Here is a 55,652-nt window from a genome sequence, read left to right as displayed (position 1 = left end):
CGGGCAGGCCTCGTTCGGGTTCCAGGGCTCCTACGGCGGCAGCTTCGCCAGGCCGGCCTCGTTCAGCCTGAACGGCACCGCCTGCACCACCGCCTGACGCGCCGGACCGACGCGAGCCGTCGCGTCGTCCGCACACCGGGACCCGTCCCGCCGGCCCCGCGCCGGCGGGACGGGTCCCGCTCCGTTCCCGGGACTTCGCCTCCTGGAGCCCTCTCCCCCGTCGGCAGGGGGACGGTGCGCGGACGGGGACGGCGGCAAGGGCGCGAACCGGGCGATCCGCATGCGGCCCAATCACTCATGAACCAGGCGAACCCGACGCCCTCCTGGCCGACAACGCGCGGGCCCGCGCGGAAGCCGTGTGCCCGCTTCCGTCGGGCCCGTAGGATCGGTGATCTCTTGGGGGGAGGTGGTCATGGGCAGGCGACGCCCCGGCACTCCGACGCTGGAAGAGGTGGCCGCTCACGCCGGGGTGGGGCGGGGCACGGTCTCCCGCGTCATCAACAACGCGGCCGGTGTGAAGGACTCGACGCGCCGATCCGTGCAGCGGGCCATCGAGGAACTCGGCTACGTTCCCAATCTCGCGGCCCGTTCGCTGGCCGGGCGGCGCGCCGACGCCGTCGCCCTCGTGCTGACCGAACCCGACTGGAGGCTCTTCGCGGAGCCGTTCTTCTCGGAGATCGTCGGCTCCCTGGGCGACGCGCTGGCGGACACCGGGATGCAGTTGATGCTGACCCTGGTCCGGTCGGAGGACGAGCGCCAGCACTTCCTGGAGTACGCGCGCGGCGGCCGCGTCGACGGGGTGCTGCTGATGTCCGTGCACGCCGGGGACCCGCTGCCGGACATGCTCGCGGAGGCGCGGGTGCCGACGGTGATGCTGGGGCGCCGCTCGGGCGACGAATACGTCAGTTACGTGGACGCGGACAACGTGGGCGGTGCCCGCAGCGCCGTCTCCCACCTGCTGTCGCGGGGCCGCGCGGTGATCGCCACCGTCACCGGGCCCCTCGACATGTACGCAGCCCGGTGCCGGCTGCGCGGGTACCAGGACGCCCTGGCGCTGGCGGGCCTGCGGAGCAGTCCGTCGCTGGTCGCCGAGAGCGACTTCACGCAGGACGGCGGGCGCCGCGCCATGGCCGAACTACTCGAACGGCACCCGGAGATCGACGGTGTCCTCGCCGCGTCGGACACCACGGCGGCCGGGGCGTTGCAGGCGCTGCGGGCCGCGGGACGACGCGTGCCGGACGACGTCGCCGTGATCGGTTTCGACGACTTCGCGCTGGCTCAGCGCACCGAGCCCCGGCTCACCACCGTGCGTCAGCCGCTCGAGGAGATGGGCCGGACCATGATCCGGCTCCTGCTGGAGGACATGGAGGAGCAGTCGGCGGCCTACCGTCATGTCATCCTCCGGACGGAGCTGGCGGTGCGCGAGTCGGCCTGACGCGGTGCGGAACGGGAGCGCTCCCGTTTCCGGGAACGGGAGCGCTCCCGAAACGGGTGCGGGGTGTCGTCCCGGCCGCGGGCGGGCGACGCGGGGGCGGCCCGGTGTGCCCGCCCGCCCATGGCCCCCCGCCGGGCGGCTGCCGCGTCCGTCCCGGCACGCCACTCCCCGCACCCCGTTCCCCGCTCTCCGCTCTCCGCTCTCCGCTCTCCGCTCTCCGCTCTCCGGCGACCGTCTCGGCCCCCGGCCGTGCGTCACGACCGGAGGGCACCTGTCCGCGAGGCTCCGGAGTCCGTCACGGGGATCGTCCGGGTCGCGCCGTCGGCGTCGTTCAGGCGCGGCTCCACTTCTGGCCGGCCCGGCCGTCGCAGCTCCACAGGACGAGGGGGGTGCCGTTGGCGGTTCCGGACCGGTCGGCGTCGAGGCACAGTCCCGCGTGGACGTTGCGGACCGTGCCGTCGGAGCCGACGGTCCACTTCTGGTTGTCCTGGCCGTTGCAGGGCCAGGTGACGACGCGGGTGCCGTTGGCGGTTCCCCGCTCGTAGGCGTCGAGGCACTTGTCGCCGAACACGCGGATCTCGCCGCCCGCCCAGGTGGTCCAGAGCTGGTTGGCGGCCGTGTGGCAGTCCCACAGCAGGGCGGTGGCGCCGGCGGCGGTGGAGCCGTTGTCCACGTCCATGCAGCGGCCGGAGCCGGCGCCGCGCAGTCGCGAGGTGGTGGCGGCCAGCGGGCTGCCGCCGCTCACCCGGAACACGGCCACCCCGTGCGCGGGCACGTTCGCGGCGATCGGGCCCGACGAGCTCGACGTGCCGCCGGTCCACAGGTCCGTGAGGGTGAACTGCCCGCCGGACAGCCCGGCTTGCGTGGCCGTGGTGGAGATCGTCGTGGCGCCCGACCCGCGGTTGAACAGGCCGACCGCGACCGAGCCGTCGGACAGCGGCTTGGCGAACACCTCGGTGTTGCCGTCGTCGCGCACCCGGCGGCCGCCGGCGCCCAACGCGTCCTGGTCGACGGCCAGCAGACGCGGGTTGCGCAGGATCGCGCTCACGTCGGAGGACATGGTGCGGATGTCGTTGCCGGCCATGAGCGGGGCGCCCATCAGGGCCCAGAGGGCGAAGTGGGAGCGGGACTCGGTGAGCGACAGACCGGGGCGGCCGACGACGAGCATGTCGGGGTCGTTCCAGTGTCCCGGGCCCGACTGGGCCGCCAGCGGGGCGGTGACGTCCAGGACGTTGCCGACGCCCATCGGGTAGCTGTTGGTGTTGCCGTTCTGCCAGATGTCGAGCAGGTCCTCGGTCGTCCGCCACAGGTCGGCGACCTCGCCCCAGTTGTACGAGGCGCCCGTGATGGCGTGGAAGCTGTTGGGATTGATGCTGTAGACGATCGGCCGGCCGGTGGCGCGCAGCGCGTCGCGCATGAGCGTGAACCGCGCGACCTGCTCGTCACGGGTTCCGCTCGACGAGCACCAGTCGTACTTGAGGTAGTCCACGCCCCAGGACGCGAACGTGGCCGCGTCCTGGGCCTCGTGCCCCCTGCTGCCCGTCGACCCGGGATAGGCGCCGCTGGTCTGCGCGCAGGTGCGGTCGCCGGGGACCTGGTAGATGCCGAACTTCAGGCCCTTGCCGTGGATGTAGTCCCCGAGCGCCTTCATGCCGCCGGGGAACTTGGACGGATTGGCCCGCAGGTTGCCCGACGCGTCGCGCTGCGGGTCGAACCAGCAGTCGTCGACCACGACGTACCGGTAACCGGCGTCCCGCATGCCCGAGGACGCCATCGCGTCGGCGGCCTGTCGGACCTGCGCCTCGGTGACTCCGCACCCGAAGCTGTTCCAGCTGTTCCAGCCGAGCGGCGGGGTGAGCGCCGGACTGCCGGGGGCGGCCGCGGCGACGTCGGTGGAGTGGACGACGGCCGTGAGGGAGGCGGCGACGGTCAGCGCGGCGGCCGCGAGGAGATCGAGGAGTCGTCTGCCTGGTCTGGGCACGCGGTTCCTTTCCGAAGGGTGTAGCGCCGAGGGTGGTCACCACCGACGGCGCCGTGGGAGACAAGGGATGACTGGCACGGGCAGGACACACGCGCGGGGCACGCAAGGCGGATGTCATGCATATGACAGCGATGTGACTGTTCGAAATTTCGGTAGGATTTCGGAATGCCGACCCCACGGATGGTAGAGAGACTGCCGCGGGTGTCAACACGGCAGACAGGCCGACTGTCCCACCCGCCGCTTCAGAGTCCTCACGGAAGCCTGCGGATCCCGAAAGCTTTCGTCACCGATCCCGCATCATGCGAGCCGGATTGACGGGATCTGTCCTGCCCGCGCCCTCGGCGTGTTCGTCACGCGAATGTCCTGGACCGGATGCAGTATCGGCCGGTTGCTCGTTCGCTCTTCGGGTAGTGCGTTTGAATGAGCATTGCATGTGAATTGCCTCGGGCTTACTGAAAGAGACTCGTTCGTGACGCACCTCGACGGCGCCGACAACGATCAGGCGAAGGGGCCGGACCACGGTCCTCGGGCCGCCGCCCGGGAGATCGCCGACGCCGTGGAGAGCCTGACGGACCTGTGGACCGTGGCCGCCCAGGAGGCGGCACTGCGGCTGTCCCTGCATCAGCTCAAGGCGCTGCGGGCCGTCGCGGACGCGCCGGGCCTCAACCTCACCGCCCTCGCGGAGCGGCTGGACCTCGGGATGCCGACGGCCAGCCGGCTCTGCGACCGACTGGAGGCGGCCGGCCTGCTGGAACGCGGCACCCATCCGTTCAGCCGCCGCGAGGTGCAGTTGCGGCTGACGCTGCCCGGCCGGCAGGTGCTGAGCGATGTGGCCGGGCGGCGCGCGCAGGCGCTCGCCGCCGTGCTGGGGTTGCTGGAGCCGGCCGACAGGGTCGCGCTGCACCGTGGGCTGCGGGCCCTGCACACCGCCCGCGGCGCCGCGCCGAAGCACCCCGGCCCCGCGGGATCCGCGGGCCCCGCGGATCCCGACCGCGCCTGACCCGGTCCGGGACGTCCCCCTCGGCCGTCAGGTCGCGCCGTCGCGGCCGTGCCAGTCGAGGCAGACGACCGCGGCGTCGGCGGCGAGTTCCCTGCTCCCGAAGTGCTCGATCAGACCGGACACGATGGCGCGCGCGGCTTCGTGCGGGGACTCCCGGCGGGTGGCGCTCAGCGTCTGCCGCAGGGCCCGCTCCCCGAAGGACCCGCCGTCGGCGGCGCGTGCGCCGTGCACGCCGCTGCTGACCACGACGAGCCGGTCGCCCGGTTCCACCCGGAAGGTCTGCTCGTCGTACGGGGTCTCCTCGAACATGCCGAGCGGGAGCTGCGCCTCGAGTTCGATCCGCTCGACGGTGTCGTCGCGCTGGCGGAAGAGCTGGGGCGAACCGGCGTCGACGGCGCGGACGGCGCCGGTTTCCAGGTCGAGCCGCAACAGCAGGGTCGAGGCGTAGGACTTGCCGCCGTACTGGGCGAAGAGGGCCTGATCCGCGAGGCAGGCCTGGTCCGCGAGCCCTATGCCGGCGCGGCGCGCGTTGCGCAGCGCGCCGACGGCGAGGCTGGTGAGCAGGGAGGCCTCGATGCCCTGGCCCATGCCGTCGGTCACGGTGAGGGTGAGGTGGTCGGCGTCGGTCGACCAGTCGAAGTTGTCGCCGCCGACGGTGTAGGCGGGCTCCAGGTGGGCGCCGATCACGTACTCCTGGCGGGCGCAGCCCCGGCCGGGCAGGAGCTGCCACTGCATCTCGGCGGCCAGGGTCAGCCGTCGGGTGCGGCGTGCCTGGAGGTACAGGTCGGTGTCGCGTCCGGCGGTGGCGACCTCGTGGGCGAGGGCGGTGGCGAAGTCGGTGAGCCGGAGCACGATGGCCGGGTCGGTCGTGCTGCTGGGCAGACGGACGGACAGGACGCCCAGCCGGTCGCCGCGGACGGTGAGGGGCAGATGGACGACGTGCGTGGACGGCGAGCCGTCGGCGACCTCGACCACCGGCGCCTGGTCGGTGAAGGCGCGTCCGGCCGGCCCGTCGTGCACGGCGACCGGGGCCGCGGTGTGCGGGAGATGGGTGACCGGTTGCAGCACGCTCAGCGCGTAGTCGGCCAGGAGCAGCGTCACCTCCTGGGCCCCGACACGGTCCGTCAGGAGGCGGCGGGCGGTGGCCACCAGCTCGTGGGGCGCGGCGGCGCGCAGGAGGCTCTCCGCGGACGGCGCCGGTTCAGATGTGTTCACGGCATCCACTCTCTCCCCCTGTTCCCTCCACATTATCGCCATGCACGCCCCGGCCCGACCGCGGGGATGTCCGCGGCCGAGGGGCCCGGCGACCGCGGGGAACCCGCGCCTGACGGGCCCGACGTGCGGCCTCGCCCCCGCCCGTGGGCGCGGCCGGGCGGAGCGGCCGCGCGCCGCCCTGGGGGCGCCTGAGGGGCGGGAGGCCCCGCCCGACGGCTCGCACCGGCCGCCTCGCGGGGCCCGAGCCGGGCGGCCCGTCGCACCCGGCCCGGTCCGCGCGGTGCGGTCCGGGAGCGCGGTCCGCGCGGGCCGGTCGGCGCGGTCCCGTGCGGCTCGGCGCCGTCGTCCGCACGGCGCCGAGCCGCACCGGCGGGACGCTCCGTGTGTCGTCACTGCCGTCCGTGCCAGTCGAGGCAGACCACCAGGGCGTCGTCGTTCGGCGCGGTCCGGCCGCGGTGTCCCGTCAGTTCCCGCAGGACGGCGCGGGGGACCTCGGCGGCCGGCAGCAGCCGGGTCGACAGGATCGCGCGGGCCAGGGCCGTGTCCCCGTACGTCTCCCCTCCGGGGGAAGGGGCCTCGTACACGCCGTCGCTGACGAAGACGAGACGGTCGCCCGGCTCGACCTGGAAGTCCTGCGCCAGATAGTCGGTCTCCTCGAACATGCCCAGCGGCAACTGCGCCTCGAACGCGACCCGTTCGACCGTTCCGTCGCGCAGACGCAGCAGTTGCGGCGAGCCGGCGTCCACCACCCGGGCGTGTCCGGTGGCGAGGTCGAAGTCGAACATGAGGACCGACAGATAGCGGCGGCCCCGGTAGTGGGCGTAGATCGCCTGGTCGGCGAGGGCCGCCTGGTCGGGGAGGGAGATGCCCGCCCGCCGGGCGTTGCGCAGGGCGCTGACCGCCAGGTTGGTCAGCAGGGCGGCCTCGATGCCCTCGCCCATGCCGTTGGACACGTACAGCGTCAGCCGGTCGGCGGTGGCCGACCAGTCGAAGTTGTCGCCGAAGATGGCGTACGCGGGCTCGAGCTGGGCCCCCAGCTCGTACTCCGGGCGCTTGCAGGAACGGCCGGGCAGCAGGTGCCACTGCATCTCGGCGGCCAGGGTCAGCCGGTCCTTGCGCCGTGCCTGCAGATACAGGTCCGTGTCCCGTTCGGCCACGACCACCTCGTGCGCGAGCACGTCGGCGATCTCGGCCAGCTCGGTGAGGCAGTCCCGCGCGTGCTCCTCGTCCGACATGGTCACCGACAGGACGCCCAGCCGGTCTCCGCGCACGGTCACGGGCAGGTGCACGCGCACCTGCCCGCGCGGCAGGGCTTCGAGGTACGACTGCTGGGCGCCGAAGGCGCGGCCGGCCGGGCTGTTGTGCACGGACAGCGGTTCGAGGGTGTCCGGCAGCACGGACACCGGCTGGAGCACGGTCAGACCGTAGTCGGCCATGAAGAGCTCGACCGCGGCCGCCGCGTACTCCTCGCGGAGCACGCGGCGGGCCGCGTCGGGCAACTCGTGGGGCGCCGCCGTACGCAGAGCACGCTCGGCGGTCACGAATCTGTTCACGGTTGTCAATACACCCAATCTTTCGTCGGACGTTCGCAGGGGCGCGCGCAGGTTGCGCGCACGGGGCGCACCGCGGCGTACAGCGCCAGGGGGCAGGGCCCGGTCCGTCGGCGGCCGGTCACCGGCCGCCCTGCGGGCCGCCGGTCATCCCGGCGCCTGCGCGCACGTGACGGCGGATTCCCGCCGCCGCCGCCGTGGGCCGGACGCGGCCTGCCGCGCGGCCGCGGAGTCGCCGGAGGTGTCGGAGGTGTCGAAAACGCCGGAGATGCCGTGGGGGCGGGCCGCCGCGGCGCCCGTCTCGGCGTCGCGGCCGCGTGCGCCGCCGCTCCTCGGGCATCGCGGAAGCGTCGGTCTGCGCACGCTCAACGGGACGCTCGCGTCCCCGCCTCCGTCGGCCGGCCGGCTGTGCGACCGGCCGTGGAGGGCCCGCTCCGACGAGCGGGAGGCGGGCGCTGCGGCCGTGGACCGGCGCGAGGTGCGTCGCCACGTGGGCGGCGGCCAGGGCCGTGCGCGCCCTGCCGACCGACGGGGCCGCCGCGAGAGCGCGCGGGAAGTCGAGCCGCTCGGCGACGCGATGCCGACGCAGACGGAGACATAGACGCAAACGCCGATGCAGACGCAGACGCACGACGACGCCCGGGACGCCGGAAACCGCGCAGCCTGGGCGGCCGACCGGAGGCGTCTCACCTGCCGCCCGCCGTTCGACGCCGGCGTCCGGCGAACGGAGCGGACTCCGCCCACCGCAGCATCCAGATCCCTCCCCCTGCACGTCCGGCCTCCACTTTCTTGCCTCATGACCATAGTTGTCAAACGGCAACTGTCCTGCGGAGCTGTTCCGCTCCGGAGACCGTTTACCCCGTGATGCGGCGCCCTTTGCGCACGAGAGCCGAAACCCGCCGGTTCACGCCTCGCCCCGAGCCCTTGCCCGCCGACTCCTGGCCGCTCCGCGCGCGGCCGCCTCAGGCGATCACGCGGGTGCGTCCGGGAGCGTCGGAGCGGATCACCTCGGCCACCTCGCGCAGATCGTCGTTCAACTGGTGGTCGCGTCCGGGCAACCGGTGCACCCGGGCCCGCGGGATCGCGCGGGCGTAGAGACCCGCGTGCGACGGCGGGGCGGTCTCGTCCGCGAGTCCGTGGAAGACGTGCACCGGGATGCCGTGCGGCAGACGTGCGCCGAGGTCGTCGGGCAGCCCGAACCCGTCGGCCGGCCAGCCGTCCCGGCCGACGAACGGGGCGGCGACCAGCACGACCGCGGCGAGCCGGGCCTCGGGCGGCCGCTCCGCGAGCGTGTGGACGAGGATCGTGCCGCCCACCGAATGGCCGACCACGACCGCGCCGTCCTCCAGGTCCGCCAGCTCGCGCCGGAGGGCCGCGGCCCACCGCACGGGGTCAGGGTCGTCCTCGTCGGGCATGCACGGGTAGCGGATCTCGTACCCTTCGCCGAGCGCTCGCCCGAGGGCCGCGACCAGCTTGTCGTCCCAGGCGTCGTACGTGCCCGCCCCGCCGCCCTGGACGAACAGGATCTGCCGGTTCCCCGCCATGGCGTCCGCCCTCGCATCCTCGTGGTGTCACCGCCTCCCCAGCATCGCAAGAGGGTCCGACAGCGCCACCACAGCGCCACCCGACGAGGTCTGTCCTGGAATATTCAACAACCTGTTCCGGTTGTCCGCGCCGAAGGAGGTCACCAGTGGACACGACCTACGGGACGACGACCGGCGCGAGCGCGTACTACGCCCACGGAACGCAGGCCGAACGGTGGGAGCGGGCCCGGCTGTTCTTCGACGCGAAGGAGTACACCGCCGCCGCGCGGGTGCTCGCCGGGCTCGTCGAGGAGGAGCCGGAGCAGACCGGACCGCGGCTGCTGCTGGCACGCGCCTACTACCACTCGGCCCAACTGCGGCGGGCGGAGGCCGAGTTGCGGACGATCGTCGCACGGGACCCGGTGGAGCACTACGCGCGGCTGATGCTGGGCCGCACCCTGGAGCGGCAGGGGCGGCGCGACGAGGCGGCGCCGCACCTGCGGCTGGCCGCCGCCCTGTCCGGGGAGTTTCAGCAGGGCTGACGTCCGCGCCCCCGCCGCCGGGTACGTCCGCCGCACAGCCGCGGCCCGCGCGGGTCGTCCGCGCGGGCCGCGGCGGGGACGACGGGCCCGGCGCGGAGCAGCACGGTAAGCCGTCGTGGGCGGGCGTGTGGGCGTTGCCGGTGACGGGGTTCGGGGGCGGCCGGGAGGCGGGCCCACCGGACCTGCGGGGCCCGGACCCGCGGGCCCGGACCCCCGACGGTCAGGCCGCCCGGCTGCGGCGGCGGTGTGCGAACTCCCCGAGAACGACGTCCACGACGACGAAGCCCACGAGCGGGATGCCCAGCAGCGGGACGACGTAGCCGACGGCGGCGACCGCCGCCATCAGCGGCACGAGGACGTGCGGCGGGACCTGGGCCCAGGCCCCGCGCGGGACGGGCCGGCCGAAGGAGGAGCCGCGGCCGCGCCGCCACCACATGACGTACCCGAGCACGATCAGCAGGATCAGGGCGAGCGCGAGGAGCATCAGCGCCACCTGGTTGACCAGGCCGAACAGGACGCCGGTGTGCAGGTCGATGCCCCACCGGGTCAGCTTGGCGAGCAGCGGGTGGTCGGCGAAGCGGGAGACGTCGGTGACCTCGCCGGTGGCCGGGTCGACCGCGACGGCGTCCTGCTTCTCGGGCCAGCTGCGCTGCACCTGCTTGACGACGTACGCGGAGGACGCGTCCGCGGGCGGGACGATCTCGACCGGGTCGCCCAGCCCCTCGGCTCGCGCGGCGGCGAGGATCCTGTCGAGCCCCACGCCGTGCCCGGCGTCGCCGCCCGCGCCGGACGCACCGGCGTGGCCCGCGTGGTCGCCGCCGCTCGCGGCCGCCGAGACCGACGGGGTGGACTGGCCGAGGGCGGTGCGCAGTTCGTCGACGTTGGCGCCCGCGTAGGTCGACCAGGTCAGTCCGGTGGCGGACAGGAAGAGGAAGCCGGCCGCGGCCCACGCGCCGACCGTGCCGTGCAGGCCGAGCGCGCGGCGCCGTCCGCTCGTGCCGCGCACCGTGCGCAGGGCGCGGCGGCGGGAGAACCACAGCACGAGGCCCCCGGCCGAGATCACCCCCAGCCAGCTTGCGGCGAACTCGCTGTACAGCCTGCCGCTCTCGCCGAGGTGCAGGTCGCGGTGGAACTCGTCGATCCAGGTGCGCAGGGGCAGTGCGCCGGTCGAGCCGTACTGCTCCAGCGCGCCGCGCACCCGGCCGGTGTACGGGTCGACGAAGACGGCGAGGGTGTGGGTGGCGTCGACTCCCTCGGCGCCCGAGAGCATGACCCTGGTCGTGGCGCCGTCCTCGGGTGAGGGGCGGACGGCCGTGACCGTCCCCTCGGGGTGAGCCTTGCGGGCCGCCGCCACCTGCGCGGAGACGGGCAGTTCGGCAGCGCCGACGGGCACGGTCGTCTCGTGGGCGTAGAGGAGCCTCTCGGCCTGGAACGCGCCCGCGTAGAGGAACCCGGTGACCGCGGCGACCAGCAGGAAGGGGGCGACGCACACGCCGGCGTAGAAGTGCAGACGCAGCACCAGCGGGAGCAGCGGGGCCCACGGGCCGCGGGGCCTCGGCGTGGTATCCGCCGGCCGCGGCGCGTCGCGCGACGGCGGTCCTTCCGGTCCGGCGGCGTCGAGGGCGGGGGCGGTCGGGGGAACGGTGGACATCGGCGGGCTTCTCCGTGGTCGGGGGGGGAGCGAAGAGCCGGCGGGAGCCGCCCGGCGGGGGCTTCCGGGGGCGTTCTTCGGCCGTGACGTCCCAGTAGTCGGGGCGGGACCGGCCCGAGTTCCCGCCGCTTGCGGTGACGCGCGTCACATCGCTTCGGTCTGGGATGCTGGCCGTATGGCAACTCCCCCTCCCCGCGCCCCGCTCGCCGACCGGATCGAGCAACTCCTCGCCCCCGGCGGTCCCTTGCCGATCGTCGCGGCCGGTGATCCCGTGCTGCGGGCGGGCGTCGCGCGGTACGACGGCGAGCTGGACGCGGACCTGCTGGCCCGGTTCGTCGAGGCGCTGCGCGTGACCATGCTCGCGGCGCCCGGGGTCGGCCTCGCCGCGCCGCAGGTCGGGGTGGAGCTGCGGATCGCGGTGATCGAGGATCCCGCGCCGGTGCCGGACGAGGTGCGGCTGGCCCGCGGCCGGGTGCCCCAGCCGTTCCGGGTGCTGGTCAACCCGGTGTACGAGCCGGTCGGTCCGGACCGGGCGGCCTTCTTCGAGGGCTGCCTGAGCGTGCCGGGCTACCAGGCGGTGGTGGCCCGGCACGCCGCGGTCCGGCTGACCGGCGAGGACGAGCGCGGGCGGCCCCTGGACGAGGTGTTCACGGGGTGGCCGGCCCGCATCGTCCAGCACGAGACGGACCACCTCGACGGCCTGCTCTATCTCGACCGGGCCGAACTGCGCTCGCTGTCGTCGAACCAGGCGGTGCTGGATCGCTGGGCCCGGCCCACGCCGGCCGAGGCGGCCGCCGCGCTGGGCTTCCCGCTGCCGTAGGCGCGCCCGCACCGCGCGCGGCCGACGCGGGCCGACGGCTCCCGCGCCGGCCGTCGGTGAACTCCGGTCGGCCGGGCGTCAGTTGTCGCGGAAGGCCTCCAGGAGGCGCAGCCACACCTCGCTGATCGTCGGGTAGGACGGGACCGCGTGCCAGAGGCGGTCGATCGGGACCTGGCCCACGACGGCGACGGTCGCGGAGTGGATGAGTTCGCCGACGCCGGGGCCGACGAAGGTGACGCCGCGCAGGATCTCCCGCTCCACGTCGACGACCATCCGGGCGCGGCCCTTGTAGCCCTCGGCGTACAGGCCCGCGCCCGCCACCGACGACATGTCGACGTCGACGGCCCGCACCCGGTGCCCGGCGGCCTCCGCCTCGGCCAGGGACAGGCCGACGGAGGCGGCCTCCGGGTCGGTGAAGACGACCTGGGGGACGCTCTCGTGGTCGGCCGTGGCGGCGTGCGCGCTCCACGGGTCGGCCCGGTCCAGGGGTGTTCCTGCGGCGCGGGCGGCGATGGCGGCTCCCGCGATCCGCGCCTGGTACTTGCCCTGGTGGGTGAGGAGGGCGCGGTGGTTGACGTCGCCGACCGCGTACAGCCAGTCGGTGCCGTCGACGCGCAGGCTGTCGTCGACGGCGAGCCAGGAGCCGGGTTCCAGGCCGACGGTCTCCAGGCCGATGTCGTCGGTGCGCGGGGCGCGGCCGACGGCGAAGAGGATCTCGTCGGCCTCGACGCGCTCGCCGGTGTCGGTGACGACCACGACGACGCCGTCCGTGCGGGTCACGGACGCCACGGAGGTGCCGGTGCGGACGTCGGCGCCGGCCTCGGTGAGGGCCTCGGCGACCAGTTCGCCCGCGAACGGCTCCATCCGGTCGAGCAGTCCCTTGCCCCGCACGAGGAGGGTGACCTGCGAGCCGAGGGCCTGCCAGGCGGTGGCCATCTCGGTGGCGACGACTCCCCCGCCGACCACGACGAGCCGGCCGGGCGCGGACTGGGCGCTGGTGGCCTCGCGGCTCGTCCAGGGCCGGACGTCGGCGAGGCCGGGCAGGGCGGGCAGGGCGGCGCGGGTGCCGGTGGCGACGACGACCGCGTGCCGGGCCGTGAGCACCCGGTCGCCCACGCTCACCGTGCGCGGGCCGGTCAGTCTGCCCTGGCCGCGGTGGAGGTCGGCGCCGATGCTCCTGAGCCAGTCGACCTGGCCGTCGTCGGTCCAGTCGCCGGTGTACCAGTTGCGGCGGGCCAGGACCGCCCCGGTGTCCAGGGGGCCCTGCACGGCCTCGCGCAGGCCGGGCAGGCGGCGGGCGTCGGCGCGGGCGATGACCGGGCGCAGCAGGGCCTTGCTGGGCATGCAGGCCCAGTACGAGCACTCGCCGCCGACCAGTTCGCTCTCCACGACCGCGGTGGTGAGGCCGGCCGCGCGGGTGCGGTCGGCGACGTTCTCCCCCACGGGTCCGGCCCCGAGCACGACCACGTCGTACAGGTTGGTTTCCGTTTCCGTCATGGGGTCAGTCTGGTGGGTGGTGTGCGGGGTGGCCACACGGGTAGGCGCGCGGAATACGCGAGCGGCCGGCGGCGTTGCCGCGGACGTCTTCACCCCCATGTCAGGGAGCGCCTGGCAGGAAGCACCGGGAAGAAGGATTCAGGTCATGAGCAGCACCGTGGAGCTGACCAAGGAGAACTTCGACCGGACGGTCACCGAGAACGAGTTCGTCCTGATCGACTTCTGGGCGTCGTGGTGCGGGCCGTGCCGTCAGTTCGCGCCTGTCTACGACAAGGCCGCCGAGGAGAACCCGGACCTGGTGTTCGGGAAGGTGGACACCGAGGCGCAGCCGGAGCTGGCCGCCGCCTTCGGCATCCAGTCGATCCCGACGCTGATGATCGTGCGGGACCGGGTCGCCGTGTTCGCCCAGCCGGGCGCGCTGCCCGAGGCCGCCCTCACGGACGTCATCGGGCAGGCGCGCGAACTGGACATGGACGAGGTCCGCCGGTCGATCGAGGAGCAGCAGGCGAAGGAGGCGGCCGACGGCTCCCCCGCGGCCCCGGGCGAGTGAGACCCGGAGCGTCCGCGTAGGCGCATGAGTCCGGGGACCTCGGGGTGTTCTAGAAGGGGTAGGGGGCCACGTCGCCGCGCACGGTCGTCCAGCGCACGTCCGTGAAGGCCTCCAGGTTGGCCTCGCCGCCGAAGCGGGCGCCGGTTCCGGAGGCGGCCACCCCGCCGAAGGGCGCCACGGCCTCGTCGTTCACGGTCTGGTCGTTGATGTGGACGATGCCGGTCGGGATGCGCTCGGCCAGGTCGAGGCCGCGGGCGGCGTCGCGGGTGACGATGCCGAGCGAGAGGCCGTAGGAGCTGCGCGCGGCCAGCGCGGCCGCCTCGTCCGCGGTGGTGAAGGGGCGCACCGGCGCCACGGGGCCGAAGACCTCCTCCGCGTAGGCGGGGGTGTCGTCGTCGACGCCGGCGAGGACCGTCGGGCGGTAGAAGAGGCTGTCGTGGGTGCCGCCGGCGGCGAGCTTGGCGCCACCGCCCGTGCTGGCCTCCACGAGGGCGTGCACCTTGGCGAGTTGGCCGTCGTCGATGAGCGGCCCGAGGTGCACCTGCGCGCGGTGCGGGTCGCCGACGGCGAGGGCGTCGGCCTTGGCCGCGAGGCGTTCGACGTACTCCTCGTAGAGCGAGGCGTGCACCAGGTGGCGGCCGGTGGTCATGCAGATCTGGCCCTGGTGGAAGAAGGATCCCCAGGCGGCCGTGGAGATCACGGCGTCGAGGTCGGCGTCCTCCAGGACGATCAGGGCGGAGTTGCCGCCGAGTTCCAGGTGGGCGCGCTTGAGATGGCGTCCGGCGGCCTCGCCGACCGTGCGGCCGGCCGCGGTGGAGCCGGTGAAGGAGATCACCGGCACGCGCGGGTCGGCGACGAGGGCCGCGCCCGTCTCGGCGCCGCCCGGCAGGACGTGCAGCAGCCCGTCGGGCAGGCCCGCCTCGGCGAAGACCGCGGCGAGGGCCAGTCCGCCGCAGACGGCCGTGCGCGGGTCCGGCTTGAGGACGACGCCGTTGCCGAGCGCGAGGGCGGGGGCGACGGAGCGGATCGACAGGATCAGCGGGGCGTTGAACGGGGAGATCACGCCCACCACGCCCACGGGCACGCGCCGCGTGTAGGAGAGCCGGGGGGCCTCGCTGGGCAGGACCTGACCGGCCGGGCGGGAGGCGAGGGCGGCGGCCTCGTAGCACTCCTGGGCGGCGACGTGCAGCTCGAACTCGGCCTTGCCGGGAATGGAACCGGACTCGCGGACGATCCAGTCGCGCAGCTCCCCGGTGTGCGCGGCGAACAGGTCGCCGGCCCTGCGCAGCACTCCGGCGCGCACGAAGTGCGGCAGGCGGGCCCATGCGGACCGGGCGGCGTGGGCGGCCTCGGCGGCCGGGCCGACGTCCGCGCCGCTCGCCAGGACGACCGTGCCCAGCGAGTCGCCGGTCGCGGGCTCGGTGACGGTGTACCGGGGGCCCGAGAGGGTGCGGGGCTGCCAGTTCTGGGGGTCGAGCAACGGCATGGGGGGCTCTCCGATCGGTGACCCGCGGGACCCGCCCGCTCCCACGCGAAGGACGCGGAGGGGAAGTCCCGTGCGGGTGGCCGCCAGTTCGGCGGCGGCGTGGCGGGATGCGGTGATCCTGCGCAGCCGGGCGGGCTGCATGCGTGAGCGAACGCATCCCCGTCTGGTTGAGCATGCAACATCTTAGTCGCTTCACAGCGGAATCGGAGGTCTCCCGACGCGTACGGCCCCGGTCCCCACGGTACGCGGCACCGCCCGGCCGCGCGCCCCGGACCGGGACGGGCCACTCCCCGACCCTCGGTTCAACTCCCCGGACCTGGCGGGAACTTCAACGGGTCTGCCGGGCACGGCCGTGGAGCGGGCCGTGCCCGTGGTCGTGGGCTCAGCTGGATTCGCGGTGCACGACGGTCGCCGCGAACGGCTCGTGCGACTCGAGGGCGGCCGCGGGACTGCGGACGGCCCGGTCCACGAGCGAGGCGAGGTAGCGGCCCGAGGGCAGCGCGATCCGCACGGTGCTGAGCCGGGGCCGCAGCAGCCGCCCCAGCACGAGGTCGTCGGCGCCGATGACGGCGACGTCCTCGGGAACGCGCACGCCCGCTTCCTGCAAGGCGCCCATCAGCAGCATGGCGTACTCGTCGTTGTAGGCGAACACGGCGTCCAGGCCCAGACTCGACCAGCGGGCGGCGAGGGCGGCCGCCGACTCCTCGCGGTAGGCGAGGGGCAGTTCGGTCACCGTGGCCCCGGTTCCGGCCAGGGCCTCGCGGGCGCCCTGGAGTCGGGGTGCGGAGAACACCTCCATGCCCGGCTCCTCGGGGACGACCACGCCGATCCGGCGGCGGCCGCGCGCACAGAGGTGGGCGACGGCTCCGCGGCCGACGTCCGCATGGTCCAGGCGCAGCGCGTGGGCGCCGTCGACGGGTTCGGGACCGAGGGTCACCACGGCGCGCGCGCCGGAGCGCTTGAGGACGGCGACGCCCTCCGGCCCGATGCCGGGGGTGGGCACCAGCACGGCGACGGGCCGCAGTTCGGCCCAGGCCCGCGCCGCGTCGTCGCCGCGCAGTCCGGGGGCGCCGTACTGGACGACGGTGTAGTCGAGGCGGGTGAGCGCTCCCTGGAACTCGTGCACGAACCGGCTGTAGAGCGGGCCGGCCGGGACGGGCAGCGTGGGCATCAGGACCACCCGGCTGTGCCCGGCGCGCAGGGTGCGGGCGGCAGCGTGGGGCACGTACCCGAGGTCCTCGGCCGCCTGGCGGACCCGGCGGCGGGTGGGCTCGCTGATGCGTACGGTGCCGGCGTTGTTCAGGACGTAGGAGACGGTCGCGCGCGAGACGCCGGCCAGGCGGGCCACGTCGGCGCTCGTGGGCACGGGGCGCGGGGCCGGCGATTTCGTCGGCGCGGGCGTGTTCGGTATCTGCACCATGACGTACCGCATCTTGGCAGAAGCCGTGCGCAGGGGTCGGGGCGGGGGACGCCCTGTCCGACGAACCGTCAAAGAACATGTTCGTGACGTACTTGTTCGCAACGAACATGTTCGTTACTGTGGTGGCATGACAGCACGCCCCGACACCCCGCGCAGCCGTCGCGAACGCCCGGCCAAGCCCGCCCTGACCAGGGAGGGCATCGTGGCCGCCGCCGTCGCGGTACTGCGCGCCGAAGGCCTGCGCAAGGTCACCATGCGACGCCTCGCCGAGGAGCTGGACACCGGCCCGGCCTCGCTCTACGTCTACGTCCGCAACACCGCGGAACTGCACGCGGCCGTGCTCGACGAACTCCTGGGCACCATCGACCCGGCCGCCGCCGGAGGCGCCTGGCACGAGCGGCTGGAGCAGGTCCTCACCGGCTACACCGCGATGCTCCTGGAGCATCCGGACCTCGCCCGCTCCGCCCTCACCGCGCGGCCCAGCGGACCGCACTACCTGAACCTGATCGAGACCCTGCTGGGGCTGCTCGAAGAGGGCGGGACACCCGCCGCGCAGGCCGCGTGGGGCGTGGACCTGCTGCTCCAGCACGCCACCGCGACGGCCGCCGAACACGCGGACGAGGCATCCGAGGAGGAGTGGGACGCCCTGCGGCACGCCGTGCGCGAGGCCTCGCCGGACACCCACCCGCGCATCGCCGCCCTCGCCGGACCCCTGCTGTCGGGCCCGCCCGAGGCCCGCCTGTCCTGGGGCATCAGGACCCTCATCGCCGGCATCGAGCGCACCGCCGTACCCGGCCCCGCGACGAAGGAGACCTCACCGTGAGCCACCACCCCATAGCGATCATCGGCGCCGGACTCGGCGGGCTCACCCTCGCCTCGGTGCTCCACGCACACGGCGTCGAGGCGGCCGTCTTCGACCTCGACTCCTCCCCCGCCGCCCGCGCCCAGGGCGGCATGCTGGACATCCACGAGGATTCCGGCCAACTCGCCCTGCGGGCCGCCGGACTGCACGAGGAGTTCCGGAAGCGGATCATGCCCGGCGGCGAGGCGGTGCGGGTCCTCGACAAGGACGCCGTGGTCCGGCACGCCGAGGACGACGACGGCGCCGGCGGCCGGCCCGAGATCGACCGGGGCGTCCTGCGCGACCTGCTGCTCGGCGCGCTGCCCGGGGGAACGGTCCGCTGGGGCGCCAAGGTCACCGGGGCGCGCCCCCTGGGCGGCGGCCGCCACGAGGTCTGCCTCGCCGACGGCACTGCCTTCACCACCGGCCTGCTGGTCGGGGCCGACGGCGCCTGGTCGCGGATCCGGCCGCTGCTGTCCGCCGCCCAACCCGCGTACTCGGGCGTGTCCTTCGTCGAGGCGGACCTGCCCGACGCGGACACGCGTCATCCGGTGAGCGCCGAGGTCGTCGGCGGCGGCCTGCTCTTCGCGCTCGGCCACGGCAAGGGCTTCCTCGCCCACCGCGAGCCCGACGGCGGCCTGCACGTCTACGCCGCGCTGCGGGTCGCCGAGGACTGGGCGGACGGCGTGGACTTCGCCGACCTCGACACGGCGAAGGCCCGCGTCCTGGAGCACTTCGCGGACTGGGACAAGGGCCTGCGGGCGCTGATCGCCGACGCTCCCGGTCCGCTGACGCCCCGCACGATCCACGCCCTGCCGGTCGGCCACCGCTGGGAGCGCGTGCCCGGGGTCACCCTGCTCGGCGACGCCGCCCACCTGATGTCACCGTTCGCGGGCGAGGGCGCCAACCTCGCGATGCTGGACGGCGCCGAACTGGGCCGGGCGCTCGTGGAACATCCCGGCGACCACGAGACGGCGCTGAGCCGCTACGAGGAGAGGCTGTTCCCTCGCAGCGAGGCGGCGGCCGCCGAGTCCGCGGCGAACGCGACGGCCCTGTTCGCGGAGGACGCCCCGCAGCCCGTCGTCGACCTCTTCACGGCTCACCACTGAGACACGTCGGGGCTCACCTCCTGAGACAGTCGAGCTGACCCCTGAGACGCGTCGCGGCTCACCACTGAGACACGTCGCAGCTGACCCCCGAGACGCGCCGCGGCTCACCCCTGATCCGGCGATCCCGTCCCCGGCGCTGCCTCGCCGGCCCCCGTCACCCGGTCGATCAGCTCGTTCCAGCCCGCCTCCAGCCGGGCCGGCGGCATCGCCGACTGCCGGGTGAGGTGGTGCACCAGGACGGGGCTGAGGAATCCCATGAGCGTGTGGGCGAGCAGCTCGGCGTCCGCGCCCGGCAGGGCCTCGCGCAGCAGCATCGTCAGGTGGGCGAGGTGGACGCGGCGCGGCGGCACGGAGTACCGGCGCTCGGCCACGGGCTCGGCCGCCAGTTGCAGGTCCAGCTCGTCGACGGAACGCCGGAGCATGGCGACGCCGAACGCCCGCAGCCTCTCCACCGGGGGCGCGCCGGGCCCCAGCGGCGGGGGGCCGCTCAGAAAGGCGGCCTGGAAGTTGCGCTCGGAGTGGTCCAGGAGCGCGGTGAGCAGGCCGGTGCGGTCGCCGAAGCGACGGAACACCGTGCCCTTGCCGACCCGGGCCGCGCTCGCCACGGCGTCCATCGTGACCCCGGCCGCGCCGTGCTCGGCGACCAGCCGGGCGGCGGCGTCCAGGAGCCGGGCCCGGTTGCGGGCCGCGTCGGCGCGCAGGCACGGCTCGTCGTCGAACGGTCCGAGGTGCAGGAGCTCGGACGCGCCGAAGGTCGTCTCCTCGGGCTCCGGACAGGGGGGCAGAACGGCGGACATGAACTCAGCGTAAAGCACCGGGAATGAAACTGGACCGCGGTCCGTTTGGAGTGCTAGAAAATAAGCGGACCCCGGTCCGTATACATGACGACCATGCCTCAGCCCCCGCTTCACAGCCTTTGGGAGTACCCATGTCTGTCCGCATCCTTGCGCTCGTCGGCAGCCTCCGCGCCGGTTCCACCAACCGCCAGCTCGCCGAGGCGGCCGTCAAGGTCGCTCCCGAGGGCGCCGAGGTCGACCTCTTCGAGGGTCTGGCGGAGATCCCCTTCTACAACGAGGACCTCGACGTGGAGGGCAGCGTCCCGGCCGCCGCCGCGAAGCTGCGCGCCGCCGCCCAGGCCGCCGACGCCTTCCTGCTCTTCTCCCCCGAGTACAACGGCACCATCCCGGCCGTCCTGAAGAACGCCATCGACTGGCTGTCCCGCCCCTACGGCGCCGGCGCCTTCGGCGGCAAGCCCGTCGCCGTGGTCGGCACCGCGTTCGGCCAGTTCGGCGGCGTGTGGGCGCAGGACGAGGCCCGCAAGGCCGTCGGCATCGCCGGCGGCCGGGTGATCGAGGACCTCAAGCTCGCCATCCCCGGCTCCCTCACCCGCTTCGCCGAGACCCACCCGGTGGACGACGCCGAGGTCGCCGCGCAGCTGACCGAGGTCGTCGCCCGTCTGCACGGCCACGCGGGCGAGGCCGTCGCCGCCTGAACCCGGTAGCCGGCAGGACCGGCGGAGCCGGCGGCTGATCACGGCCGGACGGGGCCCGGAGACCTTCCGGGCCCCGTCCGGCCGTTCCGCGCGCCCGCCCGCCCCCGACGCGCGGCCGCCGGCGCCCGGCGTGGTGATCGCCGGGCCGTGGTGATCGCGTGCGCGTCCCGGCCGTCGGGTGGAGGGTCGGGCAAAAGTCGTCGAAGCCGCGGACTGTGCGCCTCCCCGTCTGATAGGGCTGGGAAGATGCAGACCCTCTATCGACGACTGCTGGCCCTGATGCCCCGCATCGGCGTCCAGGTGACCGACCTCGGACCGGGGACGGCGGTGGTCGCCCGGCGCGGCCGTCCCTACCGGGCCACCGGCGCGGGCAGGGACACCTGGGTGCTGCGGCGCACGAGGGACGGCGAGCGCCCCGGCGTGGACGACGGCGAGGCCGTGCGGCTGGGCGACACCGGCGCCGTCCTCCTCATGGACGCCCCGGAGCGGCGCGACGAACGCAGGCTCCAGCTCGCGGCGGCCGAGTACCTGTGCACGCAGCACGTCACCGCGATGCTGGAGCTGTACGGGGTGAACTGCGTCTTCGACGTCGGGGCCAACACGGGCCAGTACGCCAAGCGGCTGCGCAGGCTCGGCTACACCGGCCGCATCGTGTCCTTCGAGCCCACGTCGGAGACGTTCGCCCGGCTGGAGAAGGCCGCCGCCGACGATCCGTCCTGGCAGGTGCACCAGTGCGGTCTCGGCCGCGAGGAGACGACGGCGCAGATCCACACCGGCTGGAAGACGATGAACTCCCTGCTGTCGGCGAGCGACTACGGCAAGGGCCGCTACAGCCGCTTCGCCCAGGGCGCCACCGAGGAGATCCGCGTCCGCAGGCTCGCCGAGGTCATGGACGAGGCGCTGGAAGGGCTCGCCGAACCCCGCCCCTTCCTCAAGATGGACACCCAGGGCTACGACCTGGAGGTGTTCGCCGGAGCCGGTGAGCGGATCGCGGAGTTCGTCGGCATGCAGTCCGAGGTCGCGGTGCTCAGGCTGTACGAGGGCAGCCCCGGCATGGGCGAGGCCGTCGCGGCGTACGAGGCGGCCGGATTCGGCATCACCGGCATGTACCCGGTGACGCGCGAGGCGACGACGGGACGGGTGATCGAGTTCGACTGCGTGCTGATGCGCGCGGACGCCGCGCCCACGGCGTAGGGCCGCGACGCGCCGTCAACCCGCCGTCTCCGGAGGCCTTCGGGGCCGGGCCCGGTGTCAAGCGCCGGATGGCGGGCAGGTTCGGCCGTACGGCGGTGCTCGGTGACGCGGCGGTGCCCGGTGACGCGGCCGGTCGGCCGATCATGAGCGGCACGAGCGGCCGCGCGTCCGCGTGCCGTGTGAGGAGTAGCCCATGACGTCCCAGCCGCCGCCCTTCGACCGCGAGCTCGCCGCCGTCCTGGAGCTCATGAAGGACGTGATCCAGCCGGGGCTGTCCCTGGAGGACGTCGAAGCCGCCCGCCGGGGGCCGGGCCTCGAACTGCTCTCCCAGCTCGACCTGACGGCCGGCGGGGCCTTCGAGGCCGAGGACCGCACGGTTGCGGGGCCCGAGGGCGCCCCGGACATCTCCCTGCTGATCTGCCGCCCGGCCGGACCGGCCCCCGAGCGGCCCCGGCCGGTCGTCTACCACGTGCACGGCGGCGGAATGGTCCTCGGCGACCGGCGCGCCGGCGTGGACGTGATCCTCGGCTGGGCGCGCGAACTGGACATGGTCGTGGTGTCCGTCGAGTACCGGCTGGCGCCCGAACACCCGCATCCCGCACCGGCCGAGGACGTCTACGCCGGTCTGCTGTGGACGGCGCGGAACGCCGAGGAACTGGGCGCGGACCCTGACCGGATCGTCATCGCCGGCGCCAGTGCGGGAGGCGGCCTGACCGCGGCCCTCGCCCTCATGCTGCGCGACCGCGGCGGGCCGCGGCCCGTCGGCCAGCTGCTGATGTACCCGATGCTCGACGACCGCAACGACACCCCCTCCAGCCACCAGATGGCGGGAGTCGGCGCCTGGGACCGCACCGCCAACGAGACCGGGTGGACGGCCCTGCTCGGCGAGCGGCGCGGCGGGCCGGACGTCTCCCCGTACGCGGCGCCCGCCCGCGCCGAGGACCTGTCCGGGCTGCCCCCGGCCTACCTCGACGTCGGCTCCGCGGAGACCTTCCGGGACGAGGTCGTCACGTACGCCTCGCGGATCTGGCAGGCGGGCGGGGTCGCCGAACTGCATGTGTGGCCGGGCGGCTTCCACGGGTTCGACGGCTTCGCGCCGCAGGCCGCGCTGTCGAGGTCGGCCCGGGCCGCCCACCTGGACTGGCTGCGCCGCCTGCTCGCCGAGTGACCCGCGGGCCCTCCCCGCGCGGGGCTGGGTCGACGCCACGGCCGCCGACCCGCGTCGTCACAGACCCCGGCGGTCCCAGGCGCAGGTTCTCCCAGGCCTACGTCCTCTCAGGCCTACGTCCTCTCAGACGGTCGTCTCCGCCGGGGCGGCCGCCAGGGCGGCGCCGTCCTCGTCGGACGTCGTGGGGCGCGCGCCGGGGATGACGGCGGCGATGGCCGCGGAGACCAGGGCGAGCCCGCCCCCGACGAGGAGCGCGGTGCGGAACCCGGACTCCGAGGCGAGGGTGTGGCCGCCCAGGGTCGTGGTCATCTGGGAGAGGATCACGCCGATGACGGCGGAGCCGATCGAGGTGCCGAGCGAGCGCATGAGGGTGTTGAAGCCGTTGGCGGCGGCGGTCTCCGTGATCGGGACCGAACTCATGATCAGCGCGGGCATGGCGCCGTAGGCGAGGCCGACCCCGCTGCTGGTGATGACCGTGACCAGCATGACGCCCCAGGCGGAGCCGATCAGCGCCATGGAGGCGAAGTACCCGGCGGCCAGCACCAGGGCGCCGCAGACCAGGGTGAACTTGGGACCGCGGGCGTTGGTGAGCTTCCCGCCGAGCGGGGAGACCAGCATCATCATCAGGCCGCCGGGCGCGATCCACAGGCCGGCCGCGAGCATGGACTGGCCGAGGCCGTAGCCGGTGGCCTCGGGGAACTGCAACAGCTGCGGCATCACCAGCATGCTCGCGTACATGCCGAAGCCGACGAAGACCGAGGCGACGTTGGTCAGGAGCACCCGGGGGCGGGCCGTGGTGCGCAGGTCGACGAGCGGGTCGGTGGTGCGCACCTCCCACACGCCCCAGGCGAGCAGCGCCACGACGGCGAGGGCGAACAGGCCGAGGGTGGCGCCCGAGGCCCAGCCCCAGTCGGCGCCCTTGGAGACCGCGAGCAGCAGGGAGACCAGGCCGACGCCGAGGCCGATCGCGCCGGGCAGGTCGAAGCGCTGGCCCTTGGCGCCCGCGGGGACGTCCGGGACGAGCAGGAAGATCAGCACGGCGACGCCGGCCGCGAGCACGGCGGATCCCCAGAACAGCACCCGCCAGTCCGCGTACTGGGCGACCGCCGCGGCCAGCGGGAGCCCGATGGCGCCGCCGATGCCCATGGAGGCGCTGACCAGGGCGATGGACCCGCTGAGTTTCTCGGTCGGCACGACGTCCCGGAGCAGGGCGATGCCGAGCGGCACCATGCCCATGCCCATGCCCTGGAGGCCGCGTCCCACGATCATCGTGACGACGTCGGAGGCGAGGGCGCACACCACCGAGCCGGCGATCAGCGGCACCGAGCAGGCGAGGAGCATGCGGCGCTTGCCGACCAGGTCGCCGAGGCGGCCGACGACCGGCACGCACACGGCGGCGACCAGCAGGGTGACCGTGATCACCCAGGCCGCGTTCGAGGACGAGGTGTGCAGGATCTGCGGCAGTTCGGCGATCAGGGGGGTGACGAGCGTCTGCATGATCGCCGCCGTGGTGCCGGCGAAGGCCAGGGTGGCGATCACGGCGCCCGGGCGGGCGGTGACGTGCGGAGCGGGGGCGCCCATGGCACTCCTCGGCTGGGATGTCGGACGACGCCGTCGGGAAGCCGTACGGCGGATGTGCATCATACATGCGATGTGTATCCACCACATCGCATGGGGCATGCACACGATGTGCCAGGATGGTCGGGCCGCACGGAAACCGGAGGGCGGGCCATGGAGTCGCCGACGCACGAGGTCGAGTACGAGCAGATGCTGCTCAGCCGCCACTCGTTCCTGAACCAGCGCGGAGGCCGCCGCAAGGACAGCCACATGGAGCGCAGCGCCTACATCATGCTGAGCCGGATCCGGGTCCAGGGGCCCATGTCCATCGGGGAGCTGAGCGACGCCTTCGGCCTGGACGCCTCCACCCTGAACCGGCAGACCGCCTCGGCGATGCGGGCCGGGCTGATCGAACGGATCCCGGACCCCGAGGGCGGGATGGCCCGCAAGTTCCGCCTCACCGACGAGGGCGCGCGCCTGCTGGACGAGGAGCGCGACGGGATCGTGGACGCCCTGGGCCTGGTCATGGCCGACTGGCCGGACGAGGACGTGGCCGCGTTCGCGGCCTACCTGCGGCGCTTCAACAACGGCATCGAGGCCCTCGGCGGCCGCCCCTGGCCGCGCCCGTAGGGCTTCCCGGCTTCCTCGAGGATCGGGAGGGGAGGATCACCGGCCCAGCGCGACGGGACGGCGGTCAGTGCGCGGTGCGCGCGACGCGGAACCCGACGTCGTCCACCCGGAACGTGGGGTGGCTGCGGCGGCGCACCGAGGCCCGGCAGCTCCAGTGCTCGTCGAACCAGCCACCGCCGCGCAGCACCCGGTAGGCGCCGTAGACCTCGGCGTCGTAGACGTCCCAGCACCATTCCCACACGTTGCCGAGCATGTCGTACAGGCCCCACGGGTTGGGGAGCCGGCCGCCGACCTCGTGGAGGCGTTCGCCGGAGTTCCCCCGGTGCCAGGCGATGTCGTCGAGCGGCCCGTAGCGCGGACCGGAGGTCCCGGCGCGGCAGGCGTGCTCCCACTCCGCCTCGGTGGGCAGCCGGTACCCGTCGGCGGACGCGTCCCGGTGGACGAGGTCGCCGCCGGCGTCCACCCGGTAGGCGGGCGTGAGGCCCTCGCGTTCGGACAGGGCGTTGCAGTAGCGGACCGCGTCCCACCAGGACACGCTCTCGACGGGCAGCCGGCCCGTCCCGTCGCCGGGTCCGGGCGCGCCGGTGACGTGCGCGTACTGCTCGCGCGTGACCGGGTGCGCGGCCAGCAGGTGGGCCGCCACGTCGACCGCCCAGCTGCGCCGCGTGCGCCGGTCCGAGAGGGTGACCGTGCCCGGCGGCACCTCGATCATCGTCGGCCCCCGCTCCCCCGTGTCCATGAGCGGATGATCTCATCACCGGGACCGGCCGCGGACCGTCGAGGGGTCACCGCGCCGTCGGGGCGGCGGTCGGGCCCGTGCCGGTCAGCTGCCGGCGGGCTCGTCGTCCGCGCGGTGAACGGCGTCCGCCAGAAGGTACGACCACGGCCCGGCCGCCGCTCACCGCTCATTGCTCACCGCTCGCTGCCACGCCGGGCCCGCGGCCTGTCTAAGGTACAGAGAGGATCACCGCCTGCCCGGGAGCCCCCATGACCGGTATCCGCCGGAAGAGACCCGCCGACGCTCTGGACACCCTCGACGCCCTGGACGCCATCGAGCCGCCGGGCAACGTCGAGACGGTCGTCGGCGTGCTGTCGGTGACGGTCCTGGTGGAGGTCCTGGGCGTGCTGTCCGGGTCCGAGGTGTGGCTCCTCGGGCTCCTGGTCTTCCTGCCCGGGACGGCGTCGGCGCTGTGCACCGTCCAGCAGACGAAGTTCGTGGCCGCCTGGACCACGCTGTTCGTCACCTTCACCGTGGTGGTGCGGGCCGTCGACGGGGACCGCTGGCTCGACCGGGCGCTGCTGGTGCTGCTCACCCTGGCTCTGGGGGCCGCCTCCGTCTACGCCTGCCACCGGCGCATCGGACGCGAGCACGAGATGCTGCGGCTGCGCTCCACCGCCGCCGCCATGCAGCGGCACATCCTGCATCCGCTGCCGCTGCTCACCGACGACGTCCTGGTCAACGGCGTCTACGAGCCCGTGCAGGAGGACCGGCTGGTCGGCGGCGACATCTACGACGTCGTCGCGTCGCCGTGGGGCACCCGGGTGCTGATCGGGGACGTGCAGGGCAAGGGGCTGGCCGCCGTGGGCGCGGCGTTCGCCGTGATCGGCGCGTTCCGGGAGGCGGCCCACCGCGAGCCCACGCTCACCGCGCTCGTCGACGCGCTCGACGGGGCGGTCGTCCGGCACAACTCCTATGCCGAGCAGACCGGTGACGACGACCGGTTCGTCACCGCTCTCGTGGTCGGGATCGACGCGCACGCGGAGGCGCAGGTCGTCAACTGCGGGCATGTGCCGCCCCGGTTGCTGCACGAGGGCGTCGTGGCCACGCCGGTCGTGGACACCGGCGTCCCGCTGGGGCTCGCCGACCTGGCCGTCGAGCCGACGACCGTGGACTGGTTCACCTTCCCGGCCGGATCGACGCTGGTGCTGACCACCGACGGCCTCACCGAGACCCGCGACGGTCACGGCACGTTCTACCCGCTCGACGAGCGCCTGGCGAAGTACCTGGACCTGTCGCCCACCGAGCTGCCGAAGGCGCTGCACGAGGACTCCCGGGCGTTCACCGGCGACGGCCGCCGCCACGACGACGTCGCCGTGCTCACCGTCCGCAGGTCCCCGAGCCGCTGACCGGCCCTGGGCACGGCCGCACCGCGGTGGGCGCGGCCGTGCCCAGGGGCCGTCGGTCGGGCGGGCGCGCGGTCAGGCCCAGGGGGTCGCCGGCACGAACGCGCTGTCCTGACGGAACAGGTCGGTGCCGTCGGACGGTTCGACGCGCAGCTGGTAGTCGTAGTGGCGCAGGTAGTAGCCGGGGTAGTTGTACGACTCGAAGCGGACCGAACCGCTCGTCGGGCCGGTCCGGGCGATGAAGGTGGCGTCACGGGCGAAGGTGGACGTGCCGTCGTTGGCGTCGAAGCGGCCGCGGAAGGAGTAGTGGCGCAGGTAGTGGCCGGCCGCGTCGCGGAAGGAGTAGGCGTTGGCGTCGGCGAGGCCGGCGACCACCGTGAAAGTGGCCGCCTGCTTCTCGGCGGCGGTGCTGGACGCGGTCACCACGGGCAGGTTGAGCAGGGCGGACTGCTCCTGCCAGTAGCGAGTGGTGTAGTTGGCGGAGCGCAGCGAGCGGGTGGCGTTCCTGGTCAGGGCCGGGCCGCCGGTCACGGTCTCCTTGATGACGGTGAAGTGGCGTGCCGTGCCGGAGATGCCGGGCAGCGCCTTGGGCGCGCTCCAGGTGGCGAAGGCGTCGTAGCTGTCGCTGTAGTAGTACTTGCCGTCGCCGTAGCCGTCGAAGAAGATCCGCCAGGCGCCGTTGTCGAGCTGGATGACGGAGGGGCCCTCGCGGTAGCTGCCCCAGCCGGCCCAGTCCCCGGTCCTGGTGATGGTGTAGGGGCCGGTGAGCTTGGACGCCGTGCCGTACTCGATGTACTTGGCCGTCTCGTTCTTGGTGAACGCGTGGTAGGTCGAGCCGGTCTTCACGATGTAGGTGTCGATGTGGTTCGGTCCGATGCCGGACAGGGCGACCGGTGAAGTCCAGGCGGTGAGCGCGGAGTTGGCGGCCCTGAGCAGGTACGGGGTGAAGATCCACTCGTCGTTGGCGACCGAGCAGGACACGATGACGTTGACGCTGCCGTCGCTGTCGACGAACCACTCCGGGGCCCAGGCGCGGGACAGGTTGGCGATCGGGACCGTGTAGTCGTACAGGAACGTCCAGTTGGCCCGGTCGGAGCTGCGGGCGAAGCCGATGGTGGTGCTGGGGTCCTGCCAGGTGTGGGTGGTGTAGGTGAGGTAGTAGTAGCCGTCGGTGTGCTTGAAGACGCTCGCGTCCCGGATGCGGTTGGCGGGCGGGGTGTAGGCGGAGGACCGCACCAGCCGGAAGTCCGTCGCGTCGTCGGACTGGTAGACGTTCACCGTGCCGTCGTCGCTGTTGAGGAACGGGACGATGGTGTAGCGGGTGGCGGATCCGGCGGCGGGCGCGGCGGCCAGGGCCGTGCCGAGCAGTCCGGGAGCCTCGCCGAGCACCAGTGCGGCGACGGGCAGGGCCGCCATCGCGCGCAGCAGGGAACGACGGGACGGGGTGGGGGGACGTGTCGTCATGGTGCGGCTCTCCTACGGCTCAAGGTCCGAAATCCCGAACAAAGTTCGGAAAGTCGATCAGAAAGTAGGGGGGTCGCGGGGGTCCGTCAATCCTTTGCGCAGGAAAGAGATGATGCCTGTGTGCCGCCTGTGACGACCGCCGGACGTCGACGCCGGCCTGCCGGTGGCGTGCGGGCGGGACCCGCGGGCCGTCGCGAAAGCCGCCGGCCGAGGAGAGTCGCACGGAGACGGCGCCCGGCCGCACCGCGGGTGACGGAGCGTCGACGACACCGGTGGCGCGGGCCTCGGGGGCAGCCCTTAGGGTGCCTTCCGTGACCGCGTTTACCGATGCAGACGTTCCGGGCCGCTCCGGCCCCACCGCCACCCTCGAGGCCGACCCGCGCGAGGTCGGCCGGGTGCGCACCGAGTACTCCCCCGCGCACGACGGCGACCCGGATCCCGGCGAGATCGTCTGGACCTGGGTGCCCTATGAGGAGAACGACGGCCGGGGCAAGGACCGCCCGGTACTCGTCGTGGCCCGCGAGGCGGCCGGGACCTTCCTCGCCGTGCAGCTCTCCAGCAAGCGCCACGACGGCGACCGCGAGTGGGTGGCGATCGGCAGCGGTCCGTGGGACCGGACCGGCCGGGACTCCTGGGTGGACGTCGACCGGGTCCTGCGACTGCACGAGGACGGCATGCGCCGCGAGGCCTGCGCGCTGGACCGGATGCGGTTCAACCTGGTGCGGCAGCGGCTGCACGAGCGGTACGGCTGGACCTGAGGATCCGTCGGCCGAGCCGTGCGGGGGCGGTCCGGGCCCGCCGGACCCCTGCCGGCCCGCGAGTTGAGGGGGCCCGACAGCGGGCCTAGGGTGGAGACGGAGCAGGAAAGTCCGCCCCCTGGAGGGGCAGCCGCGCGCACCCGGGTCCTGCGCATCCCCCTGTCGCACCCCCGCTTGGAGCAGTCATGCGCACGCTCCGCCGTTCCCCCCGCCCCGCCCTGCGACGCGCCGGCCTGACCGCGGTCGCCGCCGCGGTCGCCGCGACGATCGGGGTCGCACCCCTCGCCGCGGCCGCACCCGCCGCGCCGCTCGCACCGCGGGCCGCACCCGCAGCCCCCACCCGGGCCCCGCAGCAGCCGTTCCTCTTCAGCTACACGTTCAACCACCATTTGCAGATCGGTGGGGGGAACTTCACCGTGGGCGGCCGCGTCTACGTCGCCGTCAAGTTCAACAACGGCAAGGTCTTCTGGGCCAGGAACGTGTACGCCCGGACGCATCCCATCACGCCGGGCGGAGCCGTGTACGTCGAGACCACGGTCGCCTCCCCGTGCGCGCCGGGCACCGCCAACGGCTACGCCCGCGCCTACGACTGGACCACCCAGCAGTGGACGCCCCGGCTGCCGGTGCCGATCTGCGTGCCGATCGACTAGCACGCGACGCCCGACCCGATCGCCGCGGCCGGAGCCGCCTCCAGCCCGCGGTCAGAGCCGCCTCGCGCACGCCGCAGGCGCGGCAGCGGCCTGCCGGGACGACCTCCTGCGTCTCCGGTGCGCCCCCTCGCGCCCCCGCACGGCCGTGCGCCCATGGCGCCACCCCCGTGGACGCCATGAGCGTGCCGCGCGCGCACGCTCGCGCCGCGCCCGTCTCCCCCGTCGTGCTCACGCACGCATCGTGAGCGATCCTGGACATCGCGTGCAACGGGATTTCCCGGTGTCGGGAAGTCCCGGGGCATACGACGGGGACGTGCGGGAAGCAGGTCGGAACCGGCCGCGAGCGGTCGGGGAACGGTCGGCGAACCGCAAGGGAACCGTCGAGGAAACGACAGCCCGTTCGAGATCTGTGGTCCGGAAAGTCACGTTCTGCACCCTTGTGCGGATCGGATCGAGGGTCTTGGGTGGAACGAGCCATACCGGTCCGGCCCGCACCGGGGCCGGACCGGTGGCATGGTGGAATCTCAGGAGGATCCCGACATGTCCGACTCGGTCGGCGACTGTACCGACGCCGCACAGCCCGGCACCGCCCTCACCGAAGCCGAGGTGGAGGCGCTGGTCAAGGGCATCTGCTTCAAGACCGGCCCGCCCCGCGCCGTCGGGGTGGAACTGGAATGGCTCGTCCACGAGCTGCGCTCGCCGCGGCTCCCCGTCTCACCCGAACGGCTCGACGCCGCATACGCCGCACTGCGCACCGTGCCGCTGAGCTCACCGCTCACCGTCGAACCCGGCGGCCAGCTGGAGCTGAGCTCGCTGCCGGCCGCCTCCCTGACGGAGTGCGTGCGCACCGTCTCCGCCGACCTAGCCGCCGTCCGCGCGGTCCTGGACGAGCACGGTCTCGTCCTCGCCGGCAGCGGCACGGATCCCTGGCGGACACCGCGCCGCTTCCTGCGCGAACCCCGCTACGACGCCATGGAGACCTGCCTCGACCGCACCGGTCCGGCCGGTCGCGCCATGATGTGCGCCTCGGCCTCCGTGCAGGTCTGCCTCGACGCCGGCCACGAGGAACCCGGTCCGCTCGGACTCGGGCGGCGCTGGTGGCTGTCCCACACGCTGGGCGCGGTGCTGGTGGCGGCCTTCGCCAACTCCCCGCTGCTCGGCGGCGCGCCCACCGGCTGGCGCTCCACCCGACAGCTGCTGTGGATGGAGATCGGCGCCGGCCGCGCGGGCGGTCCCGTCCTGGACGCGGACCCGCGCACCTCGTGGGCCCGGCACGTGCTGGACTCGCCCGTGATGTGCGTACGGCGCGAGGACGCCCCCTGGGACGTGCCCGAACGCCTCACCTTCCGGGAGTGGACCCGCACGGGCGCCCCCACCCGCGAGGATCTCGACTACCACATCAGCACCCTGTTCCCGCCGGTCAGACCCCGTGGCCACCTGGAACTGCGCATGATCGACGCCCAGCCCGGCGAGGACGGCTGGATCGTCCCCCTGGCGGTGACGACGGCGCTGTTCGAGGACCCGGAGGCCGCCGAGATCGCCTACCGCGCGGTGAAGCCGCTCGCCGAGCGGGCCCGGCCGCTGCCCGCCCCGCACAACCCGCTGTGGACCGCCGCCGCCCGCCACGGGCTGGCCGACCCCGAGCTGCACGAGACCGCCGTCGTCTGCTTCGCCACCGCGCTGCGGGCGCTGCCGCGCATCGGCGCCGACGACGACATCGTGGCGGCCGTCGCCGACTACCTCGACCGCTACGTCCGGCCGGGCCGCACCCCGGCCGACGACCAGCTCGACCGCCTGCGCGGCGCCGACGCCCGCGCGCACGGGAAGGACCCCCGCCCATGACCGAGCCCGCCCTGGACACCGAGCCCGCACCGGGCGGCGAGGCCGCGCCCGGCGCCGGGGCCGCCCCGGACGCGGAGACCCTCCGCACCCGGGTGCTCGCCTCGCTCACCACCGCCCGCGAACGCACCACGCTGCTGACGGACTGCGTCGAGGAGCCCGACCTCACCGCCCAGCACTCCCCCCTGATGTCGCCGCTGGTGTGGGACCTCGCCCACATCGGCAACCAGGAGGAACTGTGGCTGCTGCGCGCGGTGGCCGGCCGCGAGCCGATGCGCCCCGAGATCGACGGCCTCTACGACGCCTTCGAGCACTCCCGCGCCGAACGGCCCACCCTGCCCCTGCTGCCGCCCGCCGAGGCCCGCGCCTACGCGGCGGAGGTACGCGGCCGGGTGCTGGACATCCTGGAGTCGGCCGACTTCCACGGCACCCGCCTGACGGAGGCCGGCTTCGCCTTCGGGATGATCGCGCAGCACGAACAGCAGCACGACGAGACCATGCTGATCACCCATCAGCTCCGCACGGGACCGCCGGCGCTGACCGCCCCCGACCCGGACCCCGCCCCGCTGTCCACCGGCCCGGCCGAAGTCCTCGTGCCGGGCGGCCCGTTCACCATGGGCGCCTCGGACGAGCCCTGGGCGCTGGACAACGAACGGCCCGCCCACCGCCGCGAGGTCGCGCCGTTCCGCATCGACACCGCCCCGGTCACCAACGGCGCCTACCAGGCGTTCATCGAGGACGGCGGCTACGAGCAGGAACGCTGGTGGACGAAGGAGGGCTGGGCGCACATCCGCGGCCACGGCATCCACGCCCCGCTGTTCTGGCGGCGCGACGGCGGACAGTGGCTGCGCCGCCGCTTCGGGACCACCGAGGCCGTGCCGCCCGAGGAGCCGGTGCTGCACGTGTGCTGGTACGAGGCCGACGCCTACGCCCGCTGGGCCGGACGGCGGCTGCCCACCGAGGCCGAGTGGGAGAAGGCGGCCCGCTTCGACCCCGCGACCGGCGGCTCCACGCGCTACCCGTGGGGCGACGCCGATCCCGGGCCCGAGCACGCCAACCTCGGACAGCGCCACCTGCGGCCGGCGCCCGCGGGCAGCTACCCGGCCGGCGAGTCGCCGCTCGGCGTACGGCAGCTGATCGGGGACGTCTGGGAGTGGACGTCCAGCGACTTCCTGCCCTACCCGGGCTTCCGGGCGTTCCCGTACAAGGAGTACTCGGAGGTGTTCTTCGGGCCCGAGTACAAGGTGCTGCGCGGCGGTTCCTTCGCCGTCGACCAGGTGGCCTGCCGGGGCACCTTCCGCAACTGGGACTACCCGATCCGCCGGCAGATCTTCTCCGGGTTCCGCACCGCCCGCTCGGAGGCCGTCTGATGTGCCGCCACCTGGCCTACCTGGGGCCCGAGGAGCCGCTGGGACGACTCCTGACGGAGCCCACACACGCCCTGTACCGCCAGTCGTGGGCGCCCCGGCGGCAACGGTACGGAACGGTCAACGCCGACGGCTTCGGGGTGGGCTGGTACGCCGACGGCGACCCGGAGCCGGCGCGCTACCGCAGGGCCGGGCCCATCTGGGCGGACCTGTCCTTCGCCGACCTGGCGCGCGTGGTGCGCAGCCGGGCGCTGCTGGCCGCCGTACGCGACGCCACCCTGGCCGGCGCCGACGCCGAGGCCGCCGCCGCGCCCTACGCTGCCGACGGCCGGCTGTTCAGCCACAACGGGGCGGTGGCCGGCTGGCCGGGCTCGCTGGAGCCGCTCGCCGGGACGCTGCCCGCCTCGGCGCTGCTGTCGATGGAGGCCCGCAACGACTCGGCGTTCGTGTGGGCGCTGGTGCTGGCCCGGCTGCGCGGCGGCGACACCGAGGGGCAGGCGCTGGCGGACACGGTCCTGGAGGTCGCCGAGGCGGCCCCCGGATCACGCCTGAACCTGCTGCTCACCGACGGCGCCACCATCGCCGCCACCGCCTGGGGCGACACCCTGTGGTACCTGACGGGGCCCGGCCCGCGCACGGTCGTGGCCTCCGAACCGTACGACGACGATCCGCGCTGGCAGGAGGTCCCGGACCGCACCCTGCTCGTGGCGAGCCGCGCCGACGTCCTGCTCACCCCGCTCAAGGACCAGAGCCCGGACGCGGCATCCGCACCACTCGAGGAGACCGGCACGTGAGCCCGTTCCAGATCACCCGCACCCTCCCCGTGGACGCCACGGACGCCGCCCTGCGCGACGACGTCCTGCGCGGCCTCACCGCCACCCCCAAGACGCTGCCGCCCAAGTGGTTCTACGACGCGCACGGCAGCGAACTGTTCGAGCGGATCACCGAACTGCCCGAGTACTACCCGACGCGGGCCGAGCGCGAGATCCTCGTGGACCGCTCCGGCGAGATCGCCGCGGCGGCCCGCGCCCGCACGCTCGTCGAACTCGGCTCGGGCTCCTCGGAGAAGACCCGCCATCTCCTCGACGCCCTCACCGGCCTGGACACCTATGTGCCCGTCGACGTCAGCGAGAGCGCGCTCAGCCAGGCCGGACGGGCGCTGATCGCCGAACGGCCCGGACTGAACGTGCACGCGCTGATCGCCGACTTCACGGCGGGCCTGACGCTGCCCGGCACCCCGGGGCCCCGGCTGCTCGCCTTCCTCGGCGGCACGATCGGCAACCTGCTGCCCGCCGAGCGGGCGGTGTTCCTGGCCTCGGTGCGCGCGATGCTCGCGCCGGGCGACACGCTGCTGCTCGGCACGGACCTCGTCAAGGACGAGCGGATCCTGGTCCCCGCGTACGACGACTCGGCCGGGGTGACCGCCGCGTTCAACAAGAACGTCCTGGCCGTGGTCAACCGCGAACTGGGGGCCGACTTCGACGCCGGGGCCTTCGACCACGTCGCGCTGTGGAATCCGCACGACGAATGGATCGAGATGCGGCTGCGCTCGCGCACGGCGCAGACCGTGAAGGTGCCCGCACTCGATCTGGCCGTCGACTTCGCGGCCGGCGAGGAACTGCGCACCGAGGTGTCGGCGAAGTTCCGGGAGGAGGGAGTACGCGCCGAACTGGACGCGGCGGGGCTGGAGTTGACGCACTGGTGGACCGATCGTGCGGGACGTTTCGCCCTGTCGTCGTCCACCGTGCGATGACCGTGCGATGACCGTGCGGTAGCGGTGCGCGCACCCGCGCACCGCGTGCCGTGCTGCCGTGCTGCCGTGCTGCCGTCAGTAGGTGACCGTCAGCGCCTCGGAGATGCGGTGCGAGGCGCGGCGGGCCTCGGCGGCCGGGTCTGAGCCGGTGAGGACCTTCGTCATGTAGCCCTTGATCGGGTTGTCCGCCTCGACGGCCGCCCATTCGGGTGTGCTGGGGGTCGCGCGCCCCTGGGCGGCCCCCGCCGCCATGGCCGCGACCCCCTCCTCGCCGGCCACGGCCTTCGCCAGTCTCGCCTTGTTCGGCACGTAGTTCATCGTGCGGGCCAGCTCGGTGTCCCACCGGGCGCCGGTCAGCGCGGAGACCACCGCGACGGCGCCCTCGCGCACGTCGGTGTTGCGGGGGACGACGAGGTCGGAGCCGCCGGTGAAGACGGCGCCGGGCCGTCCCGCGGTCCTGCCCGGAACGGGGAAGAAGCCCAACCGGTCGCGCAGGGCGGGGTTCTGCTCCAGCACGGTGCGGGCGAGTCCCGGCACGGCGACGTTCTGCGCGACCTTGCCGCGCGCGAACACCCCTGCCTGGGGCGGGTGTTCCTCGTCGGCCCCGACGGGCCCGCGGCCGAGCGACTGGAGCCGACGGTAGAAGTCCATCCCTCGCAGGGCGGCGGGTGTGTCGAGGGCGCCCTCCCAGCGGCCGCCGGTCTCCGTGGCGAGGTCGCCGCCCTCGTCCCAGACGAACCCGGCCAGCGTGTACCAGTCCTGCCCGGCCAGGTAGATGCCCTGGTCGCCGCCCGTGTTCAGCTTCTCGGTGGCGGCGAGCCACTCGGCGCGGGTGCGGGGCGGGGCGGTGACGCCGGCCCGTTCGAAGAGGTCCGTGCGGTAGATCACCACCCGGTTGGCCGCGTACCAGGGGATGCCGTACTGGTGGAAGCGCTCACGGCCCGGCTCGGCGAGGCCGGGCAGCCAGTCGTCGCGCCCCCACCTGGTGGCGGACTCCAGGGTCAGATCGAGCAGTCCGCGTCCCTCGACGTACTGCGGGACCTGGGTGTTGCCGACCTCGATGACGTCCGGCGAACCGGCGTCGTCCGCCTTCAGCGCGGCCTGCACCTTGTCGCCGATGCCGGTCCATTCCTGGATGCGGATCCGGAGTTCGAGATCCGGATGGTCGTGCTCGAAGTCCTCGGTGAACCGGTCCAGGAACTCCGGTGAGGCGCTGTCCTTCATCAGCCACACGGTGACCGTGCTGCGTTCGGCGCCCCCGGTCCCGGGCAGCGCCCCGCAGCCGGTCAGCAGGAAGGCGGACACGCACAGCAGGGCGAGCAGGCGACGACGTCTCACGGGGGTCCTGTTCTGTCTGACGGACAGGGCGAGGGGCCCGGCGTGGGGGACGAGCGCGGGACTCGTGCGGGTGCCCAGGATTTTGGTATGGACCAATGCGAGGGGTCAAGAGGGGACCGCGAGGATCGGGCCCGCGCGTCCGACGTCTCGCGCAGCGCCGCAGCTTGGGGCACGGTGGAGTGACGCGTGACACATGTGACGACGCCGATGTGACGCCGTCCCGGCCGAGAGGAGCACCCTGATGTCGAACCACACCTACCGGGTCACGGAGATCGTCGGCACCTCGCCCGACGGCGTCGACGCGGCCGTCCGCAACGGCCTCGCCCGCGCCTCGCGGACCCTGCGCAACCTGGACTGGTTCGAGGTCACCCAGGTGCGCGGCCAGCTCGAGAACGGCGACATCGCGCACTGGCAGGTGGGCCTGAAGGTGGGCTTCCGTCTCGACGAGTCGGACTGACCGGACGACGGACCGGGCCTCAGGTGCGGCCCTCGCCCTCCTGGGCCTGCCGCAGCGCGCCCGACGGGGCGGTCCAGCGGGCTCTGACGACGGCGAACCCGGCGCGTTCCGCGTCGTCGCACACCAGCTCGTCGTCGTCCACGAGGACCTGGACGTCCCGGTCGCGGGCGAGCCTGCGCAGGACCTCCAGCTTGGTGCGGCGCGCGGGCCTGCGGTCGTCGTTGCGCCGCATGTGCAGGCGCCCGTCCGGGAGCCCCTGCGCGGCGAGCCACTCCACGGTGTCCCGGCGGCAGCGCTCGGGCCGGCCGGTGAGGTAGACGACCTCGCACTCCCGCGCGCTCGCGAGGGCCAGCGCGACGCCCTCCGGGATCGGCGGGTCCTGCGGCGCGGCCGCGAAGAACGCGTCCCAGTCGCGCGGCCTGCGCTCCAGGAACCGCTGCCGGTGGGCCGTGTCGGCCAGGGTGTTGTCCAGGTCGAACACGGCGAGGGGCCGTCCGCTGCTCTCGGTCACGGCCCCACCCTAAGCAGACGGCGGCGCCCGCCGTGCCGTTCGCCCGCGGCCGTGCCCGCGCCGTGGTCAGGAATCCTCCCGGCCCGCGGGCGTTGAACAGGGTATGCGTTCCGCGATCGCCTCCGCCCGCTTCTCCGTCCTCGACCGCTCGCGCGTCCGCGAGGGCCACGCCGGCGCCGAGGCGCTGCGGGACACCGTGGCGCTGGCGAGGGAGGCCGAGCGCCTCGGCTACCACCGGTTCTGGGTCTCCGAGCACCACGGCGTGCCCGGGGTGGCGGGTTCGGCGCCCACCGTGCTCGCCGCCGCCGTGGCCGGGGCGACGCGCACGATCCGGGTGGGCACCGGCGGGGTGATGCTGCCCAACCACCGGCCGCTGGTCGTGGCCGAGCAGTTCGGCGTCCTGGAGTCGCTGTTCCCCGGCCGCGTCGACATGGGCCTCGGCCGCTCGGTGGGCTTCACCGACGGGGTGCGCCGGGCGCTCGGCCACGACAAGGGCGACGCCGACGACTTCGCCGCCCAGCTGGAGGAACTCCTCGGCTGGTTCCGGGGCCCCTCCCCCGCCGGGGTGCACGCGTACCCGGCGCGGGGGCTGAGCGTGCCGCCGTTCGTGCTGGCGATGGGCGAGGGAGCGGACATCGCCGCGCGAGCGGGGCTGCCGATGGTCATCGGCGACCTGCGCGACCGGGAGCGGATGCGGCGCGGCGTCGACCGCTACCGGGCCCGCTTCCGGCCCTCGGCTTGGGCGGCGGAACCGTACGTGGTCGTCTCCGGGACGATCGCCGTGGCGCCCACGCCCGAGGCGGCGCACCGGCTGCTGGTGCCGGAGGCCTGGTCGATGGCGTACTCGCGCACCCACGGCGTCTTCCCGCCGCTGCCGCCCGCCGAGCAGGCCGCGACCCGGACGATGACCGCGAAGGAACGCGGCTTCTACGAGTCCGGATTCGCCGGGCAGCTCGCGGGCACCGAGGAGCAGGTCGCCCGCGAGCTGGAGACGGTGCTGAAGGAGACCGGGGCGCAGGAGGTCCTCGTCACGACCAGCACCTACGACCGTGCGGCTCTGGTGGACTCCTACCGGCGGCTCGCCGCGATCGTGGACGCGGCCCGCTCCGACGCCCCGACCGCCACCGCCGGCTCCGCGGCCGGACCCACTCCCCCCACCGACACCGACATGGACGGGGGCGCGGGCGCGTGCGCCTGACCTCCGGTCGGCGGGCGCCGGGTTCGGTCATGGGCTGTGGCAGGGCGAACGTGGAGCGCGTCGGCGCACTATCTGGCCCGGTCGCCGGCTCCCCGGCGGCCCTGAGCGCGCTGCTCGCGCCAGGACCGGTAGTGGTCGACGAGGGTCTCCTCGACCGGACGGTAGACCAGGCCCAGTTCCTCGACGCTCCTGCGGTTGTCGACCGGGAAGCGGATGCCCAGGTGGTTGCGGATGTAGGTCTGGGAGAGGCCGAAGGCGGGGCCGAGGAGGCGCACGGGCCAGTGCGGAAGGGCGGTGCGCGGCAGACGCCGGTCGCGCGGGTGGTGCCTGCGCAGGATCGCCGCCATGTCGTGGAAGGAGGTCATCTCCGGCGCGGCGACGATGTAGCGGCCGTGTGCCTCGGGCCGTTCCGCCGCCGCGATGTGGGCATCCGCGACGTCGCGCACGTCGGCCGTGGTGAAGCTGAAGTCGGGTGCGCCGTAGAAGAAGTAGCCCTTGAACAGCTCGTCGAGCAGGAACAGGCTGCCCGAGTCCGAGGCGGGGGTGAGGGAGGGGCCGAGGATCAGTCCGGGGTTGACGGCGACCATGCGCCAGCGGTCCTGGGCCGCCTCGGCCTCCCAGGCCGCCTTCTCGGCGACCGTCTTGGCGTAGTGGTAGGGGTTGTTCCCCACCGTGCTGGTGGTGTTGAAGTACCGCTCGGACAGGACCTGTCCGTCCATCTCGCGGACGTCGGCGTAGTCGCCGAAGATGGCGCCGACGGTGGAGGTGAGGACGAGGCGCTCGACCGTCGGGGTGCGGTTCACGGCGGCCACCACGTTCCGGGTCCCGCGCAGGGCCGGTTCCACGACGTCGCGCCGGCCGTCCTTGATCTTCTCCGGCATCAGGAACGGCGACGCCACGTGGAAGACCACCGTGCAGCCCTTCGCCGCCTCGTCGAAGGAGCCGTCCGCCAGCAGGTCGGCCTCGTACAGGCCGAGGCGGCCGGGGTGGGCGTCCTGGAGGGCGCGCAGCGGACGGAGTTTGGCCGGGTTCGCCGTGGAGCGGACGGTGGTGTGCACGCGGTAGCCGCGTATCAGGAGTCGCCGGACGAGATGGGCGGCCACGAAGCCGCTGCCTCCCGTCACGAGGACCGTCCGGCCGGCCGGGCTTGCGTTCACGGGCGCTCCCCTCGGAGTTCGGAAGCGTCATGATCCCACCCGGTGCGGCCGGCTCCCCCCTTGTTCGCGTATGCCAGACGGGACCGGGGATGAGCACCACTCCCGGTCCCGCCCGTCCGCGCTGTTCGGCGAACGTTCTTCTCGGCCGCCCTACCGCTTGGCCGCCTTGCGTGTGGCGCGCAGCCACTCCCGGTTCATGCCGGTGATGGACGTCAGCGGGATGCCCTTGGGGCAGGCCGTCGCGCACTCGCCGGCGAGGGTGCAGCCGCCGAATCCCTCCTCGTCCATCTGCGCGACCATGTCCAGGACCCGGGTCTCCCGTTCGGGCGCGCCCTGCGGCAGCACGTTGAGGTGGTTGATCTTGGCGGAGGTGAACAGCATCGCCGCGCCGTTGGGGCAGGCGGCGACGCAGGCTCCGCATCCGATGCACTCGGCGTGCTCGAAGGCGAGGTCGGCGTCGGGCTTGGGCACGGGGGTGGCGTGCGCCTCGGGGGCGGCGCCGGTGGGGGCGGTGATGTAGCCGCCGGCCTGGATGATGCGGTCGAACGCCGACCGGTCGACCACCAGGTCCTTGACGACCGGGAAGGCGGCGGCCCGCCACGGTTCGACGTCGACGGTGTCGCCGTCGCGGAAGGACCGCATGTGCAGTTGGCAGGTGGTGGTGCGTTCGGGGCCGTGCGCGTCGCCGTTGATGACGAGCGAGCACGCGCCGCAGATGCCCTCGCGGCAGTCGTGGTCGAAGGCCACCGGGTCCTCGCCGCGCAGGATGAGGTCCTCGTTGAGGGTGTCGAGCATCTCCAGGAAGGACATGTCGGGCGAGATGCCGTCCACCTCGTAGGTGGACATGGCGCCGTCGGCGTCGGCGGCGCGCTGCCGCCACACGCGCAGGGTGAGCTTCATGCGTAGCTCCGCTGGGAGGGATGGACGTACTCGAACACCAGGTCTTCCCGGTGCAGGACGGGCGGCTCGCCGGTGCCGGTGAACTCCCAGGCGGCCGCGTAGGCGAAGGCGTCGTCGCGGCGGGCCGCCTCGCCGTCCGGGGTCTGGGACTCCTCGCGGAAGTGGCCGCCGCAGGACTCGGCGCGGTGCAGTGCGTCGAGGCACATCAGCTCGGCGAGTTCGAGGTGGTCGACGATGCGGTTGGCCTTCTCCAGGGACTGGTTGAACTCCTCGCCCGTACCGGGCACCTTGACGCGCCGCCAGAACTCCTCGCGGATCTGCGGGATGCGCCGCAGTGCCTTGCGCAGCCCGGCGTCCGTGCGGGCCATACCGCAGAACTCCCACATCACTTCGCCCAGTTCGCGGTGGAAGGAGTCGGGGGTGCGGTCGCCGTCGACGGACAGGAGCAGGTGCAGCCGGTCCTGGGTGTCGGCCAGCGCCTCCTGGACGACGGGATGCCCGGCACTCACCTCGCCCTGGTCGGGGTTGCGGGCGAGGTAGTCGTTGACGGTGGCCGGCAGCACGAAGTAGCCGTCGGCCAGGCCCTGCATCAGGGCGCTCGCCCCGAGCCGGTTGGCGCCGTGGTCGGAGAAGTTGGCCTCGCCGATCGCGAACAGGCCGGGGACGGTCGTCTGGAGGTCGTAGTCGACCCACAGCCCGCCCATCGTGTAGTGCACGGCCGGGTAGATCCGCATCGGGACCTGGTACGGATCCTCGTCGGTGATCCGCTGGTACATGTCGAAGAGGTTGCCGTATCTGGCTTCGACGGCCTCGCGTCCCATCCGCTCGACGGCGTCGGCGAAGTCGAGGTAGACGCCCTGTCCGCCCGGGCCGACCCCGCGTCCCTCGTCGCAGACGTTCTTCGCGGCGCGGGAGGCGATGTCGCGGGGGACGAGGTTGCCGAACGAGGGGTAGATCCGCTCCAGGTAGTAGTCGCGCTCGTCCTCGGGGATGTCGTTCGGCGGCCGGCCGTCGCCCTTGGTCTTCGGCACCCAGATCCGGCCGTCGTTGCGCAGCGACTCGCTCATCAGCGTCAGCTTGGACTGGTGGTCGCCGGTGCGCGGGATGCAGGTGGGGTGGATCTGGGTGAAGCAGGGGTTGGCGAAGTGCGCGCCGCGCCGGTGCGCCCGCCAGATCGCGGTGGCGTTGGAGTTCATCGCGTTCGTCGACAGGTGGAAGACGTTGCCGTAGCCGCCGGTGGCGAGGACGACGGCGTCCGCGAAGTAGGTGTCGATCCTCCCCGTGATCAGGTCGCGGGCCACGATCCCGCGCGCCCGCCCGTCGACGACGATCAGGTCGAGCATCTCGGTCCGCGGGTGCATCTCCACGGTGCCGGCGGCGATCTGCCTGCTGAGGGCCTGGTAGGCGCCGAGCAGCAGTTGCTGGCCTGTCTGGCCGCGGGCGTAGAAGGTCCGTGAGACCTGTACGCCGCCGAAGGAGCGGGTGTCGAGCAGCCCGCCGTACTCGCGGGCGAACGGCACGCCCTGGGCGACGCACTGGTCGATGATCTCGACGGAGATCTGCGCGAGGCGGTGCACGTTCGACTCCCGGGCCCGGAAGTCGCCGCCCTTGACGGTGTCGTAGAACAGGCGGTGGACGGAGTCGCCGTCGTTGCGGTAGTTCTTGGCCGCGTTGATGCCGCCCTGCGCGGCGATGGAGTGGGCGCGGCGCGGGGAGTCCTGGTAGCAGAACTGGACGACGTGGTAGCCCTGTTCGGCGAGCGTGGCGCCCGCGGATCCGCCGGCCAGCCCGGTGCCCACCACGATCACCGTGTGCTTGCGCCGGTTGGCGGGGTTGACCAGTTTCGCCTCGAAGCGGCGCCGGTCCCAGCGTTCGGCGATCGGCCCGTCGGGCGCCTTGGTGTCGGCGAGGGGTTCGCCGGTGGTGTAGTCGGTGAAGTCGGTCATTCAGCTCACCACTCCGGTCATGACGCCCACGGGGACGGCGACGAAGCCGGCCGTGAGCAGTAGGGCGAGGACGTCGGCCGTGGCCTTCAGGGCGCGGTCGCGGGTGCGGCTGCCGGCGCCGAGGGTCTGGGCGGCGCTCCAGAAGCCGTGCCGGACGTGCAGGCCGAGGGCGAGCATCGCCACGATGTAGACGACGTCGCCGTACCAGGTGGAGAAGGTGTCCACGACGTTCTGGTAGGGGTGGCCCTCCTGGAAGCCGCCGCTGTGCACGGTGCCGGTCGTCAGGTCGAGGAGGTGCCAGACGATGAACAGGCCGAGGATGACGCCGCCCCAGCGCATGGTGCGCGTGGCGTAGCTCGTGCGGGCCTTGCGGTGCACGTACCTGTCGGGGCGGGCCCTGAGGTCGCGGCGGCTGAGCTGGTAGGCGCAGACGGCGTGCGCGACGACCGCGGCGACCAGCACGACCCGGATCAGCCAGAGCGTCCACTCGTCGTGCATGAACGGCTCGCCCACGGTGCGCAGCCAGTGCGCGTAGTGGTTGAACTCGCCCGGCCCGAAGAAGATCTTCAGGTTGCCGATCATGTGGACGACGAGGTACAGCAGCATGATCAGGCCGCTGACGGCCATCACGGTCTTCTTGCCGACGGTGGAGTTCCACACGGTGCGCGCCATGGACGAGCGTCGGTCCGTCCGCGTTGCCAGAGCCATGCCCTTGACGCTAGGGCCGCCGGCCCTCATCGGTCCAAGACATGGTCCGGCTCGTTTCCATAGCCCGCGCCTATCATGGCGGGATGCAGTTCCAGCAGCTCCAGTACTTCGTGGCGGTGGCCGAGACCCGCCACTTCACCCGGGCCGCCGAGCTCGTGCACGTGGCGCAGCCGTCGCTGTCCCAGCAGATCAGGGCGCTGGAGCGGGAGTTGGGCGCGGACCTGTTCCAGCGCGCGCGGGGCAACATCACGCTCACCGACGCGGGTGAGGCGCTGCTGCCGCTGGCCCGGCGGATCCTGGCGGACGCCGAGACCGCGCGGTACGAGGTGCGGGAGCTGGTGGAGCTGCGCGGCGGCCGGGTCCGGCTGGGGGCCACGCCGAGTCTGTGCACGGGCCTGCTGCCGGACGTGCTGCGCGCCTTCCACGACCGCTATCCGGGCGTCCGGCTGCTGATCGAGGAGGGCGGTTCGCACGACCTGGTCCGGGAGCTGGCCCGCGGCGCCCTCGATCTCGCCCTGGTCGTGCTGCCCCTGCCGACGCCGGCCCCGGCGCTGACGGCGGTGGAGGTGCTGCGCGAGGACCTGGTGGTCGTGTCCTCGCCGGAGGCCCCCGGGCCGGGGGACGGGCGGCGCACCGTGCGGATCGCCGATCTGGAGCACGAGCCTCTGGTGATGTTCCGGCACGGCTACGACCTGCGGGAACTCACGGTGGCGGCGTGCCGGGCCGAGGGGTTCGAGCCCGGCTTCGCGGTCGAGGGCGGCGAGATGGACGCCGTGCTGGGGTTCGTGCGGGCCGGTCTCGGGGTGGCCGTCGTGCCCCGCATGGTGGCCGCCCGCTCGGGCCGGGGACTGCGCGTCACCCCGCTCGCGCGGCCCGGCCTGCACCGCACGATCGCCCTCGCCCACCGCAGCGACGTGGCCCCGCCCCGGGCGGCCAGGGAACTTCAGCGGATGCTCCTGGAGCGGTGAGGGCCGCCCGGCCCGCGTCAGTCGCGCAGAGCCGGCGCCGGCACCTCCTCGCACCACTGGCGCAAGCCGGTGGGCGTGAGGTCGGGGGTGGCGGGCCGGGCCGGCGACGCGGGGCTGCTGGAGACGATCCTCGCGCGCCACGCGGCCGACCCGGCGGCCCCGCCGGTCACGGTACGGCCGGCCGGGTGGCAGGAGCAGTCCCGGATGCTGCTCCGGGGCGAGGCCGACGCCGCCCTGACGTACGGGCCGTACGAGCGGGAGGGCCTCGACGCGGAGGACCTCGTCGCCGAGCCGCGGGTCGCCGCCCTCGCCGTGAGCCACCCCCTCGCCGCCCGGACCGGGCTGCGCCTGGCCGACCTGGGACCGCGCGAGGACGAGACGCTCCGCTTCATCGAGGAGGTCCGCGGCAGGGGCCGGGACCTCGCCCAGCTCCTCACCCTCGTCGGCCTGGGCGAGCTGGTCGCCCTGCTGCCCGCCTCCGTCGCCGGCCGCTACCCCCGGCCCGGGGTCGTCTACCGGGCGGTCCTGGACGCGCCCGCCGCGGTCATGGCCGTCGCCTGGCTCCAGGAGTCGCGCTCGACGGCCACCGCCGCGTTCGTGCGGGCCGCCGTGTCGGTGGCCGACGACGTCCGCGCGCGAGGCCGGCTGAGCCCTACCGGGTCCCGGGCGGCACGGGAGTGCCCTGGTGGTAGTACAACCGCCAGCCCGCCTCCCCGTTCCCCCTGCGCCACAGCGAGCTGCGGCGGGCGCGCAGGCCGTCGAAGTCCGTCTCGTAGGTGAGGTGGACGAGTCCGGGGGCCAGCACGACGCCCTGGATCGACGGCGGTTCGTACCGCGGGCCGTCCGGCGAACTGCCCGGGTCGCCGGGCAGCCAGGCCAGCATGTCCTCGTACGTGTAGCGGCGGCCCGAGGAGCCCACCTCCACGAACTCGGGGTCGAGCAGGGGCGCGAAGCGGGCACGGGAGGCGCGCACGGCCGGGTCCAGCAGGGCCAGTTCGCCGGCGATCGCCTCGTTCACGTCGTCTTCCGCGTGGTTCATCCGCCCATCCTCGCGTGCGGCCCGCGCGCCCCCGCGACCCGGGCCCCCGCACGCGGCCCGCACTCCCCCGCGCCCCGGTGCGCGGTCAGCCCGTCGCGTCCACCAGGGCCAGCTCGTGGAGCCGGTCCGGCGGGCCCGGCCGGGCGTAGTACCAGCCCTGCGCGGTGTCGCAGCCCAGTATCCGCAGCTGCTCCGCCTGCGCCCCGGTCTCCACGCCCTCCACCGTCACCGCGAGGTCCAGGCTGTGGGCGAGCGAGACGATCCCCTCGACGATCTTGAGGTCGACCGGGTCCGCCGGGAACTGCTGCATGCCCTGGGTGAACGAGCGGTCCAGCTTGAGCACGCTCACCGGCAGCCGGCGCAGGTTGGCCAGGTTGGAGTAGCCGGTCCCGAAGTCGTCCAGCGCGATGTCGACGCCCATCTCGGCGAGCCGGCGCAGGGGCTTGAGCAGGTCGTCGTCGGCGCCGATCAACGCCGACTCGGTGACCTCCAGGCACAGGGCCTCGGGCCGCACGCCCGCGCGTTCGAGGATGTCGACCGTGTCCTGCACCAGACCGGGGTGGGTGAGCTGGCACGGGGAGAGGTTGACGTTGATGCGCAGCGGGGCGGCGCCGCCGTTGCGCTCACGCCACTCGCCGGCCTGGCGGACGGACTCCTCCAGGACCCAGCGGCCCAGCGGCACGATCAGGCCCGTCCGCTCGGCGAGCGGGATGAACCGGTCCGGGCCGAGCACTCCGTGCTGGGGGTGCAGCCAGCGCACCAGGGCCTCGGCGCCGCGCACGGTGCCGTCGCCGAGATGCACCAGCGGCTGGTACTCGATGAAGAACTCACCGCGTTCCAGGGCCGCCGGAAGCGCCGTGGTCAGACCGTGCCGGGTGATCGCCCGGGCGTCCGCCTCCGGGTCGGCCAGCTCGAAGCGGTTGCCGCCCGCCGACTTGGCCCGGTACATGGTGATGTCGGCGCTGCGCAGCACCTCCGCCGCGCTGCGCTCCCCCGCCGGGCCCTCGACGATGCCGATGCTGCCGCGCACGGTCAGCTCCCGGCCGTCGATGCTCACCGGCGCGACCAGGACGTTCATGATGCGGGCGGCGAGTTCGTCGACCTCGTGGCGGGTGTCGGGGCCGGTGGTCAGCGCGACGAACTCGTCGCCGCCGAGGCGGGCCACCATCTCGCCGGGCGCGGTCGCGCAGGACTGAAGCCGGTCGGCGACCTCCACGAGCAGCCGGTCGCCGGCCGCGTGACCGAGACTGTCGTTGATGGTCTTGAAGCCGTCCAGGTCGAGGTAGCACAGCCCGAAGCGCTTGCCCTCGCCCGCGCCGAGCACCTTCTCCAGGCGCTCGAAGAACAGCGTGCGGTTGGGCAGGCCGGTGAGCGCGTCATGGGTGGCCTCGTACCGCAGCCGCAGATTGAGCAGCCGGCGCTCGGTGGTGTCCTCCATGAGGGCCAGCGTGTACTGCGGCACGCCGTCGGCGTCCCGCAGCAGGGAGACCGTCAGGTTGGTCCACAGGGCCGTTCCGTCGGGACGGCTGAACGCCTTCTCCGTGTGGTAGTGCTCGCGTTCGCCGCGGACGAGTTCGTCGTAGAGCTTCCAGGTCTGGGGCGCGTCCTCGGGATGGGTGAGGTCCTGCACCCGGCGACCGCGCAGGGTCTGCTCGGAGCCGCCGAACATGCGCAGCAACGCCCCGTTGATCTGAAGGACGTTGCCGTCGAGGTCGGCGATGCCGATCCCTATCGCGGCGCCCTCGAAGACCGCCCGGAAGCGGGCCTCGCTCGCGTGCAGCGCCTGCGCGACGACGCCCTGGGCGCGCAGCGCGGCCTGGGCGATGGCCTCCTGCTCGGCGAGCGTGCGCTCGCGCAGGGCCCGCGCGAAGCCGGCCGCCATGGCGTGCTGGAGCCGCGAGGCGCGCACGCGCAGGTCCTCCTGGGGGCCGGCCTCGCCGCAGTACAGCACCAGGTAGGCGTCGACGCAGTCGAGGGAGTGGCTGAGCGCGTCGGGGTCCGTGCAGTGCGCGTCGACCAGGGCGGCGCCGACCTCCTTGCCGGCCTCGGCGTCGAAGCCCCGCTTCAGCAGCGCCCCGCGCAGCCGCCGCGCCAGCGGCAGCAGCCGCTCCTCCAGTTCGGGCCGGGTCAACGACGTCGCGGTCACCGGGAACACGGCCCGGCTCCAGATCGTCGCGAACCGCCGCAGTCTGTCCTCCGGTCCGTCCGGCTCCGCGGTCACGGCCTGCGTCCCACGCCGGCGAAGCCCGAGAGGGCCCAGGGGTCCTCGTCGTCCTCCGGCGCCGTGTCCGGCCGCCAGCGCGGCATGGGCACCAGTCCCGGTTCCACCATCTCGTACCCCTCGAAGAACCGCCCGATCTCGTCCCGAGAGCGCATGATCAGCGGATTGCGGATGTCCTTGTACACGTCGACCGCGCCCTCGGCCCGCTCCGCCGGCAGCGGGATCCCCTCGTACGAGGCGTGCGTGAGCACGAGGAGACTGCCGGGCGCGAGCGCCGCGCCGAGTTCGGCCACCGCCGCGTACGGGTCGTCCTCGTCCTCCACGAAGTGCAGGACGGCGACCAGCAGCAGCGCCACCGGCCGGCCGAGGTCGATGAGCCGCGCCACCTGGGGGCTGTGCAGGATCTCCTGCGGCTTGCGCAGGTCGGCGGCCACGACCTCGGCGTCGTCGTCGCCCGCCAGCACGGCCTCGCTGTGCGCCACGGCCACCGGGTCGTTGTCGACGTAGACGACGCGTGCTCCGGGGCTCGCGGCCCGGGCGACCTCGTGCGCGCTGCCGAACGTGGGGATGCCCGAGCCGATGTCGAGGAACTGGGTGACGCCCTCGGCCACCGCGTGACGTACGGCACGACGCATGAACGCCCGGTTCGCCTGGCTGATCTTCGGCAGTCCCGGCAGGAACTCCATGGCCCTGCGGGCCGCTTCCCGGTCCACCTCGAAGTTGTGGGATCCGCCCAGGTAGTAGTCGTAGATCCGCGAGACGCTCGGCACCGAGATGTCGATGCTCCGAGGGGCCCAGGCGGGACGCTCCATCTATCTCTCCAAGGCGTAGGCGATCCGGTGTTCGAGCTGAGGCTACTGATCGCCCGCCAAACGGGCGAGGGGAAACGGAAATTGACCGTCCGTTCCCGGTCACTGCCTGTGGCACGTGCCGAACCGGCGCCCCTGCCCGCGGGGCTGCGAAAAGTGCCCGAGGCGCTCCGGAGAGTCCCCGCAGCGGCCCTCGGAGCGGCGAAAGTCTACGCACACGACACCCGGCCGGGACAACACAGCGGTCCGCCCCCTCCGTGCGGCGCGGAGGGGGCGGACCTGAGGTCGTGCGCGAGGGGCAGTTGCGGGACCGGCCCTGGGGAGGCGGTCTCTACTGCGCCGGCGCTCCGACCAGCTTGCCGTCGGGCGCGACGGCGTACCACGTGCCGCCCACGCCCTGGCCGTTGATGTCACCGGGGGCCTTGTCGCCGGCGAAGGTGTAGATCGGCGAGCAGTTGACGGTCTGCTGCTTGACGCCGTCACCGCGGGTGAAGCTCATCAGGCCCTTCTTCTGCACGCCCTTGGTGTCGTTGGCCTCGACCGGCGCGACGACCGGCCACTTCTGGAGGCAGGCGCCGTTGCAGTTCGACACCGGCTTGGGCCACGCCTTGTCCTTGAGGAAGCGGTAGACCGTCATGCCGTTCTTGTCGACGACGATCTCGCCGAGGTTGGGGTCCTTGCGCACGGACAGGCCCGCCAGAGCGGCGTCGGACGCGCCGCCGCCCGCCTTGGCCTTCTTGCCCTCGGGGGTCAGCGCGAACCACTTGTTGCCCACGCCCTGGCCGCTGATGTCGCCCGCGTTGGCGTCCTTGGCGTAGTAGTAGGCGGGCCAGCCGCCCACGGTGAGCTGCTTGGTGCCGTCGGAGCGGGTGATCTCGCCGAGCAGCGACTTGTCGATGCCGTCGCCGGCGCTGACGTCGTCCGCGGAGACCGGCGGCCAGGTGGTCGCGCAGTCGCCGTCGCAGTTCGACTTCGGCGGTTCGGCGGTGTCCGCGTCGAAGCGGTAGAGGGTCTTGCCCGCGCCGTCGGTGAGGATCTTGCCGAGGTCGCCGTTGGCGGAGACGGCCAGCTCGCCGGCGCCGCCGGTCTGCGCTCCCGTCCCCGTTCCCGCGCCGACTGCGCCGGGTGCGGGGCTCTGGCTCGCACCCGCGGCGCCGTAGCCGCTGCCGACTCCCGCGATGCCACCCGCCGGAGCCGTTGCTCCGACGTTCTGGCTCGACGCCGACGTGCCGCTCTCCGATCCGCACGCCGCCGTCAGCGCCAGCACGGCCACCGTGCCCGCCGCGAGTGAGGCGCTCCGCCAGGTGGTCTTCATCGTCAACAACTCCCCGATCGTCACAAGGGTGTTGCAGCGCCCTGCTGCGCCGCCGCACGGACCTGAGTACGCACCGGGGCACCGGTTGTGTTCAAACACGGCCCGAAATTCTTTTCCGCGGCCCGTGCCGGAGGCGTGACGGGCCGTCCCCGAAGGCGTGCGAGAGGGCGCCGGAGCGAGCGTCGCGCGGACCGGCCGGGCCCACTCGCACGCGCGCACGAGGGGCCGCAAACGCGAGCGCACCGGGCGGCAAACCCGCGAACCGGGACTTCCCCCGTTCGGGGCAATCCCCGCCAGGCATGGACGCACGACAGCGCCCGAAGCCGGATGATCACCGTCGTGCATGGACCCGAACCGATCCGATCCGCTCTTCTCACCCGGGCGTTGGCCCTGGTGACCGTGGCCTGGATCCTCGCGGCCGCGCCGGCCGGAACAGCCGTGGCCGACGCGTGCGCGTACGCCTCGACGGGCCCGGACGGCACCGAGGCGGTGGCCGTCGCGGGCGGCCACGGGTGGCCCACGCCCCCGGTGTGCCAGAAGCCGACGCCCACCCCGCCGCCCGAGCCGACGCCCGAGCCGACACCCACCCCCACGCCACCGCCCCCGAAGCCTTCGCCCCCGAAGCCGACGCCGACGCCGACGCCCACCCCCGCCCCGAAACCGCCCCCGAAGCCCAGGCCGCCGGCCCCGAAGCCGCCCCCCGCGCCGCGCCCGGCGCCCGCTCCGCCCCGGTCCGCCCCGCCTCCGGCGCGGCCGGCCCCCGACCCCGTCCCGGCACCGCCGCCACCGCCCGCGCCGAAGCCCAGGCCGGCTCCGCGCCCCCCGGCGCACCCGGTGAGCTATCCGGCGTACCACCCCGCGCCGCACCAGCGGTCGGTCCGCGGCGGGCAGTCGCCGGTGACCTACGTCCTGCTCATCACCGTCCCCGCGCTGATCGCCGTCGCCGCGCTGCGGCCGCGCTAACGCCGATCCAGGAGGCCTCTCTTGCCGGAATGGCTTGTTCTCACCCTCGCGATGCTCGCCGCCTGCGCGGTGGTGGTCGTCGTCACCCTCGTGCGGCACCGCAGGGCGCCCGAGGACGAGGACCCCTCCGAGACCCCCGACGTCATCGAGTACATGACGATGTGGATCGGCGTCGTCTACGCCATCGTGCTCGGCCTGGCCATCGCGGGCGTCTGGGAGGCGCGCAGCGTCGCCCAGGACCACGTCCAGACGGAGGCCCAGGCCCTGCACGAGATCTCGGAGCGGGTGCGGGTCTATCCGCCCGCCGTCCGTGACCGCATTCGGGCGGATGTCAACGCCTATGTCGGACACGTCGTCGACGTCGAATGGAAGACGATGGCCGACGACGGGGAGGTGACCCCGCGAGGCGACGAGCTGTTGCAGCAGATCCGGGTGGACGTCACCGACTACCGGCCGGCGTCCGACTTCGAGGCGCAGGCCTACCAGCCCCTGCTGGACCAGATGGCCACCGCCGACCAGGCCCGTCACGCCCGCGCCGACTCGACCGGGGCGACCATGCCGGGCGTGGTGTGGTTCGGGCTGCTGACGGGTGCCGTCATCACCATCGGCATGGTCTTCGCGCTGCAGATCCGGCGCACGCCCCGCGAACTGGTCCTGGCCGGGCTGTTCTCCGCCCTCATCGCGTTCCTGCTCTTCCTGATCTGGGACTTCGACGCCCCCTACAGCCGGGGCGTGAGCGCGTCGGCGGAGCCGTTCGTCAACCTGTTCCCCGACGCCGGGCGCTGAGCCCGGCCGCCGGCCTCCGCTCCTTCGCGTCACCCCGCTCCCGGCGGGCGCGGCCGCCGCGCCGCCGCCTCCCGGGAGCGGCGGCGTTTTCCCCCGGGCGGCCCACAGACATACCCCGTTCGCGCTACTGCGATCGCGGACGCGCACACATGTTCCTAGCGTTTCGGACATCGAGGCGCATCGATGACGTAAGCGGAAAAGGTCCGCAAGCTGCTCCTCGGGGACCGGAGGATCCACCATGCGCGCGATACGCGTCGCCACGGCCGCTTTCCTGGGCTCGGCCGCCCTGGCCTTCTCCGCATCGGCCGCCGTGGCGAGCGACGACGACGGCCACTACGTCATGTCGAACGGCTACAGCCTGCTGCCCTCGACGGTCGCGGCGGGCGGAGAGGTCGCCGTCCGGGTGGACCGCGACGTCAGCGGCTGCGTGAAGGCCGTGACGGTGTCCTCGGGCGTGTTCGACACGCTCGTCGTGCCGAGGGGGGCGACGACAGCGGTGACCACCGTCGACCGGGACGCCAGGCCCGGCGCGTCCTACCGGGTGACGTTCACCTGCGGGGGCGTCAGCGCGGTGAAGGAGCTGACGATCGCGGGCGGCCGTCCGGCCGACGTCACCCCGGTGCCCCGTCCCGTCCCGCAGGGCGTGCACGCGGGCGAGGGCGGCAGCGTCGCGGGATTCGACCTGCGGGAGATCGGGCTCGGCGCCGCGCTCGTCGTGGGTGCGACGGCCGTCGCGTACCGCTTCGCGCGGCGGCGGGACGTGGAGGACGGCGGCTGACGGCCGGCGTCCGCGTCGTGCGCGGGACTTCGCCCCGGTCCCCCTCGGGGGCCGGGGCGAAGTCCTGTGCCGCGTGCGGTCTTCGACGGGGGCGGACGCCGGACGTCAGATGCGGCGCTCGGCGCGGCGGCGCATCCAGAACAGCCCGCCGCCCACCACGGCCGCGGCGACGAGGCCGCCGCCGATGGCCATGTCGGTCGGGGACGCCCCGGTGCCGACGCTGCCGCCGAGGCCGCCGCGGACGCCGCCGATGACGGTGAAGGCGTTGGGTCGGGTCAGGGTCCTGCCGGAGCAGTTGACGGTGATGTCGTAGGCGCCGGGGCGGGCGTTGGCGCTGACGGTGGCCGTGCCCTTGGCGGTCTGGTTGGCGCCGGTGACCGGTGTCAGGGCGGCCTGCGCGAACGCGGGCGAGGTCATGGATCCGCCGCCGGGGCAGCCGTCGACGGTGACGGTGAGCTGGCCGCCGCGGGCGATGACGCTGGGCAGGACGACGATGTTGCTCGGGTTGGCGCCCATGCCGTCGCGTGCGAGGGCGGCGGGGGCGGCGAGTCCGAGGGCGGCGATCGCGGCGGCGGAGACCGCCGAGGCGGCCAGGGCGCGAGTGGTGGGCATGTGATCCTCCGCGGAAGGCGCCCCGGGGCCCGTCCCCGGCATGTCGGCGAGAAAGCGCCTCCCGGCTCGACCCTCGGATGCCGTGCGCGCGCCCGCATTTCGGGACTGGTCCGTCCTGGTGAGAGGACACGCCGCGCGCCATGCACACAATCGGATATAGCCGCAGGTCACGGACCGTCAGAAAAAACCTTCCGCCGTCAACTCGGATGGCGCACCGCGCGGGAGGGGGGCCACCCGTTCGCCGTCGTCCCGTCGCCGGTTCGCGTCGTCGCGCTTAGCGTTCTCGTATGCGCGAAGGGACGCGGCGACGGCCGCGTCGAAAGGGGATGGCGAATGTCTGCGTACGAGCTGTCCGAGGCGGCGGAAGAAGAGGAGCGGCAGAGGAAGCGCGCCCCCTGGGGCGTGATAGCGCTTGTTCTGCTGACGGGGCTCGCGCTGATCCGCAACGGGTCCGGCGAGTTCGACGTCGGCCCGCCCCAGCCGGCCGCCGCGGCGGCCGCGGACGGCCGCACCGCCGCCGGCGTCCTCGGCCGGGCCCCGACCCCGCTGGCGTTCGCCGAACCGGACCGGGTGCGGATCCCGGCCATCCGGGTGGACGCCCCGGTCATGGCCGTCGGCCTGGACGCGGACGGCTGGGTCGGCGCGCCGCCGCCCGAGGACCCCAACCTGGCCGGCTGGTTCACCGGCGGCGTCTCGCCCGGCGAGAAGGGCACGGCGGTCGTCGTCGGCCATGTCGACAACAAGCTCGGCCCCGCCGTGTTCTACGGGCTCGGGGCGCTGAAGAAGGGCAACCGCGTCGAGGTGTCCCGCAGGGACGGCAAAACCGCGGTGTTCGAGATCTACGGCATCGAGGTCTTCGAGAAGAGCGACTTCCCCGGCGACCGCGTCTACGCCTCCAAGGGCGCCCCCGAACTGCGCGTCATCACGTGCGGCGGCGGCTTCTCCAAGGCGAACGGCTACGACGGCAACGTCGTCGCCTTCGCCCGCCTGGCCGAGGTCCGCTGAGCGGCGCCGGGACCGGGCGGGCGCGGCGCCGGGGTCAGGCGTACTGCCGCCGGGGCACGGTGAGGTGGTAGCCGGAGTCCAGCAGGCGCGGCAGATACGTGCGCAGCGCCCGCACGCTCTGCGAGCGGTCGCCCCCGGCGTCGTGCGAGAGCACGACGACGCCGGGGGCGGCGCCCTTGCGCACCCGGTCGGCGATGACGCCGGAGCCCGGCGTGGTCCAGTCGAGGGTGTCGACCGTCCAGGCGAGCGGCTCCATGCCCATCTCGGAGCCGAACTGGAAGGCGGCGCGGTTCCAGGCGCCGTAGGGGGCCCGGAACCAGCGCGGCCGCTCCCCGTACCCCGTCTCGATGACGTCGCTGGTGCGGGACATCTCGGAGTGGATCTGACGGCGGGTGAGGCGCGTCAGCAGGGGGTGGGACCAGGTGTGGTTGCCGACGACGTGGCCCTCGTCGGCCATCCGCGCCAGCAGTTCCTGGTTGTCGACGGCCATCTCCCCGCACACGAAGAACGTGGCGCGCACGTCGTACTCGGCCAGGGTGTCGAGGATCTGGGGGGTGTAGCGGGGGTCGGGGCCGTCGTCGAAGGTGAGCACCATGGTGCGGCCGCGGCCGGTCATGCTCGTCAGCGGCTCGTGGCGCACCGGGGTGCGGACGGGGGCGGTGGGCGGTGGGCCGTAGCCGGCCAGGGGCTGGAGGCGGTAGGCGGAGGGTTTCAGCGGGAGGTTGCGGGCCGGGGCGCCCGCGGCGGGTGCGGCGGCCCTGACCGGCTCGCCGTCCTCACCCCACCCGAACACTTTGACCGTGCCGGCCGCTGCGACGGCGGCGGCGCCGGCGAGCAACGCCCGGCGGCGCGTGAACAACTGCTCCTTCTTCATGCAGTCATCAGTCGCCCGGCGGGCCGCCGACCCACCCCGGCGACACCGGTTGGGCGGCACGATTCCACCCGCACGGCGCAGCCGCGGGCCGCCCGGTGGCGGCGTCGGGTGTCAGCGGCGGCGGACCAGCGGGAAGGGCAGGGTCTCGCGGATGGTGAGGCCGGTGAGGAACATGACCAGGCGGTCGACGCCGATGCCGAGGCCCCCGGTCGGGGGCATCGCGTACTCCAGGGCGTCGAGGAAGTCCTCGTCCAGCTCCATCGCCTCGGGGTCGCCGCCCGCGGCCAGCAGGGACTGCTCCGTCAGCCGGCGACGCTGCTCGACGGGGTCGGTCAGCTCGGAGTAGGCGGTGCCGAGTTCGGTGCCGAAGGCGACCAGGTCCCAGCGTTCGGCGAGGCGCGGGTCGACGCGGTGCTGCCGGGTGAGCGGGGAGACGTCGGTGGGGAAGTCCTTGTAGAAGGTGGGCAGCAGGGTCTTCTCCTCGACGAGGCGTTCGTACATCTCCAGGACGACGTCGCCGCGGCCGTGGTCGGCGGTGTAGGGGACGCCCGCCCGGTCGCAGTGCCGGTGCAGGACCGTCAGGTGGGTGTCGGCGTCGACCTCCTCGCCGAGCGCCTCGGAGATCGCGCCGTGGACGGTCTTGACCGGCCACCGCCCGGAGATGTCGTACTCGCGGCCGTCCTTGCGGGCCACCGGTGAGCCGAAGGCGGCCGTGGCCGCGCCCTGGATCAGCTCGCGGGCCAGGTGGAGCATCTCATCGTAGTCGGCGTAGGCCTGGTAGGCCTCCAGCATCGTGAACTCGGGGTTGTGCTTGTAGGAGACGCCCTCGTTGCGGAAGGTGCGGCCCATCTCGAAGACCTTCTCCAGGCCGCCCACGCACAGCCGCTTGAGGTACAGCTCGGGCGCGATGCGCAGGTAGAGGTCGAGGTCGTAGGCGTTGATGTGGGTGGTGAAGGGGCGGGCGTTGGCGCCGCCGTGGATCTGCTGGAGCATCGGCGTCTCGACCTCGAGGTAGCCGCGCTCCAGCAGTCCCCGGCGCAGGGCCTGCACGGCGTCGGAGCGGGCCCGGATCACGTCGCGGGCGGCGGGGCTGGAGACCAGGTCGAGGTAGCGCATGCGGACCTTGGCCTCGGGGTCGGTCAGGCCGCGGCGCTTGTCCGGCAGGGGGCGCAGGCATTTGGCGGTGAGCTGCCAGGAGGCGACGAAGACGGTGGGCTCGCCCTTGTCGCTGGCGCCCGCGGTGCCGGTCGCGCAGAGGTGGTCGCCGAGGTCGGTGTCGGCCCGGAAGGAGTCGAGGGCGCCGGAAGAGAGGGCGTCGCGGGTGAGGGCGAGCTGGTGGTCGCCGGACCAGTCGCGCAGCGTCACGAAGACGATGCCGCCGAAGTCGCGGACGCGCATGACGCGGCCCGCGACGGTGACCGTCCCGCCCGCGCGCACCTCGGCGAGGGTGT

At 73.7% G+C, this 55,652-nt stretch carries 51 protein-coding genes and 1 pseudogene (2 of these 52 running past the window's edge); 27 read left to right on the top strand and 25 right to left on the bottom strand.

Annotated elements, in window-relative coordinates; all coding sequences use genetic code 11:
- Both OG802_RS30930 and OG802_RS30925 read left to right on the top strand, forming a co-directional pair.
- Positions 1-97, top strand: the 3' end of a protein-coding gene (locus OG802_RS30930) for a GH12 family glycosyl hydrolase domain-containing protein (protein WP_329415846.1). It extends 1,031 nt beyond the left edge of the window; only the last 97 of its 1,128 coding nucleotides appear in the window; the start codon falls outside the window, past its left edge; it ends in the stop codon at positions 95-97.
- Between the two features lie 315 nt (positions 98-412).
- Positions 413-1,435, top strand: a complete 1,023-nt coding sequence (locus tag OG802_RS30925) for a LacI family DNA-binding transcriptional regulator (protein WP_329415843.1) — start codon at positions 413-415, stop codon at positions 1,433-1,435.
- Positions 1,436-1,766: 331 nt separating this feature from the next.
- Here OG802_RS30925 and OG802_RS30920 read toward each other — a convergent pair whose 3' ends face one another.
- Positions 1,767-3,416, bottom strand: coding sequence for a glycoside hydrolase family 27 protein (locus tag OG802_RS30920; RefSeq protein ID WP_329415840.1), 1,650 nt, complete (start codon positions 3,414-3,416; stop codon positions 1,767-1,769).
- 469 nt (positions 3,417-3,885) lie between these two features.
- Here OG802_RS30920 and OG802_RS30915 point away from each other — a divergent pair, with 469 nt between their 5' ends.
- The gene (locus OG802_RS30915; protein WP_329415838.1) at positions 3,886-4,416 is read left to right on the top strand and encodes a MarR family winged helix-turn-helix transcriptional regulator; all 531 of its coding nucleotides are present in this window, start codon (positions 3,886-3,888) and stop codon (positions 4,414-4,416) included.
- Between the two features lie 27 nt (positions 4,417-4,443).
- On the opposite strand, the gene OG802_RS30910 is transcribed toward OG802_RS30915, so the two are convergent.
- From OG802_RS30910 to OG802_RS30900, 3 genes are all read right to left on the bottom strand, one after another.
- The gene (locus tag OG802_RS30910; protein WP_329415837.1) at positions 4,444-5,640 is read right to left on the bottom strand and encodes a PP2C family protein-serine/threonine phosphatase; all 1,197 of its coding nucleotides are present in this window, start codon (positions 5,638-5,640) and stop codon (positions 4,444-4,446) included.
- A gap of 380 nt (positions 5,641-6,020) precedes the next feature.
- Positions 6,021-7,184, bottom strand: a complete 1,164-nt coding sequence (locus OG802_RS30905; RefSeq protein ID WP_329415835.1) for a PP2C family protein-serine/threonine phosphatase — start codon at positions 7,182-7,184, stop codon at positions 6,021-6,023.
- A 959-nt stretch (positions 7,185-8,143) separates the two neighbouring features.
- Positions 8,144-8,725 carry an alpha/beta fold hydrolase gene (locus OG802_RS30900; protein ID WP_329415833.1) on the bottom strand — a complete coding sequence of 194 codons (582 nt, stop codon included), beginning with the start codon at positions 8,723-8,725 and terminating at the stop codon, positions 8,144-8,146.
- A gap of 146 nt (positions 8,726-8,871) precedes the next feature.
- Between OG802_RS30900 and OG802_RS30895 the strand changes: the two genes are divergently transcribed.
- Positions 8,872-9,246: a tetratricopeptide repeat protein gene (locus OG802_RS30895; protein ID WP_329415831.1), complete on the top strand. Its 375-nt coding sequence runs from the start codon at positions 8,872-8,874 to the stop codon at positions 9,244-9,246.
- 220 nt (positions 9,247-9,466) lie between these two features.
- Here OG802_RS30895 and OG802_RS30890 read toward each other — a convergent pair whose 3' ends face one another.
- A complete protein-coding gene (locus OG802_RS30890) occupies positions 9,467-10,897 on the bottom strand; it encodes a PepSY-associated TM helix domain-containing protein (protein ID WP_329415829.1) in 1,431 nt (476 codons plus the stop codon).
- A 175-nt stretch (positions 10,898-11,072) separates the two neighbouring features.
- Here OG802_RS30890 and OG802_RS30885 point away from each other — a divergent pair, with 175 nt between their 5' ends.
- Positions 11,073-11,717, top strand: coding sequence for a peptide deformylase (locus tag OG802_RS30885; protein ID WP_329415828.1), 645 nt, complete (start codon positions 11,073-11,075; stop codon positions 11,715-11,717).
- A 78-nt stretch (positions 11,718-11,795) separates the two neighbouring features.
- Here the strand turns inward: OG802_RS30885 and OG802_RS30880 are convergent, their stop codons facing one another.
- On the bottom strand, positions 11,796-13,214 hold the full coding sequence (locus OG802_RS30880) for a dihydrolipoyl dehydrogenase family protein (RefSeq protein WP_329415827.1): 1,419 nt from the start codon (positions 13,212-13,214) through the stop codon (positions 11,796-11,798).
- 145 nt (positions 13,215-13,359) lie between these two features.
- Between OG802_RS30880 and trxA the strand changes: the two genes are divergently transcribed.
- Positions 13,360-13,764 (top strand): thioredoxin, encoded by a 405-nt coding sequence (gene trxA, locus OG802_RS30875; protein WP_329415825.1) that lies wholly within the window; start codon positions 13,360-13,362, stop codon positions 13,762-13,764.
- A gap of 49 nt (positions 13,765-13,813) precedes the next feature.
- Here trxA and OG802_RS30870 read toward each other — a convergent pair whose 3' ends face one another.
- Positions 13,814-15,250 carry an aldehyde dehydrogenase family protein gene (locus tag OG802_RS30870; protein WP_329415824.1) on the bottom strand — a complete coding sequence of 479 codons (1,437 nt, stop codon included), beginning with the start codon at positions 15,248-15,250 and terminating at the stop codon, positions 13,814-13,816.
- Positions 15,251-15,632: 382 nt separating this feature from the next.
- Positions 15,633-16,670, bottom strand: a complete 1,038-nt coding sequence (locus tag OG802_RS30865) for a LacI family DNA-binding transcriptional regulator (RefSeq protein ID WP_329415821.1) — start codon at positions 16,668-16,670, stop codon at positions 15,633-15,635.
- Positions 16,671-16,797: 127 nt separating this feature from the next.
- Between OG802_RS30865 and OG802_RS30860 the strand changes: the two genes are divergently transcribed.
- Entirely contained in the window at positions 16,798-17,493 is a 696-nt protein-coding gene (locus OG802_RS30860; protein ID WP_329415820.1) for a TetR/AcrR family transcriptional regulator, read from the top strand.
- The gene (locus OG802_RS30855) at positions 17,490-18,620 is read left to right on the top strand and encodes an FAD-dependent oxidoreductase (RefSeq protein ID WP_329415819.1); all 1,131 of its coding nucleotides are present in this window, start codon (positions 17,490-17,492) and stop codon (positions 18,618-18,620) included. The genes OG802_RS30860 and OG802_RS30855 overlap by 4 nt, the downstream gene beginning before the upstream one ends.
- A 104-nt stretch (positions 18,621-18,724) precedes the next feature.
- On the opposite strand, the gene OG802_RS30850 is transcribed toward OG802_RS30855, so the two are convergent.
- Positions 18,725-19,417 (bottom strand): TetR/AcrR family transcriptional regulator, encoded by a 693-nt coding sequence (locus OG802_RS30850; protein WP_329415816.1) that lies wholly within the window; start codon positions 19,415-19,417, stop codon positions 18,725-18,727.
- 131 nt (positions 19,418-19,548) lie between these two features.
- Between OG802_RS30850 and OG802_RS30845 the strand changes: the two genes are divergently transcribed.
- The 3 genes from OG802_RS30845 (at position 19,549) to OG802_RS30835 (ending at position 22,474) form a co-directional block, all read left to right on the top strand.
- The gene (locus OG802_RS30845; RefSeq protein WP_329415814.1) at positions 19,549-20,112 is read left to right on the top strand and encodes an NAD(P)H-dependent oxidoreductase; all 564 of its coding nucleotides are present in this window, start codon (positions 19,549-19,551) and stop codon (positions 20,110-20,112) included.
- A gap of 246 nt (positions 20,113-20,358) precedes the next feature.
- The gene (locus tag OG802_RS30840) at positions 20,359-21,306 is read left to right on the top strand and encodes an FkbM family methyltransferase (RefSeq protein WP_329415812.1); all 948 of its coding nucleotides are present in this window, start codon (positions 20,359-20,361) and stop codon (positions 21,304-21,306) included.
- A gap of 193 nt (positions 21,307-21,499) precedes the next feature.
- Entirely contained in the window at positions 21,500-22,474 is a 975-nt protein-coding gene (locus OG802_RS30835; protein ID WP_329415811.1) for an alpha/beta hydrolase, read from the top strand.
- Positions 22,475-22,597: 123 nt separating this feature from the next.
- Here the strand turns inward: OG802_RS30835 and OG802_RS30830 are convergent, their stop codons facing one another.
- Entirely contained in the window at positions 22,598-24,055 is a 1,458-nt protein-coding gene (locus tag OG802_RS30830) for an MFS transporter (protein WP_329415809.1), read from the bottom strand.
- Between the two features lie 150 nt (positions 24,056-24,205).
- Here OG802_RS30830 and OG802_RS30825 point away from each other — a divergent pair, with 150 nt between their 5' ends.
- Positions 24,206-24,661 carry a MarR family winged helix-turn-helix transcriptional regulator gene (locus OG802_RS30825; RefSeq protein ID WP_329415807.1) on the top strand — a complete coding sequence of 152 codons (456 nt, stop codon included), beginning with the start codon at positions 24,206-24,208 and terminating at the stop codon, positions 24,659-24,661.
- A gap of 64 nt (positions 24,662-24,725) precedes the next feature.
- On the opposite strand, the gene OG802_RS30820 is transcribed toward OG802_RS30825, so the two are convergent.
- Entirely contained in the window at positions 24,726-25,400 is a 675-nt protein-coding gene (locus OG802_RS30820; RefSeq protein WP_329415806.1) for a formylglycine-generating enzyme family protein, read from the bottom strand.
- Positions 25,401-25,648: 248 nt separating this feature from the next.
- Here OG802_RS30820 and OG802_RS30815 point away from each other — a divergent pair, with 248 nt between their 5' ends.
- On the top strand, positions 25,649-26,788 hold the full coding sequence (locus OG802_RS30815; RefSeq protein WP_329415804.1) for a PP2C family protein-serine/threonine phosphatase: 1,140 nt from the start codon (positions 25,649-25,651) through the stop codon (positions 26,786-26,788).
- Positions 26,789-26,860: 72 nt separating this feature from the next.
- On the opposite strand, the gene OG802_RS30810 is transcribed toward OG802_RS30815, so the two are convergent.
- The gene (locus OG802_RS30810; RefSeq protein WP_329415802.1) at positions 26,861-28,249 is read right to left on the bottom strand and encodes a glycoside hydrolase family 43 protein; all 1,389 of its coding nucleotides are present in this window, start codon (positions 28,247-28,249) and stop codon (positions 26,861-26,863) included.
- 311 nt (positions 28,250-28,560) lie between these two features.
- Between OG802_RS30810 and OG802_RS30805 the strand changes: the two genes are divergently transcribed.
- The 6 genes from OG802_RS30805 to egtD all read left to right on the top strand — a co-directional run bounded on the left by OG802_RS30805 (position 28,561) and on the right by egtD (position 34,616).
- On the top strand, positions 28,561-29,007 hold the full coding sequence (locus tag OG802_RS30805; RefSeq protein ID WP_329415800.1) for a type II toxin-antitoxin system PemK/MazF family toxin: 447 nt from the start codon (positions 28,561-28,563) through the stop codon (positions 29,005-29,007).
- A gap of 185 nt (positions 29,008-29,192) precedes the next feature.
- On the top strand, positions 29,193-29,657 hold the full coding sequence (locus OG802_RS30800) for a hypothetical protein (protein ID WP_329415798.1): 465 nt from the start codon (positions 29,193-29,195) through the stop codon (positions 29,655-29,657).
- Between the two features lie 540 nt (positions 29,658-30,197).
- Complete coding sequence (egtA, locus tag OG802_RS30795) at positions 30,198-31,499, top strand: ergothioneine biosynthesis glutamate--cysteine ligase EgtA (RefSeq protein ID WP_329415796.1); 1,302 nt, start codon at positions 30,198-30,200, stop codon at positions 31,497-31,499.
- Positions 31,496-32,866, top strand: a complete 1,371-nt coding sequence (gene egtB / locus OG802_RS30790) for an ergothioneine biosynthesis protein EgtB (RefSeq protein ID WP_329415795.1) — start codon at positions 31,496-31,498, stop codon at positions 32,864-32,866. Before egtA ends, egtB begins: the two co-directional genes overlap by 4 nt.
- Positions 32,866-33,657: an ergothioneine biosynthesis protein EgtC gene (egtC, locus tag OG802_RS30785; RefSeq protein ID WP_329415787.1), complete on the top strand. Its 792-nt coding sequence runs from the start codon at positions 32,866-32,868 to the stop codon at positions 33,655-33,657. Before egtB ends, egtC begins: the two co-directional genes overlap by 1 nt.
- A complete protein-coding gene (gene egtD, locus OG802_RS30780; protein WP_329415784.1) occupies positions 33,654-34,616 on the top strand; it encodes an L-histidine N(alpha)-methyltransferase in 963 nt (320 codons plus the stop codon). Before egtC ends, egtD begins: the two co-directional genes overlap by 4 nt.
- A 75-nt stretch (positions 34,617-34,691) precedes the next feature.
- Here the strand turns inward: egtD and OG802_RS30775 are convergent, their stop codons facing one another.
- Positions 34,692-35,954, bottom strand: a complete 1,263-nt coding sequence (locus OG802_RS30775) for an extracellular solute-binding protein (protein ID WP_329415782.1) — start codon at positions 35,952-35,954, stop codon at positions 34,692-34,694.
- A 241-nt stretch (positions 35,955-36,195) separates the two neighbouring features.
- Between OG802_RS30775 and OG802_RS30770 the strand changes: the two genes are divergently transcribed.
- A complete protein-coding gene (locus OG802_RS30770) occupies positions 36,196-36,411 on the top strand; it encodes a dodecin (RefSeq protein WP_329415779.1) in 216 nt (71 codons plus the stop codon).
- 19 nt (positions 36,412-36,430) lie between these two features.
- On the opposite strand, the gene OG802_RS30765 is transcribed toward OG802_RS30770, so the two are convergent.
- Positions 36,431-36,922 (bottom strand): phosphatase domain-containing protein, encoded by a 492-nt coding sequence (locus tag OG802_RS30765; protein WP_329415776.1) that lies wholly within the window; start codon positions 36,920-36,922, stop codon positions 36,431-36,433.
- A 103-nt stretch (positions 36,923-37,025) separates the two neighbouring features.
- On the opposite strand from OG802_RS30765, the gene OG802_RS30760 reads away from it, so the two are divergent.
- Entirely contained in the window at positions 37,026-38,120 is a 1,095-nt protein-coding gene (locus OG802_RS30760; protein ID WP_329415774.1) for an LLM class flavin-dependent oxidoreductase, read from the top strand.
- A gap of 68 nt (positions 38,121-38,188) precedes the next feature.
- On the opposite strand, the gene OG802_RS30755 is transcribed toward OG802_RS30760, so the two are convergent.
- The 4 genes from OG802_RS30755 to OG802_RS30740 all read right to left on the bottom strand — a co-directional run bounded on the left by OG802_RS30755 (position 38,189) and on the right by OG802_RS30740 (position 42,795).
- Positions 38,189-39,277 carry an NAD-dependent epimerase/dehydratase family protein gene (locus OG802_RS30755; protein WP_329415772.1) on the bottom strand — a complete coding sequence of 363 codons (1,089 nt, stop codon included), beginning with the start codon at positions 39,275-39,277 and terminating at the stop codon, positions 38,189-38,191.
- Positions 39,278-39,427: 150 nt separating this feature from the next.
- A complete protein-coding gene (locus OG802_RS30750) occupies positions 39,428-40,177 on the bottom strand; it encodes a succinate dehydrogenase/fumarate reductase iron-sulfur subunit (protein ID WP_329415770.1) in 750 nt (249 codons plus the stop codon).
- Positions 40,174-42,123 (bottom strand): fumarate reductase/succinate dehydrogenase flavoprotein subunit, encoded by a 1,950-nt coding sequence (locus OG802_RS30745; RefSeq protein WP_329415768.1) that lies wholly within the window; start codon positions 42,121-42,123, stop codon positions 40,174-40,176. Before OG802_RS30745 ends, OG802_RS30750 begins: the two co-directional genes overlap by 4 nt.
- On the bottom strand, positions 42,124-42,795 hold the full coding sequence (locus OG802_RS30740; RefSeq protein WP_329417544.1) for a succinate dehydrogenase: 672 nt from the start codon (positions 42,793-42,795) through the stop codon (positions 42,124-42,126).
- 119 nt (positions 42,796-42,914) lie between these two features.
- Here OG802_RS30740 and OG802_RS30735 point away from each other — a divergent pair, with 119 nt between their 5' ends.
- Both OG802_RS30735 and OG802_RS30730 read left to right on the top strand, forming a co-directional pair.
- Positions 42,915-43,799 (top strand): LysR family transcriptional regulator, encoded by an 885-nt coding sequence (locus OG802_RS30735; RefSeq protein ID WP_329415767.1) that lies wholly within the window; start codon positions 42,915-42,917, stop codon positions 43,797-43,799.
- Positions 43,800-43,868: 69 nt separating this feature from the next.
- Positions 43,869-44,399, top strand: a pseudogene (locus OG802_RS30730) (LysR substrate-binding domain-containing protein); the annotation flags it as partial.
- A 52-nt stretch (positions 44,400-44,451) separates the two neighbouring features.
- On the opposite strand, the gene OG802_RS30725 reads toward OG802_RS30730, so the two are convergent.
- The 4 genes from OG802_RS30725 to OG802_RS30710 form a co-directional block, all read right to left on the bottom strand.
- Positions 44,452-44,838 (bottom strand): nuclear transport factor 2 family protein, encoded by a 387-nt coding sequence (locus OG802_RS30725; protein WP_329415766.1) that lies wholly within the window; start codon positions 44,836-44,838, stop codon positions 44,452-44,454.
- Between the two features lie 85 nt (positions 44,839-44,923).
- Positions 44,924-47,059 carry a putative bifunctional diguanylate cyclase/phosphodiesterase gene (locus tag OG802_RS30720; protein WP_329415765.1) on the bottom strand — a complete coding sequence of 712 codons (2,136 nt, stop codon included), beginning with the start codon at positions 47,057-47,059 and terminating at the stop codon, positions 44,924-44,926.
- Positions 47,056-47,871: an SAM-dependent methyltransferase gene (locus OG802_RS30715; RefSeq protein ID WP_329415762.1), complete on the bottom strand. Its 816-nt coding sequence runs from the start codon at positions 47,869-47,871 to the stop codon at positions 47,056-47,058. The genes OG802_RS30720 and OG802_RS30715 overlap by 4 nt, the downstream gene beginning before the upstream one ends.
- Positions 47,872-48,199: 328 nt before the next feature.
- On the bottom strand, positions 48,200-49,183 hold the full coding sequence (locus OG802_RS30710) for an SCO0930 family lipoprotein (protein ID WP_329415760.1): 984 nt from the start codon (positions 49,181-49,183) through the stop codon (positions 48,200-48,202).
- Positions 49,184-50,017: 834 nt separating this feature from the next.
- On the opposite strand from OG802_RS30710, the gene OG802_RS30705 reads away from it, so the two are divergent.
- The 3 genes from OG802_RS30705 (at position 50,018) to OG802_RS30695 (ending at position 51,710) form a co-directional block, all read left to right on the top strand.
- Positions 50,018-50,146 (top strand): hypothetical protein, encoded by a 129-nt coding sequence (locus OG802_RS30705; RefSeq protein ID WP_329415758.1) that lies wholly within the window; start codon positions 50,018-50,020, stop codon positions 50,144-50,146.
- Between the two features lie 21 nt (positions 50,147-50,167).
- Positions 50,168-50,932 (top strand): bestrophin-like domain, encoded by a 765-nt coding sequence (locus tag OG802_RS30700; RefSeq protein ID WP_329415756.1) that lies wholly within the window; start codon positions 50,168-50,170, stop codon positions 50,930-50,932.
- Positions 50,933-51,170: 238 nt separating this feature from the next.
- Positions 51,171-51,710 (top strand): hypothetical protein, encoded by a 540-nt coding sequence (locus tag OG802_RS30695; RefSeq protein ID WP_329415755.1) that lies wholly within the window; start codon positions 51,171-51,173, stop codon positions 51,708-51,710.
- A 105-nt stretch (positions 51,711-51,815) separates the two neighbouring features.
- Here OG802_RS30695 and OG802_RS30690 read toward each other — a convergent pair whose 3' ends face one another.
- The gene (locus OG802_RS30690; protein WP_329415753.1) at positions 51,816-52,322 is read right to left on the bottom strand and encodes a hypothetical protein; all 507 of its coding nucleotides are present in this window, start codon (positions 52,320-52,322) and stop codon (positions 51,816-51,818) included.
- 333 nt (positions 52,323-52,655) lie between these two features.
- Between OG802_RS30690 and OG802_RS30685 the strand changes: the two genes are divergently transcribed.
- Positions 52,656-53,327, top strand: coding sequence for a class F sortase (locus OG802_RS30685; RefSeq protein ID WP_329415751.1), 672 nt, complete (start codon positions 52,656-52,658; stop codon positions 53,325-53,327).
- Between the two features lie 34 nt (positions 53,328-53,361).
- Here the strand turns inward: OG802_RS30685 and OG802_RS30680 are convergent, their stop codons facing one another.
- Both OG802_RS30680 and lysX read right to left on the bottom strand, forming a co-directional pair.
- Positions 53,362-54,201, bottom strand: coding sequence for a polysaccharide deacetylase family protein (locus tag OG802_RS30680; protein WP_329415749.1), 840 nt, complete (start codon positions 54,199-54,201; stop codon positions 53,362-53,364).
- Positions 54,202-54,312: 111 nt separating this feature from the next.
- Positions 54,313-55,652, bottom strand: partial view of a bifunctional lysylphosphatidylglycerol synthetase/lysine--tRNA ligase LysX gene (gene lysX, locus OG802_RS30675; protein ID WP_329415747.1) — the end only. Its footprint extends 1,945 nt past the window's final position; the window shows 1,340 of its 3,285 coding nt (coding positions 1,946-3,285); the start codon falls outside the window, past its right edge — the gene reads right to left on this strand; the stop codon is at positions 54,313-54,315.

This window comes from Streptomyces sp. NBC_00704, assembly GCF_036226605.1.
Classification (GTDB): Bacteria; Actinomycetota; Actinomycetes; order Streptomycetales; family Streptomycetaceae; genus Streptomyces.
This window is presented reverse-complemented; position numbering and strand designations above follow the sequence as displayed.

What these genes read in the sequence shown, in the direction of transcription:
- OG802_RS30715 (WP_329415762.1), bottom strand. Translation starts at nt 47,871, where the DNA reads ATGGAGCGTCCCGCCTGGGCCCCTCGGAGCATCGACATCTCGGTGCCG.
- OG802_RS30840 (WP_329415812.1), top strand. Translation starts at nt 20,359, where the DNA reads ATGCAGACCCTCTATCGACGACTGCTGGCCCTGATGCCCCGCATCGGC.
- OG802_RS30685 (WP_329415751.1), top strand. Translation starts at nt 52,656, where the DNA reads ATGTCTGCGTACGAGCTGTCCGAGGCGGCGGAAGAAGAGGAGCGGCAG.
- OG802_RS30900 (WP_329415833.1), bottom strand. Translation starts at nt 8,725, where the DNA reads ATGGCGGGGAACCGGCAGATCCTGTTCGTCCAGGGCGGCGGGGCGGGC.
- OG802_RS30695 (WP_329415755.1), top strand. Translation starts at nt 51,171, where the DNA reads ATGCGCGCGATACGCGTCGCCACGGCCGCTTTCCTGGGCTCGGCCGCC.
- OG802_RS30725 (WP_329415766.1), bottom strand. Translation starts at nt 44,838, where the DNA reads ATGAACCACGCGGAAGACGACGTGAACGAGGCGATCGCCGGCGAACTG.
- OG802_RS30890 (WP_329415829.1), bottom strand. Translation starts at nt 10,897, where the DNA reads ATGTCCACCGTTCCCCCGACCGCCCCCGCCCTCGACGCCGCCGGACCG.
- OG802_RS30750 (WP_329415770.1), bottom strand. Translation starts at nt 40,177, where the DNA reads ATGAAGCTCACCCTGCGCGTGTGGCGGCAGCGCGCCGCCGACGCCGAC.
- OG802_RS30925 (WP_329415843.1), top strand. Translation starts at nt 413, where the DNA reads ATGGGCAGGCGACGCCCCGGCACTCCGACGCTGGAAGAGGTGGCCGCT.
- OG802_RS30860 (WP_329415820.1), top strand. Translation starts at nt 16,798, where the DNA reads ATGACAGCACGCCCCGACACCCCGCGCAGCCGTCGCGAACGCCCGGCC.
- OG802_RS30820 (WP_329415806.1), bottom strand. Translation starts at nt 25,400, where the DNA reads ATGGACACGGGGGAGCGGGGGCCGACGATGATCGAGGTGCCGCCGGGC.
- egtC (WP_329415787.1), top strand. Translation starts at nt 32,866, where the DNA reads ATGTGCCGCCACCTGGCCTACCTGGGGCCCGAGGAGCCGCTGGGACGA.
- OG802_RS30735 (WP_329415767.1), top strand. Translation starts at nt 42,915, where the DNA reads ATGCAGTTCCAGCAGCTCCAGTACTTCGTGGCGGTGGCCGAGACCCGC.
- OG802_RS30845 (WP_329415814.1), top strand. Translation starts at nt 19,549, where the DNA reads ATGTCTGTCCGCATCCTTGCGCTCGTCGGCAGCCTCCGCGCCGGTTCC.
- OG802_RS30810 (WP_329415802.1), bottom strand. Translation starts at nt 28,249, where the DNA reads ATGACGACACGTCCCCCCACCCCGTCCCGTCGTTCCCTGCTGCGCGCG.
- OG802_RS30885 (WP_329415828.1), top strand. Translation starts at nt 11,073, where the DNA reads ATGGCAACTCCCCCTCCCCGCGCCCCGCTCGCCGACCGGATCGAGCAA.
- OG802_RS30680 (WP_329415749.1), bottom strand. Translation starts at nt 54,201, where the DNA reads ATGAAGAAGGAGCAGTTGTTCACGCGCCGCCGGGCGTTGCTCGCCGGC.
- egtA (WP_329415796.1), top strand. Translation starts at nt 30,198, where the DNA reads ATGTCCGACTCGGTCGGCGACTGTACCGACGCCGCACAGCCCGGCACC.
- OG802_RS30760 (WP_329415774.1), top strand. Translation starts at nt 37,026, where the DNA reads ATGCGTTCCGCGATCGCCTCCGCCCGCTTCTCCGTCCTCGACCGCTCG.
- OG802_RS30850 (WP_329415816.1), bottom strand. Translation starts at nt 19,417, where the DNA reads ATGTCCGCCGTTCTGCCCCCCTGTCCGGAGCCCGAGGAGACGACCTTC.
- OG802_RS30830 (WP_329415809.1), bottom strand. Translation starts at nt 24,055, where the DNA reads ATGGGCGCCCCCGCTCCGCACGTCACCGCCCGCCCGGGCGCCGTGATC.
- OG802_RS30880 (WP_329415827.1), bottom strand. Translation starts at nt 13,214, where the DNA reads ATGACGGAAACGGAAACCAACCTGTACGACGTGGTCGTGCTCGGGGCC.
- OG802_RS30740 (WP_329417544.1), bottom strand. Translation starts at nt 42,795, where the DNA reads ATGGCGCGCACCGTGTGGAACTCCACCGTCGGCAAGAAGACCGTGATG.
- egtB (WP_329415795.1), top strand. Translation starts at nt 31,496, where the DNA reads ATGACCGAGCCCGCCCTGGACACCGAGCCCGCACCGGGCGGCGAGGCC.
- trxA (WP_329415825.1), top strand. Translation starts at nt 13,360, where the DNA reads ATGAGCAGCACCGTGGAGCTGACCAAGGAGAACTTCGACCGGACGGTC.
- OG802_RS30800 (WP_329415798.1), top strand. Translation starts at nt 29,193, where the DNA reads ATGCGCACGCTCCGCCGTTCCCCCCGCCCCGCCCTGCGACGCGCCGGC.
- OG802_RS30825 (WP_329415807.1), top strand. Translation starts at nt 24,206, where the DNA reads ATGGAGTCGCCGACGCACGAGGTCGAGTACGAGCAGATGCTGCTCAGC.
- OG802_RS30710 (WP_329415760.1), bottom strand. Translation starts at nt 49,183, where the DNA reads ATGAAGACCACCTGGCGGAGCGCCTCACTCGCGGCGGGCACGGTGGCC.
- OG802_RS30870 (WP_329415824.1), bottom strand. Translation starts at nt 15,250, where the DNA reads ATGCCGTTGCTCGACCCCCAGAACTGGCAGCCCCGCACCCTCTCGGGC.
- OG802_RS30745 (WP_329415768.1), bottom strand. Translation starts at nt 42,123, where the DNA reads ATGACCGACTTCACCGACTACACCACCGGCGAACCCCTCGCCGACACC.
- OG802_RS30865 (WP_329415821.1), bottom strand. Translation starts at nt 16,670, where the DNA reads ATGGTGCAGATACCGAACACGCCCGCGCCGACGAAATCGCCGGCCCCG.
- OG802_RS30690 (WP_329415753.1), bottom strand. Translation starts at nt 52,322, where the DNA reads ATGCCCACCACTCGCGCCCTGGCCGCCTCGGCGGTCTCCGCCGCCGCG.
- OG802_RS30835 (WP_329415811.1), top strand. Translation starts at nt 21,500, where the DNA reads ATGACGTCCCAGCCGCCGCCCTTCGACCGCGAGCTCGCCGCCGTCCTG.
- OG802_RS30770 (WP_329415779.1), top strand. Translation starts at nt 36,196, where the DNA reads ATGTCGAACCACACCTACCGGGTCACGGAGATCGTCGGCACCTCGCCC.
- OG802_RS30815 (WP_329415804.1), top strand. Translation starts at nt 25,649, where the DNA reads ATGACCGGTATCCGCCGGAAGAGACCCGCCGACGCTCTGGACACCCTC.